A 55842-nucleotide genomic window follows, 5' to 3' on the forward strand; every position below is an offset into this window, starting at 1 on the left:
AACGGATAGAGCAGTTCGATCTTGGTATTGGGCAGTTCGATGAACACAACTGTGACGCCGTGATCCGGCTCATCCTGTGGCGCGCCGACTTTCGCGCCCAGCGCGTTGCGGTACTGCTCAGAGGCGGCCTCAAGATCGGGTACGGCAATGGCTACGTGGTTCAGTCGACCAATCATGGAACTCTCCTCTATTCTGCATTGCAGCGGTTATGGGGGCAGATTGAACAAAGAACAAGTGCGCCAAATTGCCGTTAACGCCCTGTTAGCCAGAAGTTCCTAGCGTGAGGTATCTGCTGATTAGGAGTTCCGCCATGGACGATTCGAGCCCCTTCGCCTCTCCCGCGCAGCCGACGGCCACGCGGCCCCTGCTGGGACAAACTATTCTGGTTGTGGAAGACAGCCGCTATGCCTGCGACGCCATCCGCTTGATGTGCCTGCACAGCGGCGCGCGCATCAGGCGGGCGGATTGCCTGCAATCGGCACGGCGTCACCTGCAGATCTACCGCCCCTCTGTCATCATTGTGGACATGGGGCTGCCGGACGGGTCCGGCGCGGATCTGATCGCCGATCTGTCTGAGGCTGCGCCCCGTATTGGGGCCATTCTTGGCATGTCCGGGGATGACCACATGAAACGCACCGCAATGCGGGCCGGTGCCGACGGTTTTCTGGAAAAACCCCTCAAATCGCTGGCCTATTTCCAGACATCCGTTCTGGAACGTTTGCCCGAAGATCGCCGCCCCAGCAGCCTGCATGCCGTCCGGGATGAAATCATTAACGCCGATCCGTTGGCCTATCAGGATGACATGGCCCATATCGCCGACATTCTGGCTGGTCCGAATGATCAGCGCACGCTGGATTACGCGGCACAGTTTCTGCGCGGGGTCGCCCGCGATGCCGACGATACAGTTCTGGCAGAAGCGGCGCAGCGGCTGGCCGAGTCCCGGGCAGACGGGACCCCAGTAACGGCCGTCGCCGCTCAGGTCGCCGGGATTGTGCAGACCCGTTTGGAACAACGTGAGGCGATTTGAGATGATGACCGCTTACTTCATAACCGCAACGATCCTGTGCCTTTGGGTCTACTGGCAAACCCGCGCTACCGCCCGTGATATTCGCTCCAGCCGGAAGTCATTTAAGGACCCATGGGAATAGGTCGCCAACAAACGGGCTATGCAGACCTGTGACCAAGCTATGAATACCGGTCCATAGCCATGACCTTTGTACAAGCGCAAACCATGAGAAAACCCGCTGCAGGGTAAGCAGCGGGTTTTGTCATTCTCAGTCTTGAGGGATGATCCGCAGGCCCAGCTCCATCATCTGATCCGAAGTCGGATCGGATGGTGCGTCCATCATCAGGTCCTCGGCACGCTGGTTCATGGGGAACATCATGACCTCGCGGATGTTGGCTTCATCGGCCAGCAGCATCACGATACGGTCGATACCAGCGGCGCAGCCACCGTGCGGCGGGGCACCAAAATGGAAGGCGTTGAACAACGCACCAAAGCGGCTTTTGACTTCATCCTCGCCATAGCCTGCCAGCTCAAAGGCCTTCAGCATGATCTCGGGCTTGTGGTTTCGGATCGCACCCGACACCAGCTCATATCCATTACAGGCGAGGTCGTACTGATAGCCGCGCACGTCCAGAGGATTGCCTTCCAGAGCCTCCATTCCGCCCTGCGGCATCGAGAACGGGTTGTGTTCAAAGTCGATGGCACCGGATTCTTCGTCCTGCTCGTAGATCGGAAAATCCACGATCCAGGCAAAGGCGAAGCGGTCTTTCTCGGTCAGGTTCAGTTCCTCACCGATCACATCACGCGCTTTACCAGCGACCTTTTCAAAGGCTTTGGGCTTGCCACCCAGGAAGAATGCCGCATCTCCGACACCCAGACCCAGTTGCTGACGGATGGCCTCGGTGCGTTCGGGGCCGATGTTTTTAGCCAGCGGACCTGCGGCCTCCATCCCTTCGCCCTGATCGCGCCAGAAGATGTAGCCCATGCCGGGCAGACCCTCTTTCTGAGCAAAGGCGTTCATGCGGTCGCAGAACTTACGGCTACCACCGGTCGGCGCGGGGATGGCGCGGATTTCGGTGCCTTCCTGCTCCAGCAGCTTCGCGAAAATCGCGAAGCCAGACCCGCGGAAGTGGTCAGAGACCACTTGCATTTTAATAGGGTTGCGCAGGTCCGGCTTGTCGGAACCGTACCACAATGCAGCATCCTTGTAGGAAATCTGCGGCCATTCCTGATCGACCTTACGCCCTCCGCCGAACTCTTCGAACACACCGGTCAGAACCGGCTGGATCGTGTCGAACACGTCCTGCTGTTCGACAAACGACATCTCAAGGTCAAGCTGGTAGAAATCAGTGGGCGAGCGGTCGGCACGTGGGTCTTCGTCACGGAAGCAGGGCGCGATCTGAAAATACTTGTCGAAGCCCGACACCATGATCAGCTGTTTGAACTGCTGTGGGGCCTGTGGCAGCGCGTAGAACTTGCCCGGGTGCAAACGCGACGGCACAAGGAAGTCACGCGCGCCTTCAGGCGACGATGCGGTGATAATCGGCGTCTGATATTCGCGGAAGCCCTGATCCCACATGCGCTTGCGCATCGAGGCGACAACGTCCGAACGCAGGGTCATGTTCTGCTGCATCGCCTCGCGGCGCAGGTCCAGGTAACGGTAGCGCAGACGCGTTTCTTCGGGGTATTCTTGATCTCCGAACACCATCAGCGGCAGTTCGTCAGCCGCGCCCAGAACCTCAAGCTCTCGCACGTAAACTTCAATCTCACCGGTCGGCAGTTTCGAGTTCACCAGCTCCGGGTCACGTGCTTTGACGGTGCCGTCGATGCGGATACACCATTCCGAACGTACTTTCTCAAGCTCGGCAAAAGCTGCACTGTCGCCATCACACAGAACCTGTGTCACACCGAAATGATCGCGCAGATCGATGAACAGCACGCCGCCGTGATCTCGTACCCGATGCACCCAACCGGACAGGCGGACGGTTTCACCGACATTGGCGGCGGTCAGTGCGGCGCAGGTGTGGCTGCGGTAGGCGTGCATGGATTTATCCCTTCGGGCGTAGAATTCGTCGCGCCGGTACACCCTGTCAGGCTTGGAAAGTCAAGGCAGGTCGCGCCGTCAAAACGGCCTTTGCACATTGCCGGAATAGAAATAGATGCCCAGACCCGCCGCAAAGATAACATTCCCCGCAATAGCGTGCAGCAGGACCGCGTAGAAAAACGACCCGCGTTGGCGGTAGGCCCAAGTGAACAACAGTCCTCCGCCAAAGGTCATGATGGCGACAATCCAGCTCCAGTACATCAGGTGGGCCAGCGAAAACAGGGACGCGTTCAGTAGGTAAGCCGCCTTCCCGTTTGGAAGGATCGCCTGGTAGCGGCGGAAAAACAGTGATCGGAACAGAAGCTCTTGCGGCAGAGCCGAAGCGATCGGGTACGCCAGCCAGATCACTGCCAGGAATTCGGGCCGGTAGAGAAGCATGCGAAATGCAACGTCCGGTCGCATCGCCATAACGACCGCCGAGCAAAACGCCGTCATGGCAACAGCAAAAAGAGCGATTTCGCGCCACGTCCAATTGCGCCAGTTGTACCGAAGTTCGGACCAGGTAAAACCAGGCGTGTAATGGAGCAGGATGATACCGATGGCCGTGAAGGTGAACAGCGACGGAAACATCCAATTCGGAGGGAAAAAGACCGCGATCAGAACTGGCACAGCGACAAAGAATAGGCCGAACTCCAGCCGTAGCCGCAGGTGATGCGTTCCGTCGCGCGCCCAATCGCTCTGTTTGCTCACAATACCGCCAATTCCGACCGGATCAGGCCACGTAAGGAATTCCCTACGAAAACTTTTTCCGCGTTTTGCAGATCGGTCAAGGACAAGACGCTTTCGGCAACCTGTTTATTATCAAGTAGTTCTTCTCGCAGAATTCCCGGAAGCAATCCGCAGGTCAGCTTTGGCGTCAGACGTCGGCCGTCCGGCATGTGCAGGAACAGGTTGGTGATGGTCCCTTCGCACAGCTCGTCACGCTCGTTCAGGAACAGAAATTCGTCTATTCCGTCCGGCAGCGATGCGCGAGCCGTGTCGTAAACAGAGCGTTGGGTCGTCTTGTGCTGCAACCAAACATCCGACGCGGAAAGCCGCATTTTGGTGACCGCGACCCGCCATAATGGTGGGTTACCGGCCAGTACTCCGGTTGTCACATCGTATGTTCCATCAACTGCCAGCGTAAGCCGGCAACGCTGAGGTGATTGCCCTACGACATTGTCCAGTGCCTGGATAGCGGCGCCCGCATCGAAAGGAATGCCCATGGCCACAGCTGACCGAGCCATACGGGCCAGATGCCGATCTCGGCGAACGAACCCTTGCCCGGGTCGAAAGGCCAGTGTTTCGATCAGGCGGAAGTCAGGGTCAGCTGGTGGGCAAAGCGAGCTTTCCATAGCGCTTCCTCATATTCCGATGGGGCCGTGCTGTCCCAGATCACTCCACCGCCGACGTTGAGGGTGGCCGAGCCATCCTCGACCATCAGCGTCCGGATCGCCACGTTGAATTCTGAACGCCCGTCCGGCGCGGCCCAGCCGATCGCACCGCAATAAACATCGCGAGGCCAGGGTTCGAGATTGGACAAAATCTCCATGGCTCGAATTTTGGGAGCACCGGTGATGGAACCGCAGGGAAACAGAGCCGTCAGGATATCGGACAGCTCGGCGCCCATGTGCAGCTGCGCCTGCACCAGCGAGATCATCTGATGCACAGTCGCATAGGTTTCGACCTTGAACAGCTCGGGCACCTTGACGGATCCGGGCATCGCGACGCGGCTGATATCGTTGCGCAACAGATCCACGATCATCAGGTTTTCAGCCCGGTTCTTTTCGTCGACCGCCAGGAACGCCCGACGCCGGGCGTCTTCAGCCATATCCTCGCTGCGGGGTTGGGTCCCCTTCATCGGGCGGGTTTCGATCCCGCGGTCCGCGTTCGTGCGAAAGAACAGCTCGGGAGACCGGCTGAGTAGATCGGGCAACCCATCCTGCTGGATCAGCGCGCCATGACCTACGGGCTGTCCGGCCGTGAGCGCGGCATAAAGCGCGGCGCTGTCGCCCTCTACAGTCATATCAATCGGGAATGTCAGGTTGGCCTGATAGATATCCCCTGCCCCAATGGCGTCATGCACGTGTTGAAACGCCTGCGTGTACCGCGCCTCGTCCCAGCGCGGTTCAAATTGGGTCACCCCGCCGGATGCAACCGGCAATTCCCGCTGAATGGGGCGGTCATAAACGCCGAAGCATAGTAAAGGCAGCCGGCGGCCATCTGGCATGCGGTCAGACAGGCGCGGTTCCAGCACGTACCCCAGCTCATAGCTGGCATAGCCAGCTAACCAAGCCCCTTGCGCGCGCGCCTCGTCCAGCGCCTCCAACGCTTGGGGCACGTCCTCCGCATTGTCCGCGCGGATCATCTCGGCTGGCCGGTCAAAACTGGTTCCTGACCCGGCTGGCCCCTGATCAAAACGAATACGCAATTGCATCCTCATTTGCCGTGCTGCGCGGTATAGAGAATACGCCGCCAAGGGAAAGGGGGGAAAGCGGCAATTTCGCCCCTGTTTCCGATCCCCCTTGCGCCTTTTCGCGCGGTCCCTATAACGCAGGACAATTTGGGCGCTTGGGGGTGCCCTGAATCGCGGACAATCGAAGGAACGTGGCCATGCCGAGAAGAACCGACATTCAGTCGATCATGATCATCGGGGCGGGCCCCATTGTTATTGGTCAGGCTTGCGAGTTCGACTATTCCGGCGCTCAGGCCTGCAAGGCACTACGGGAAGAAGGATACCGGGTCATTCTGGTGAACTCAAACCCCGCCACGATCATGACCGACCCCGGGCTGGCCGACGCGACATATATCGAACCGATCACGCCAGAAGTTGTCGCCAAGATCATTGAAAAAGAACGCCCCGACGCGCTGCTGCCCACCATGGGCGGGCAGACCGGCCTGAACACCTCGCTCGCGCTGGAAGAGATGGGCGTGCTGGACAAGTTTGGCGTCGAGATGATCGGTGCCAAGCGCGACGCCATTGAAATGGCCGAAGACCGCGCCTTGTTCCGCGAGGCGATGGACCGGCTGGGCATCGAAAATCCCAAGGCCGAGATCGTGACTGCCCCCAAGAACGTAAGCGGCAAGAAAGACCTGGACGCCGGTGTGGCGCTGGCCCTCGAAACCCTTGAAAATGTGGGCTTACCCGCCATCATCCGCCCCGCCTTTACGCTGGGCGGCACAGGCGGCGGCGTGGCGTATAACCGCGAAGACTATATCCATATTTGTCGGACCGGCATGGATGCCTCGCCAGTGGGCCAGATCCTGATCGATGAAAGCCTTTTGGGCTGGAAAGAATATGAGATGGAGGTGGTGCGCGACACCGCCGACAATGCCATCATCGTCTGTTCCATCGAAAACATCGACCCAATGGGCGTGCACACGGGTGACTCGATCACCGTTGCCCCGGCCCTGACGCTGACCGACAAAGAATACCAGGTCATGCGCAATCACTCGATTGCCGTACTACGCGAGATCGGCGTCGAGACCGGTGGTTCGAACGTGCAATGGGCGATCAACCCGGTCGACGGTCGTATGGTCGTGATCGAGATGAACCCGCGCGTATCGCGGTCTTCGGCGCTGGCGTCAAAGGCAACCGGATTCCCGATTGCCAAGATCGCCGCCAAGCTGGCTGTGGGCTACACGCTGGACGAACTGGACAACGATATCACCAAGGTCACGCCTGCCTCGTTCGAGCCGACCATCGACTATGTCGTCACCAAGATCCCGAAATTCGCCTTCGAGAAATTCCCTGGGTCTGAACCTTATCTGACCACCGCCATGAAATCGGTGGGTGAGGCCATGTCTATCGGCCGTACCATCCACGAATCGATGCAAAAGGCGCTGGCTTCGATGGAATCGGGTCTGACCGGGTTTGATGAGGTGGAAATCCCCGGCCTGAATGTCGGTGTCTGGGACGAAGCCGACGACAAGGCCGCCGTCATCAAGGCAATCAGCCAGCAGACACCTGACCGTCTGCGCACCATCGCGCAAGCAATGCGCCACGGGCTGACCGACGATGAGATCTTTGGCGTCACCAAGTTCGACCCTTGGTTCCTTGCCCGTATCCGCGAGATAATCGAAGCCGAACGCCAGGTGCGCAAAGACGGCCTGCCCGTGACCGAGGAAGGCATCCGTAAGCTCAAGATGCTGGGCTTTACTGACGCGCGTTTGGGAAATCTGACTGGTCGTAACGAAGACAACGTCCGCCGGGCGCGCCGCAATCTGGGCGTTACAGCCGTGTTCAAACGCATCGACACCTGCGCCGCCGAGTTCGAGGCGCAGACGCCCTATATGTACTCGACCTACGAAGCCCCCATGATGGGTGACGTAGAATGCGAGGCGCGTCCGTCTGACCGCAAGAAAGTCGTCATCCTTGGCGGTGGCCCGAACCGGATTGGTCAAGGCATCGAGTTCGACTATTGCTGCTGCCACGCCTGTTTCGCGCTGACCGACGCTGGTTATGAAACCATCATGATTAACTGCAACCCCGAGACCGTGTCGACCGACTACGACACCTCGGATCGTCTGTATTTTGAACCTCTGACTTTCGAACACGTCATGGAAATCCTGACGAAGGAACAGGAAAACGGCACCCTGCACGGCGTGATTGTTCAGTACGGCGGTCAGACCCCCCTGAAACTGGCCAACGCGCTGGAAGCCGAAGGCATTCCGATCCTGGGCACTACTCCGGATGCCATCGATCTGGCCGAGGATCGTGAACGCTTCCAGGCGCTGGTCAATGATCTGGGCCTGAAACAGCCCAGAAACGGCATCGCATCAACCGACGCGCAGGCGCTGGATATTGCTGAAGAGATCGGTTTCCCGCTGGTGATCCGCCCCTCTTACGTTCTGGGTGGTCGCGCGATGGAAATCGTGCGCGATATGGATCAACTGAGGCGCTACATCAACGAGGCCGTGGTCGTCTCGGGCGACAGCCCAGTACTGCTGGACAGCTACTTGGCTGGTGCAGTTGAGCTGGACGTGGACGCGCTGTGCGACGGCACTGACGTGCATGTGGCTGGCATCATGCAGCATATCGAAGAGGCGGGCGTCCATTCCGGCGACTCGGCCTGTTCGCTGCCGCCCTACTCGCTATCGGCAGAGATTATCGATCAGATCAAGGGCCAGACGTTCAAGCTGGCCAAAGCGCTGAACGTTGTCGGCCTGATGAATGTGCAGTTCGCGATCAAAGACGATGAGATCTACCTGATCGAAGTGAACCCGCGCGCCTCGCGGACAGTACCGTTTGTGGCCAAGGCGACCGACAGCGCAATTGCTTCGATTGCAGCGCGCGTCATGGCCGGTGAGAAACTGTCGAACTTCCCCATGCGCCCAGCATATAAGGAAGGTCAGGACACCAAGATTGCCGACCAGATGACGCTGGCCGATCCGGACATGCCGTGGTTCTCGGTGAAAGAGGCTGTTTTGCCTTTTGCCCGCTTCCCCGGCGTTGACACCATTCTGGGCCCGGAAATGCGTTCCACTGGCGAGGTCATGGGCTGGGACCGCGACTTCCCGCGTGCTTTCCTCAAGGCGCAGATGGGCGCAGGCATGGTTCTACCGTCCTCGGGTCGCGCATTTATCTCGATCAAGGACGCCGATAAAGGTGCCGCTATGCTTGAAGCCGCTCAAGTTCTGACGGAACAAGGCTTCTCGCTTGTCGCGACCCGCGGCACACAAAGCTGGCTGGCCGAGCAGGGCGTTGCCTGTGAGATCGTCAACAAGGTCTATGAGGGCCGCCCGGACGTGGTCGATATGTTGAAAGACGGCCAGGTTCAGCTGTTGATGAACACCACCGAAGGTGCTCAAGCGGTTGAGGACAGCAAAGCCATCCGATCCATCGCACTGTATGACAAGATCCCATACTACACGACAGCTGCCGCAAGCCACGCCGCCGCACTGGCGATCAAGGCCCAGACCGAGGGTGATGTCGAGGTTAGATCGCTGCAGGGCTGATCGGCCTTAACCTGCTTACACGACCGAACGTTTCGCGCGCCCGTTGACCTTATGTCGCCGGGCGCGCATCTTTTCTGTGATTGAGCAGAAGGAAAAAACAAATGCGCAGGTTTATGGTTTTCGCCGCAATGATGACGCTTGCAGCGTGTGATGTACCCTTGGTCCCGTTGATCTAGAAACAGCTTTCAATGCTGCATTTCTTTAACCCGTCGGTATGAGGGACGCGTGGCACTGACCGTAAAGTGGTGAAAGCGTGCGCCTTTATGCCACCTATGGGACCAATGACCTGCCGCAGGCTGTTCGGTTTTAGGACGCAGTCTTTACCGTTCTGGAACTGCCGCGCCTTTCGGGGTGGATAGAGGATCGTTCAGGCTGGGAAGCGAACCAGATGATGAGATCGTTTTTTAGATTTGCACGCCCTTGGATGTGAACCCTGCCAATGTGCGCAACGGCACGATGATCGCGTTTCCGGTGCAAAGCGCCCCCAAGGTCAGAGAGTTTTATACCGTGGGGCAGGAGCACGGTGGTGTGGATGCAGGCCCACCCTGCACACGGGACTGTTATGCGCCTGATTTATATGTCACCTATCTGTGCGACCCGGACGGGAATAAACTGTCCTGTTTTACTATCACTATGACCCGAAAATGGATTCGGGAGACTAGTTAAACTGCGCAATGCGAAGGCAATGTCGACGTGAAAACGCAAAAAGGTTTAGAGGCCACGACATTGACAAAGCCACGCCATCCAGTTCTTGCCGCCAGCAGCCTGACGGAACTCGGTCTGTGTCGCGAAATGAAACCGGGCCATACCGGCCCGGACTACACTGAACACCTGTATGACTTTGACACGTTCTGGTATGACGCCTTCTGGGCCAAAGGGCGCCTGACGGTGATCTGCCCCAAGTTGTTTGGTCTTTATCATGTCATCCAGGAAGGTCAGTTTTTCCTGGATGGAGAAAAGGCGGGAAAATTCCGCCTGAAACCCCATGAATTCTATGACGCCCTGATATTCCGGGCAACTGAACAGCCCAGTACGCTGGCATTTGACTGGAGTGGGTCACGTGTTGAATCTTCGGTGAATTCGGTCCGGCAAGACTCGGTCCCGTTTACTGGGAAAAACGTTGCCGTAACCCTGTCGCGTGACAACGACCTGACTTGGATCGAAGATTTTGCACGCTACCATTGTCAGGTGCATGGGCTGGAGCAGATGTTGTTCTTTGACAATGCTTCTTCCCGGTATGGTCTGGACGATATTCGTGATGCGCTAAAGAGGGGCGGGATCGCAGATCCTGTTGTGTTATCTGCCCCGTTTCGCTTCGGGTTAGCGACGCGCGACAAAAAGGGAAAGCTACGATACAATACCGAGTTTTTGCAGACCACCCTTTTGAATATCGCGCGAATTAGATTTCTTTCCGGTTCCCGCGCCGTATTGCAGTGCGACATTGACGAATTGGTATGGAGCAAGAAAGGCAGGATTTTCGACCTAACTCGGGAGCGGCCAACAGGTTTGATCCGTCTAGGCGTTGAATGGAGATACCCCATTTCTGGCCTCACCGAGGATTTCCGCCATTCAGACCACATACGCAAAACAACCGGCGACAAACTGTGTAGGGCCAAGTACTGTATCGTTCCTTCCGGTCCGCTATGGTTTTCTTCATGGCACATTCACACGATCGGCCTGTTAAGGTCGCGTGGAAGCTTGATCACCCCTAAAGAGCATGGCATTTGGCATTGCAAGGCGATCACGTCGAGCCCATGGCGAAGCTACGACCCAGGAGCCATGCCCAATCTCGTGAAAGCACCAAGCACCCAATCTGCGTTTGAAGCCGTCGACTGGGCAAATGACCCGGCCAGAGAAGACCCCGGCCAGGTTTGAATTTTGCTGACGCGCCTGCTGGCAATCTTTGTCAGACTTGCGCTGTCTTCATCTCACGCTTTTCGTCCCGCGCGAAGAAGATCATGTAGAAGACGGGCGCTGCGACCATCGTCAGGATTGTCGCGAAGGCCAGGCCGCCCATAATCGTTACCGCCATGGACTTGAAGAACGCATCCGTCAGCAATGGCGCCATGCCCAGAATAGTGGTGATCGCGGCCAACATCACAGGGCGCAGTCGTGAGACCGAGGCCTCGATGATCGACTCGCGCAGGCCTTTGCCGGTTTCGCGGACCAGATCGATTTCCTCGACCAGAACAATTCCGTTCTTGATCAGCATTCCCGACAGGCTGAGCAGACCCAGCAGCGCCGTGAATGTGAACGGCAGACCCGTGCCCAGCAGCCCAATGACTACGCCATTCACGGACATCGGCACCAGCAACCAGATGATAATCGGCTGACGGATGGCGTTAAAAATCAGCACCGAAATCAGCACCATGATCAGCAGGCTGACCGGCAACTGACGGCCCAGGCTTTCGTTGGCGTCACCGGCGTTTTCGAACTCGCCACCCCACTCCATGCGATACCCTGCGGGCAGTTCCATCTCTTCGATGGCAGCGCGCACTTCCGAGTGGACCTGAGCCGCCGTCAGACCCGCCGGAATTTCGGCGCCGACGGTAATGGTCAGCACCCGGTCACGACGATGAACCAGCGTGTTGAGCGATTTGTACTCGAACCCGTCGACCATCTGTTCGATTGGCACAAACTTTTCGGACTGATCCGAGTACACGACCTGATCGACGATCGAGTAATCTCCGTCCGCAGGCCGGCGGATAATGATCGGGATCAAACGGTCGCGTTCCCGGAATACACCCGCCCTGATGCCATCGGTCGAAAATTGCAGCGTTCCGGCGATGTCTTCACGGGTGACACCGGCAGTCTGCGCTCGTTCTGTCGCATAGATAGGCTGAACCGCCAGTTCTTTCTCACGCCAGTCCTGATAGACATGCAAAGCGTTCTCGGACGCACCGCGCATCCGCTGAATCGCCTCGTCCGCAAGCTTCCGCAGAACGGCCGGATCACTGCCCGAGAACCGGGCCTGGATCGGATCACCGCCGCCAGGGCCAAAGATCAGACGCTTGGTGCGGAACTCACCTTCGGGGAATTGAGCCGAGCCAAACGCCTCTAGATCAGCCTGCAATGCGGGAATGTCATCCAGAGTTTCGGTGCGGATTATCATGTGGCCATAGCTGGGGTTCGGTTTCTCTGCCGAGTAGGTCAGCAGAAACCGGGTTGCCCCCTGCCCAACAAATGTGGTGACGGCAACGACATCGTCGCGTTTGTCCAGCCATTCTTCGAATACGGCCATATCCTCGGCCGTTCGCGCGATGGGCGTACCTTGCGGCAGTTTGTAATGCACGAAGAATAGCGGCGTGTTCGAATCCGGGAAGAACTGCTGTTTGACCAGTCCAAACCCGGCGAAACAGGCAACAGTGACGCTAATCAAACCGGCAACAACCAGCCAGCGGAACCGGAGCGCCCAACGCAGGATGCTGCCGTAGACACGGAACATGATCCCGCCATAGGCATCCACAGCGCCTGCCTCACCCTGCTTGAAGAAATAGTGGCCCAGCATTGGTGTCACCGTCAGAGCCAGCACCCAGCTCAGCAGCAGTGAAATACCGATCACCGCAAACAGAGAGAACAGGAACTCGCCCGTCGCATCGGGGCTGAGACCGATCCCTGCAAAGGCCATGATCCCGATGACGGTCGCGCCCAACAACGGGATTTGCGTCTTGGAGGCAGCCTCATCCGCGGCATCGCGCGAGTTTTTTCCGCGCAGCATCGCAATCTGCATGCCCTCGGCAACAACGATCGCGTTATCCACCAGCATACCCATTGCGATGATCAGCGCACCCAGTGAAATCCGCTCCATCTCGATCGAGAACATCGACATGAACAGAAGCGTTCCCACCACGGTCAACAAAAGGGTCGAGCCGACAACAACCGCCGCGCGCCATCCCATAAACACCGCGAGTACGATAACCACAATGGTCACGGACATGGCCAGATTTACCAGAAAGTCATTCGAGGCCTGCTCGACCACCACGTGCTGTTGGTAGATCGGCAGGATTTCGACGCCAAACGGGATTTGCGAGTCCAGCTCGGCGAATTTTGCATCAGCGCGTTTGCCGACCTCGACAATGTTTTCGGTGGACAGACCCGCAATGCCCAATGTGAAAGCTTCGGTGCCGTTGAACCGGATCATCACCTCGGGGTCGGTCTGGCGACCACGATACACGTCGGACATATCAAACAGGTTGATCACCTGCCCTTGCGAGCCAACCGACAATCCCGCAATCGCTGAGACACTGTCCGACCCTTCGGCAGTCAGGATGGTCGTGCGGTCATTCTCTGAGCGGACCGAGCCCGAAGCGTTCACCGAATCCGCATTGGCAATGGCCTCGTTGAGGGACTGCAGTGGCACATTCTGGTTCACCGAGATGGCCAGATCGGGCTCCACAAAGATCGCCTCTTGCGGCAGGCCCATCACTTCTACGTCTGCGACGCCTTCGACGGTCAGCAATTCGCGCCGCAAGTAGGTCGACAGTTCGTGTTTTTCAGCGTCTGAAAACCCATCAGCCGTTACCGCATAGAACAGTCCGAACACATCGCCGAACCTGTCATTGACCAGCGGTGCCTGCACACCGGAGGGCAGACTGCGGGCCGTATCACGCACTTTGGCGCGCAGTTTGGTCCAGATTTCAGGTAATTCGGTTCCGTCATATGTTGATTGGATCTCAACCTCGATCAGCGAAAGACCGGGCTGGTTCACGGATGTGATCGTATCAACCTCACCCATTTGCTGGATGGCGGATTCTAGTGGCTCGGATACCTCCAGCGCCACCTGTTCAGCGGTTGCACCGGGATATTGGGTCACGATGACCGCGTTTTTGATGGTGAAGGCCGGATCTTCCAGACGTCCCAACGACAGGAAACCCCAGACGCCACCAAACAGGGCGATCAGGATTATCAGCCACGTATAGATCGGGCGATCAATGGATGCGCGCGCAATGTTCATCGACCCGCCCTTCAGTTCGCAAAGCCAGCAAAGCGGCGAACGGCTTGACCATCTGTCAAGGTGCTGCCACCCGCGACGACGATCTCATCGCCATCGTTCAACCCTGTCAGAACACGGACTTCGCCGGTCTGCGTGGGTTCGATGGTAACCGGCACAAGCTGGACGGCGCCTTCATCGGCCCCAACCGGTGAAAACACCATGACACCCAGACCGCCCTCTGCGTCCGAAATGATGGCCGTTGCAGGCACAACGATACCTGTCCGAGCGTCCTGGACCTTCACATTCACGGTCACTGACGAACCCGGCAAAATCTGCAATCCTTCAGGTGGCGTGAGGCCAAATTGGATGCGGAAAGTCTGACCCACGCTCGAGGTTTCGGCGTCAAATTCCCGGATCTGCAGAGGGAAGACCTCGTCGCTGGTTGGAAACTTCGCCGTAATCGCAATGTCATCTTCCTGACCCGATCGTTGGAACAGGATTTCCGGAACATCTACTTCAATCCGCAATTCGGACATATCGTGGATACGCACGATGGGCGCCCCTGCGTTTACAGTCGTAAAAGCCTCGACCGTTCGGCGTGAGACCAGCGCGTCAAACGGAGCGGTGAGTGTTGCATGTTCCAGATCGTATTCTGCATCGCGGACGGCGATATCCGCCAGTTGCGCTTCGGTTTCCGCGTCATCCACTGCCACCTGACTGGCTGTAGTTCCGCGCAGACGGGAAAGGCGGGCGACGGTACGATCTGCCTGATCCTTTTGCAGGACAGCGCGGTCATAGCGGCGCTGGAATGGTTCCTGATCCAATTGTGCGATCAGCTCGCCCTTGGGTATCACGAACCCCTCGGTCACCGGCATTTCGACGATTTGCCCGGAAACCTGAAAGGCCAGGTCGACCGTCTGTCGCGCAGCGACGCGTCCAAAAAACTGGCGCGAAAAACCGGGCGATGTCTCTTGGACCATCATGAGTTTTACGGGTTTGGCGCTATCCTGCGCCAAAACAGAGGTGGCAAACACGGTCAGAGCGACGCTCAGTACAGTGAAGAGTTTCATTTCTTCAATCCCTCAGGAATTCCTGTTTTCATTATATTTTCCCGGATTTTCCGGGCCAGTCGTGCAAATTCGGCAGTTTCGTCAGCATCCAGCCCAGCGGCTCGGCGGAATAGGTCCCCCGCCTCGGACATCAGAACCTGTCGCATCTCAAGTCCCTTGTCGGTCAGAACCAACAACCACGCCCGACGGTCTTCCGGATCGCGCTGTCGGGTCAGGTATCCTGCCTCTTCTAGCGCGTCAGCGGTTGACGTGATGGTGGACGGCACCGTCAGCATGTCTGCAGCCAAAACGCCCATGCGTTTGGGTCGCTCAAGCTTGACCATCATATGGCATTCCTGATGGCTCAGCCCGACCTCTAGTGCGTCCAGGCTTTCTTCCAGTTTCCAGTACAGCGCATAGACCCCCATCATCGCCTGCACTTCGGGGCTGAGGCAGCGGATCAGCGCACTGTCGTCATGGGTCATCGGTGAATCCGTTTGTAACTTTGGCCCCGCATATACTTCGAAATATGAACTATTCAAGATGTGAAGTGGGTTACAGCGCAAACTTTGACATTCCCTTGGGTCAACGTCTCTTGATCTAACCCATATATGACTGCATTTTGGGCGAATCCGAAACATTCAGGTCTTATCATGTACACGCCCGCGATCACTGGCTCAGGTGTTTTCACCCCCGAAAACGTCATCACCAACGCCGAGCTTGTCACGGCTTTCAATAAGTATGCCGACAAGATGAACGCCCAAAACGCAGACGCAATCGCGGCAGGTGAGATTGAGCCGATGCAGCATTCGTCGGAAGAGTTCATCTTCAAGGCCTCGGGTATCGAGAAACGCTACGTGATGGACAAGGACGGTGTTCTGGACCCTGACGTGATGCATCCCTTGTTGCGTCAACGTAGCGATGACGAACCGGGCATCATGACCGAGATGGCCGTGGATGCGTGTAAAAAGGCGCTGGAACAGGCCGGGCGCAGCGCCGAGGACGTTGATCTGGTGATCTGTGCCGCGTCTAACCACGAACGCGCCTATCCCGCCGTCGCGATCGAAATCCAGCAAGCGCTTGGGATCAACGGGTTCGGGTTTGATATGAATGTCGCCTGTTCTTCGGCCACTTTCGGGATTCAGGCCGCCGCAGACATGATCCGCTCCGGCTCGGTCCGCGCCGCATTGGTGGTAAACCCCGAGATTTGTTCAGGCCATCTGGAATGGCGCGACCGCGATTGCCATTTCATCTTTGGCGACGTGGCCACCGCCACTTTGATCGAGCGGGTCGAAGACGCGAAGGGTCCGCACTTCGAAATTTTGTCGACACGCTGCGCGACCGAATTCTCGAACAATATCCGCAACAACAACGGCTTCCTACGCCGTTCACGCCCTGACGGGGTGGTCGACCGCCGTGACATGCAGTTCATGCAGAACGGACGCAAAGTCTTCAAAGAAGTGCTGCCAATGGTCAGCAAGCACATCTCGGATCACATGGAGTCTGAGGGTGTGGAGAATACAGACCTCAAACGTCTGTGGCTGCATCAGGCCAACAAGACCATGAATGACTTCATCGGCAAGAAGGTTCTGGGACGCGAACCCGAAGCAAGCGAACAGCCCAACATCCTGCAGGATTATGCCAACACCTCCTCGGCCGGGTCCATCATCGCGTTTTCCAAGTATTCGGATGACCTGTCAGACGGAGATGTCGGTCTGATCTGTTCCTTCGGCGCGGGCTATTCGGTGGGATCGGTGATTGTAAAGCGGCACGGGTGACGTCTTGGCGTCGCGACACACCGATCACAACCCAGGATACGCCGTACCACAGCGCGCAAGACGACATCAGGAACGCTTGACTGCGACGCAAATAGGTATAATTCCCGCTCAATTTACACTGCGGTTTAGAATCGTGGAAAGGCGTTCGGTTCCATCCCAATGAACAGCCTTCCATCCTGCGGATCGGGCTGCCTCAATATTCGGCAGGGTATCATCGACCAGCAAAAGTTCACACGGTTGACGCCCGACCTCCTGCGCTGCGAAAGCGAAGAACTCAGGCTTTGGCTTTCTGAACCCGGCTTTTGCTGAGTACACGATGCCGTCAACTTCGTCGCCGAGCGCCATTGTCTGCATGAGATAGATTGCTCTCATGTGATCTTGGTTGGTTGCAAGATAAACAGGTACGCCTTTGCGTTTCGCCTCGCGCACATCCGCAACAGTGGTTTCGACTATGCCGGAATCCCCTCGAAACCAATAGTCTATCAAATCAGGTGCTTTGATGGTCGGCGCAACGCGCTTCAGAACAGCCTCTAGAATGGGCAGGAGTTCAGCCCGTCCCTCGACAATAGCAGTCCATTCAGTTTTGAAAAACTCTTCCGCAAGCAGATTAGGATCAAGTCCCAGATCCTTCGATAAATCAGTGTCCCATCGCAGACCATCGCCGGGACGACCGTCGACGAGGACACCATCAACATCAAGCATCAGGCATTTTGCCATTACCGAACCATATGGTGACGCAACTGGAATGGTGCACTAGTCGCTAGCAGAACAAATGAAACGAAACACACCTGTTCAAATCCAATTCAACCTAAAGACTGCTGAAAAGGTTGCGGGGTGTTCACAGGAACATCGTCCTGATCCCTGGGCGGTGCACACCGAAACCTCAGCTCACGCTTTCCTCTTCCAGATGCAGCTTCATGTCCAAAAGGACCTGTTGCAGTTGGCTCGTCTCCCTTAACAAGCGCTTGGCTTCGTTCACCGTGATGATGCCATCCTCGATCGCCGATTGATATTCGGTCATCAGCATCGCAAACCGCTGGCTCAGCGCGATGACGTCGGAATTCACTCCGCCAGTGCGGGGGCTGTCGTCATTGCGCCCGTCATAGGACAGGGTGATATTTTTCAGATCGGCAAGCGCCGAGGTGACGTGGGGGAAGTTTGCCACTGCCTCAAGCCGCGCCACCGCATCGACCGGCATGAACCGATCAGTATGTTCGACATTGTCAGAATAATAACGGCCCAACGTGGCTTTGGATTTGCCTGTAATCTCGCACGCGGATTCGATTCCCACGTCTTTAACCAGCGCTTCTGTGTGTTTTTTCAGGTAGGCCCCGATATCTGCCATGTTTTTACCTTTACTGCCTGCACGCCCCACTAAATCTGCCATTGCGGGGGAAAGGGAAAAGAAAATTCCCATACTCGATTCATAATTGAAATGTCATATGTTGGCTATCCCTCAGATATGCGGGGGTTTTGTGAGTGAGTGGCGGCATTTAATGCCGGTAATGAGTGATTGCGGGTCGGTATTCTTGTCCCGCTACGGTTAGGCCGCATGTTGGCCGACGGCGTCGCCGTTGTTGGGGCGGGGGGATCCATCCCCAATGGGCTAACGCTCGACCTCTGCAACGATAATGGCGACGTCGCTTTTTGAAGGCTATTGATGGCTTGCCCGAATTGGACAGGCGTTTTAGACCCAACCCATGGCAAAACTATACTTTAATTATTCGACGATGAACGCGGGAAAATCGACCGTGTTGCTGCAAGCCTCGCACAATTACCGTGAGAGGGGGATGGACACCTATTTGATGACCGCGGCCCTAGATGGCCGGGCCGGTGTTGGCAGGATTGCGTCGCGGATCGGCATATCGGCCGATGCGGACACGTTCACCGCCGAAACCGACGTTTTTGCGATGATTGAACAGCGCCTAAAAAAAGGGAACGTCACCTGCGTCTTTATTGATGAGGCGCAATTTCTGACCGAAGAGCAAGTCTGGCAATTGGCCCGCGCAGTGGATGACCTGCGGGTGCCTGTCCTTGCCTATGGCTTGCGCGTGGATTTTCAGGGCCACCTGTTTCCCGGCTCCGCTGCCTTGCTGGCGTTGGCGGACGAGATGCGCGAAGTGCGGACCATTTGCGAGTGTGGGCGCAAGGCCACGATGGTCATCCGTCAGGACGAAAACGGCAACGCCATTACCGAAGGCGCGCAGGTACAGATCGGCGGCAATGAAACCTATGTTTCGCTCTGCCGCAAACACTGGCGCGAGGCCGTCGGGCACTAGACCGGGTTCGGCAAAGATCGCCCCGCGACGAAAGCTGTAACGTTGTCCAGCGCTATATGCCCCATATCGGTGCGGACCTCTTCGGTCGCGGTGCCAAGATGGGGCAATATCGTCACATTCTCCATATCGCGCAAGGCCTGCGGAACGGTGGGTTCGAACTCATAAACATCAAGGCCCGCGCCTGCGATCTGACCGGATTGCAGGGCAGCGATCAGAGAGGATTCGTCCACAACTTCTCCACGCGCGATGTTGATCAAGATGCCCGAAGGTTTCATCGCCTCCAGCACCGGCGCATTGATCAGGTGGCGCGTTTGCGCACCGCCGGGCACGGCGAGCACCAGGAAATCGACGGCAGCGGCCAGTTCTTTCAGGTCGGGTATGTTTTCTGCGGGAAATTCCACCTCTTTCGGGCTGCGCGACTGGTACGCCACGTCCATCCCGAAACCAAAATGGCAACGCCACGCAATCGCCTGACCAATACGGCCCATCCCTACGATCCCAACGCGTTTTCCGGTCACGTGATGACCCAGCATTTGGGTCGGATGCCAGCCTTGCCATTTGCCCGAACGGACCAGCCGTTCACCCTCGCCCGCGCGACGCGCGGTCGACAACAGCAAGGTCATCGCGATGTCAGCAGTGGCATCGGTAACCGCACCGGGGGTGTTAGTGACCTGAATCCCTGCGGTCTGTGCGGCAGCGACGTCGATATGGTTGTACCCCACACCGAAATTGGCCAGCAGTTTACAGCGCGGCTGCGGCACTTCGGAGAAGATTGTGGCCGAAAACTGATCCCCCAGCGTCGGAACCACCACATCGAACTCAGCCAATGCGCGCCGCATTTCGTCGGGCGACATTGGCAGCGTGCTGCTGCGGATTTCGACGTCGAACTCGGCGCGGGCGCGCGCCTCGACAGCGGCGGTCATGGGGCGTGCGATCAAAAGTTTCATCAGTGCATCCGTCCGCCGGTTGGAACCTCGCCATCCGGACCGATCAGAACGATCTCGCCCTTGTCATCGGGCAGGCCCAGCACCAGAACCTCGGACATGAACTTGCCGATCTGGCGCGGCGGGAAATTGACAACGGCCATCACCTGTTTGCCCACCAGCGTCTCCGGATCGTAATGCGCCGTTATCTGGGCTGAGGTTCGGCGCTCGCCAATATCGTCACCAAAGTCGATCCACATCTTGATCGCGGGCTTACGGGCCTCAGGATAGGGTTCTGCCCGGATGACCTTGCCGACGCGGATGTCGACCTTCAGAAAATCGTCGAATGAAATCTCACTCACGGGACAGCTCCTTGGATCGGTCAGTTGCGGCCTTGACGGCGCGGTGCAGCAGGTCCGGGAAACCTTCTTCCTCATGCATCAGCACTTCAAGCGCGGCCTGCGTCGTACCATTGGGCGACGTTACGTTGACGCGCAGTTGCGAAGGGTCCTCGTCGGCCGCCATTGCCAAAGCTCCTGCCCCGGCCACCGTGGATTTGGCCAGCTTCATCGCCAGATCGTGCGGCAGACCCTGAGCCTGCCCGGCAGCGGCCAGCGTTTCGATCAGATGAAAGACATAAGCCGGACCAGAGCCACTAAGACCTGTCACCGCATCCATCTGCGATTCTTCCTCAAGGCGAATTGTGTCACCGATGGCGGACAGCAGGTTTTCGGCAAGAGAAACATCAGCATCCGATGCAGCCAAATTGCCAATCAGCGCCGTGATTCCCTGCCGGATTGCTGCCGGAGTGTTCGGCATGGCGCGCACGATCGGAGTGCCTTCGCCCAGTACATTCTCGAAGGTTGCAATAGACGTACCCGCAGCGACCGAGACGAAAAGGCTACCGCCACCGCCCAGCGCCTTGATCGATGGCAGCGCATCGCCCATCATTTGCGGCTTGACGGCAACCAGCACGACCGCCGGGGCCTCGGGTAATGGAGTGTTGATATTGACGCCCTGCGCCTTCAGCCATTCTGAGGGGTACGGATCAATCACCCAGACAGCTGACGCAGGAAGGCCATGCTCCAGCCAACCGGCGAGCATGGCCGAACCCATCTTGCCGCACCCCAGAAGAACCAGCCCCTGCTCGGCGACGCGTGACATGTCCATGATTGCCCCTCTCCTTATCCGGTTTGGGGCAAAGCTTTACGCGCGGCCGTAGGCCTCTGCAATGGCGACCTGCATTGCATCCTCGGGATCGCGGTTGCCCCAGGTGACCAGTTGGATCGCGGGGTAATAGCGCTCGGCGCTCAGAACCGCAGCGGTGATCATCGTGTCGATCTGCTCCGGGCTGGCCATCTGGCCACCCGCTAGAACCAAACCATACCTGTAGACCATCAGCTTTTGATTGGCCCAGTAGGTGAACGCCCCTGCCCAGCACTGATCGTTCATCTTGTTGAGCAGCTCATAAAGCACGTTTTCACGCTCGGAAGGCGGCTCCATTTCGAAAGAACACACCATGCGGAGCGTTTCGTCATAGTTGGACCAGGCCAAGGTGATCGAATAGGTGCGCCACTGTCCTTCGACAGCCATGGCAATCTGATCATCCCCGATCCGGTCGAAATCCCAGTCGTGGTGTTCGGCAAGATGTTCAACAATGTCGATTGGATGAAGGTCTTCTTCGAGAAACTGTTCGGAAAGGGCCATAATGCCACCTCACTAATCTCTAGCCTTTTAGGGGCTGGCAGCGCCCCAGCGCTAGTTGCTTGCTCTACAAGCCGGGCTTCCCCAGTCTGCCTGTACTAGATATGGTGCGCCGCGGGCAGGGATCTGGCAACCCTATTTGTTGGGGATAACAGCAATAAGTTGTGGACAGTCAGCAACGGCGATCAAAATATTGGTGCTACCGCCAGCTTTGTCTTGATTAAATTTGGTAAGGCGTCAGAATACACAACACCGCACAATCCCAGCGTGGATTGCGCGGCGGTTTTCTTTTTTCAAAATCTCGAGTGTGCGGAACTTATTTGTCCAGTTTGGCTTCAAGCGCCGCAATGCGCGCCTCAAGTGCGGCGTTCTCTTCGCGCGCTTTCTGGGCCATGGCGCGCACAGCATCAAACTCTTCGCGCGTGACGAAATCGCGGTCGGCCAGCCAGCGGTCGATCATCGACTTCATCGCGTTTTCGGCCTCGTCCTTCGCGCCTTGGGCCACGCCCATGGCATTGGTCATCAGTTGGGAAACGTCATCAAGAATCTTGTTACGGGTTTGCATGGCTTTACTCCGGTATCGCGGTTGGTCTCTATATGGGTAAAGAATGGCCCGGGCTCAAGGTTGACTTGCCCCGCTAACCCCGGGCAATGAGACGCACATGCAGGCTGTTCTGAATTTCCCCGACCTTTCGCCCGAAGTTTTCTCGATCTCGCTGTTCGGGATGGAGTTCGCACTTAGATGGTACGCGCTGGCCTATATCGCCGGTATTCTGATCGCATGGCGATTGGGTACTGCGGCGCTGAAGCGTCCGGCCCTTTGGCCTGATCAAACACCACCGATGAAACCGCAGCAACTAGAGGATCTGATCACCTGGATCATCCTTGGGGTGATTCTCGGCGGGCGACTGGGGTTCGTTCTGTTTTATCAACCGGCCTATTACTTATCGCATCCACTAGAGATTTTGATGATCTGGCAGGGCGGCATGGCCTTCCATGGTGGTTTGCTGGGGGTTGTCGTTGCGTCCTATCTCTATGCTCGGCGTTACCAGGTGCCGGTATTGTCTTTGGCTGATCTGATCGCACATGCTGTGCCGCCCGGGCTGTTGTTAGGGCGGTTGGCGAACTTCACTAATGCCGAGCTTTGGGGGCGACCCAGCGACGTTCCATGGGCGGTGATCTTTCCAGGTGGTGCCGCACAGGACTGCCCGGGTGTTGTGGCCGGGATGTGTGCCAGACACCCTTCTCAACTTTATGAAGCCGCACTGGAAGGTTTGTTGCTGGGCGCACTTTTGCTGTGGATGGCCTATCGACGTGGGGCGTTTCACAAGCCCGGTCTGGTGATGGGTGTATTTTTGGCAGGTTATGGTGCCTCGCGTTTCATTGTTGAGTTCTTTCGTCAGCCTGACGCACAGTTCGTCTCGGCCGGGAATCCGCTGGGGCTGGCATGGCACGTGGGTGGTTATGGCCTGACCATGGGGCAAATGCTGTCGCTGCCAATGATCGCGCTTGGCCTGTGGTTTGCGCTGCGCGCGCGACGCACTCAATGAACCTTAAGGATCACCTACTGGCGCAAATTGCGCTGAATGGCCCGATGAGCGTGGCCGATTTCATGACTGAATGCCTGCTGAACCCTAAGTTCGGGTATTACACCACCCGTGATCCGCTAGGCGCGCAGGGGGATTTCATTACCGCCCCGGAAGTCAGCCAGATGTTCGGAGAGTTGATCGGGCTTGCACTGGCGCAAAGCTGGATGGATCAGGACAAGCCGGACAGATTCATTCTAGCAGAGCTGGGACCGGGTCGCGGCACCCTGATGGCGGATATCCTGCGCGCAACCAGCAGCGTATCCGGGTTTCACGAGGCCGCAGAAATTGTTTTGTTCGAAGCTTCCCCTGCCCTGCGGGACAGACAGGCGCAATCGCTGAGCGGTCACAACCCGCGTTGGATCGATATGCTCACAGACCTCCCCGATGCACCCCTGTTTCTGGTGGCGAACGAATTTTTTGATGCCCTGCCAGTCCGCCAATTCATACGTGACGGCGATGGCTGGTGCGAACGTCTGATCGGTGTGCAGGGCGAATCGCTGACGTATGGGCTGGGGCCGAACACAGCTCAGGTCGCGCTAACGGATCGCATGATAGACACCCAAGATGGCGATCTGGTTGAACTCTGCGCGGCCGCAATTCCGATCCTGACCGTGATCGCCGGGCGGATCGCCACTTATGGCGGGGCGGGTCTGATCGTGGATTACGGTGACTGGCATTCGCTGGGCGACACGTTTCAAGCTTTGCAATCACATGAACGTGTTGATCCCCTGCAAGCTCCGGGTCGGGCGGATCTGACCGCGCATGTAGATTTCGAGCCCCTTGCTATAGCCGCACGGGCCGCCGGTAGCGCCCATACAAAGCTGACACCTCAGGGCATGTTTCTGGAACGGTTGGGCATCACGGCCCGCGCACAGGCGCTGGCTGCGCCACTCGGCGGGTCTGAGCTTGAGACGCTCATTGCTGCACATCGCCGGTTGACGCATCCCGAGGAAATGGGAAATCTGTTCAAAGTACTGGGTCTCTATCCTTCTTACGCTGCACCTCCACCGGGACTGGAACCATGACATTGGAAATTCTGACCTCGGACGTCTTATCGCCTGTCCGCCACGGGTTCTTCAGCCGTCGGGGCGGTGCGTCTTCCGGAATATTCGCGGGTTTGAACTGCGGCTATGGCTCGTCGGACCAAACCGAAGCGGTAGCAGTGAACCGTCAGCGCGTGGCCGCCGCGATGGAAGTCAGCCCAGACGCTTTGGTTGGCGTGCATCAAGTGCATTCCCCAACTGTTCTGACGGTGGACGCTCCGATAAATGGCGACAAACCCAAAGCGGATGCGGTTGTCACCGCAACCCCGGGACTGGCACTGACGATTCTGACAGCGGATTGCCAACCGGTCCTGTTTGCCGATTCTGACGCGAATGTGATCGGGGCTGCGCATGCCGGGTGGCGCGGTGCTTTGGACGGTGTATTGGAGGCAACCCTGGACGCGATGGAGGCATTGGGCGCAAAGCGGGAAAACACCGTGGCTGTCATTGGTCCTACGATTTCTCAAAACGCCTATGAGGTCGGTCCAGATTTTCTGGATGAATTCGCGGCGGATTCGCCCGAAAACCTCAGGTTCTTTGCGAATGGCAATGGGGATCGGCTGCAGTTCGACCTGCCCGCCTTTGGTCTGCACAAATTGCGGCAAGCCGGGGTGGGTGAGGCCGAATGGACGCGGCACTGCACCTATTCGGACCCGGACAGGTTTTATTCCTACCGCCGCTCCACCCACGCGAAAGAAGCCGATTATGGCCGCCTGATTTCCGCCATAAAATTATAGGGCTCGTCCCAAATGTGGCAAAAACGCCGCTTTTTTGCCACATTTGTTGTGTCTGTTTGAGTCGAGACATTTTGATTTTTATTGTCCGTACTCAGGTGTTTATCAAACGATTATCCAGCAGTGCGAGGCATTCCGAAAGAAGAGGATCTGCTGACTTTCAACTTTGCTGCTTTAACCCCGGATCAGCCTTATCGGTGCCGTATTGACGCATCACAGTGATCCGACAAGGGAAACCGGGTGTTCACCCCGATACGAGCAGGAATAATAACATGAAGGTTAAATCTCGCTTTCTTAGCGCCGTTGTTGCGGCGACGCGAGAGCAGGCACCGGAAATGCCGTGGAAACGGGTTTCCAGTACTTCGGTCAGGGTCGCGCGCCGCTTGGCACGCCAACGCTGACCAAAAGCCCAAGGAACCATGCTGCCGGTTCCAAGGGTCAAGACGCACATCGGAGGGGTGCTCCGGGCCGATGTGTAACTAACCGCTGAAATTTCCAGCGGCCATGTTCAGGGGTGTGTGTGCGCAGGTAATTTCCGCCTGCGTTTTAGTGAGTTTGTCTGGGGGGTCAGTGTGTTGACCAAAGAAAAGCGGAAATTTATCGCGTCGCGACGCCGGAATGGCGTGCGCATAATGGTCGCTCTCTCTCTAAAGACAAAGAAAACGCCGGTCAGGTTGCCCTGTACGGAGGGCTTTACCCGTCTGAACGGTATTTTAGAGGGGACGGAATGAAAATGACAATTCCACATTCCTTGACGCGCGCAGCCAGAAACGCGGTCGAAACTTCGGCCATGCTGCGCGAAATTCCGAGGACAAACGCAAGACCAAAGGCCCAGTTGCGGCGCTATGAGGTCAGTACCTTGATGCCAAACGGAGATGTTTCGCAAACGCGCCACATCGCTCCGGCATTGCCCATGTTCGAAGACGCCTTTTGTGCCTTTACACGCGGATCCCTGGTGGAAACCGAAAACGGCCCATTGGCGATCGAAGATCTGCTGCCGGGCGACTTGGTTCTGACACAGGATGGCGCGCTGCAGACCGTGTTGTGGAAGGGGTCGGTGACCCTGATTCCCGGACGCGTGGATTCGCGTGGTCGAACACGCCCGCTAACTCGGATCATGGCCGATACATTTGGAATGCAAAAGCCGCTGTCCGGCGTAATCGCGGGACCCGCAGCACGTCTGCTAGGCGCACCTGCGCATCTGCGCCATTTGCACGAGGGGGCCGAAATTCTGACCCCTGTCCATGAGTTCCAGGACGGTATGAGTGTGATCGAAACGCTGCCGCCGACACCGATTGAACTGTTTCACATCTGCCTGAAACGTCACTCGGTCATAAAGGTCGACGGCCTGCAATTCGAATCCTACCATCCGGGTGTCAACGCCGCGCGTCAGGTCAGCCGATCGCTCAGGTCGATCTACCTGAACTTGTTCGCGCATATCGAATCGCTGAACGATTTTGGCCCGCTGGTTTTGCCACGCGCCGGAGACGGTGAGATAGATGCGCTTACGGCCTGAAAACAAAAAACTAACTGCAGTGTGGGGGCATTATGCAGCTGATAATTAGTTGGGTTCTATCATTGACGGTCGCAGCATTTCTGCCGCCGTCAAAATCGCATCAAAAGCGAATGATGTTCACGCCGTCCGGTTCATTCGTTCTTCCAGAACGTCGAAGGGAACGCCGGGTTCGTCCTTGGCGCCGCGAATAACCAGCGATGTTTTTACGCTGGCTACATTGGGCGTAGTCAGCAGCTCGCCCGTCAGAAACTGCTGAAAACTGCTCAGGTCGGGGGCGACGCATTTCAGGATAAAATCCACCTCGCCGTTCAACATGTGGCATTCCCGAACCAGCGGCCATTCGCGGCAGCGTTCCTCAAATGCGTTAAGTTCGGATTCGGCCTGGCTTTCCAACCCCACCATGGCAAAGACCTGAACCTCGAACCCCAACTCGCGTGAGTTCACATCGGCATGGTAGCCGCGAATAAGCCCGGATTCTTCCAACGTACGCACGCGCCGCAGGCAAGGCGGCGCTGAAATACCTACGCGTTTTGCCAACTCGACATTGGTCATGCGACCGTCTGCCTGCAATTCTGCCAAAATCTTGCGGTCAATCTCATCCAGCCGTATCGCGACCATGAAATGCTCCTAATTTTTCGGTTGTTATATCAGCACCCGACCAATGCGCAATTATCTTTCGCACCTGCGCAATATTCTATATTTTCAATGTTCTTTTTTTGGGCACCTTGCCGCAAATGCATGGCTGCCTGTCAAAAGGTTGGGGGTTTAAGCCCTGCGCGACGCTCGCTATATCCATCCGTCAGGGGCCACGCGCCCCAATCAGGCAGATCGAGTTGGGGGTACTATGGCCGAAACACGACACACCAGGGTTCTGATCATCGGATCGGGACCGGCCGGTTACACGGCCGGCGTTTATGCAAGCCGCGCGATGCTGGAGCCGATTCTGGTTCAGGGCATCGAGCCGGGTGGCCAGCTGACCACAACGACCGAGGTCGAAAACTGGCCCGGAGACACCGAGGTTCAAGGCCCCGACCTGATGGTGCGCATGCAAGACCATGCCAAGGCGATGGGCTGCGAGGTCATCGGTGACATCATCAACGATCTGGACCTCAGCAAACGCCCGTTCACCGCAACCGGCGACAGCGGCACTGTTTACACAGCAGATGCCGTCATTCTGGCCACCGGCGCGCGCGCCAAATGGCTGGGTCTGCCGTCGGAAGAGAAATTTAAGGGCTTTGGCGTTTCGGCTTGCGCGACCTGCGACGGCTTCTTTTATCGCGGACAAGAAATCGTGGTCATCGGTGGCGGCAACACCGCCGTCGAAGAGGCGCTGTTTCTGACCAATTTTGCCAGCAAGGTCACTTTGATCCATCGTCGTGATGAGCTGCGCGCGGAAAAGATCCTGCAGGACCGGCTGCTGAAGCATGAAAAAATCGAACCCCTGTGGTTCCACGAGTTGGAAGAAGTGACCGGCACCGATGCCCCGCTGGGCGTCGAAGGTGTGCGGGTCAAAAACGTGAAGACCGGCGAGATTACCGAGATCCCCTGCAAAGGCGTTTTTGTCGCGATCGGACACGCACCTGCCAATGAACTGGTCAAGGACTCACTGGAAAGCCATATGGGCGGCTATGTCGTGACCAAGCCAGGTTCGACCGAGACCTCGGTGCCGGGTGTTTTTGCCGCCGGGGATCTGACGGACCACATCTACCGGCAGGCTGTGACCAGCGCCGGCATGGGATGCATGGCCGCACTGGACGCCGAGCGTTTCCTGGCCGAACAGGATTGATCTGATGCTGGAATTCTCTGGCCCGGCCTGGAGAATTCTCTTTCTGACGCAATTGAACGCCCCTTTGGCCCCTGCAAGGGCGCCGGAGGGGCGTTTTCATTACTCGGGGCAGACGGCGCTTTACGCATCGCTCAGCGCAGAAGGTGCCGGAGTTGCCATTCGGCGATATGTCTCGGCGGGCGATCCGCCACGGGTCTTACAACGGGCAACCGTGACAGGCGCAAAACTGGTCGACTTACGTGGACAGCGCGAGGCATCGGTCGTTTGGCAGGACATTCACGCCAAGCAGGGCACCTCGCCGACATGGAGGTTCTCGGACCGCGCGCGTGACGCAGGCGCTGACGGGTTGCTATACAGCTCACGCTCGCGCCCCGAACTCAGCCACATTGTCCTGTTCGACCCATCGCTTTCGCTGATCCGTGTGAATACGCCGCCAACGGATTGGACACCGCCCTACCCGCAACCTGCGCTTGACCGCTAAGCTGCAGCGTATCAGACTCGGCCTTAGGCGAGACCAACGCAGGTGATCTGATTGAAAACTGTTCTGTGGCAAGGCGGGTGGGCAACCCGGCTGAGGATCGGCAGCGGCCTAGTTCTGTTCGCCTTTGCGTTCTTTCACTTCATCAACATCGGCCTTGGTCTGTTTCACACGGACTACCTGCATGACATGCAGGATGCCCGGCATGTAATCACACGTCACGATGTCGGCAGCATAATACTCTATGCTGCTCTTTTGATTCACTCGGGGTTAGCCCTGTACTCGATCAGCCAGCGCCGGACTTTGCGCATGCCGTTCAGCACAGGGTTGCAGATGGTTCTGGGGTTGTTGATCCCATTGCAGCTGATCTCGCATATCGTGCAAACGCGTTATGCGAACACGGTCTACGATGTGAACGATGAAATGGGCTATATCATCGTTCTGATGTGGCCCAGCTACGCGGTCTGGATGCAAAGCCTGTTGTTGCTGGTGGTGTGGGTACATGGCTGTATCGGACTGCACATGTGGCTGCGGCTGACCCGCTGGTGGCCCAAACTGGTGCCATATCTGATTGGCCTGGCTGTGTTTGTTCCCACATTTGCCCTTGCCGGAGTGCTGACGGAAGGGCGCCGTATCTGGGCTGATTTTGCAGACCCGTTTTTGCGCGAACAATATATCGAGCATTACAACTGGCCCTCTCCCGAAGACTTCCAGCACCTGTTCAGCGTAAAAGACAATGCGCTCATGGCGTTCTGGGTGGCCCTTGGCGCATCCCTGGCGGTATTTGCGATCCGCAAGCTGTGGCGCCGCCGACATTCCGTGCGCGTCAAGTACGCTCAAGGCCCTGAGGTCGTTGCCGAAAAAGGGATGACCCTGCTTGAAATTTCCCAAGCCAACGGCATTCCACACACGGCGCTATGCGGTGGCAAAGGGCGCTGCACCACCTGCCGCGTGATTGTCGAGGCGGGCGGGGATCAACTGCCCGAACCTGGTGAGGTCGAAGCCCGAAGCCTAGCTGCGGTCAGCGCCCCGGCGGGTGCCCGGCTGGCATGTCAAATCCGACCGATGGCTCCGATCACAGCGTTTCGCATGTTCCGCCCAGATGGCGCCCGACACCGGGCACATGCAAGCCAGGGTCAGGAACGGCAATTGGCGGTCCTGTTTCTGGACATGCGCGGCTTTACCTCGCGCACCGCTGGCCAACTGCCCTACGACATCGTTTTCCTGCTAAACCGCTTTTTCGACGCCATCGTCCCCGCGATCACCGCCGAGGGCGGAGTGGTCGACAAATACATGGGCGACGGCCTGTTGGCCGTGTTCGAAACCAACGACGCCCAAAGCTCTGCTCGGGCAGGGATGAAAGCGGCCATTGATATCAGCCTTGCCTTGCAGCGTTTCAACCAGCAGCTGGAAACAGAGGGCAGCCCTCGGATCCGCATCGGAATGGGCCTGCATCTGGGGGACCTTGTTCTGGGTGAAATCGGTGCCGCGGGCCACGCCGCCCGTACAATCATCGGCGACACCGTAAACGTGGCCAGCCGGTTAGAGGCGGAAACCAAGAACTTGGGCTGCGAACTTTTGGTCTCGGAAGAGTTGTTGCTGGCGGCAGGATATGACGGCGATATGCGGCAGGTTCGCCCTTTCGACCTGCGTGGCGTGACGCGACCGATTCCCGCCCTGCCCGTCCCTAAAGCGGCGGATTTGAGCGCCAGTGCGGCTGCATAAGAACACTCGCCCTGAATTGGGTGGAATTGTTGCCCAACTCGGGAACCAGCTTCGCAGATTGCCACACAAACCGGAATATCCTTCCATTGCGTGAAAAAACCGCGCATATCGTCCTTTGTTTCACCAATGTATATGGACTTCACCCAAAAGCCGGGGCAAACGCCCCTTAATCAATGGCAAAGCAGCACTTTTACAAGAGTAATCCCATGACGATGTTAAGTAACCTGGCCCCGATCCCCGAATTGTTCGTGTCCTACGATTCAGCACAGAAACTGAAGGTGGAAGCCGCAGATCTGACCAGCTGGGACCTGAGCCCGCGCCAGATCTGTGATCTGGAACTGCTGATGAACGGCGGGTTCAACCCTCTCAAAGGTTTCCTAGGCGAGGCGGACTACGACAACGTCGTCGAGAACATGCGTCTGGCCGACGGCACACTGTGGCCGATGCCCATTACTCTGGACGTAGACGAGGCGTTCGCCGACAAAATCGAATTGGGCCAGGACATCGCTCTGCGTGATCAGGAAGGCGTCATTCTGGGCACCATGACAGTCACGGACCGCTGGACGCCTAACAAGGCACGCGAGGCCGAAAAAGTCTTTGGTGCAGATGACGACGCCCACCCGGCAGTGAACTATCTGCACAATGTGGCCGGCAAAGTTTATCTAGGCGGTCCTGTGGTCGGCATCCAGCAGCCGGTTCATTATGACTTCCGCGCGCGCCGCGACACTCCGAACGAGTTGCGCGCCTATTTCCGCAAGGTCGGCTGGCGGCGTATCGTTGCGTTCCAGACCCGCAACCCGCTGCACCGCGCGCACCAGGAACTGACGTTCCGCGCCGCGAAAGAGGCGCAGGCCAACCTGCTGATCCATCCGGTCGTGGGCATGACCAAACCTGGCGACGTCGACCACTTTACCCGCGTGCGCTGCTATGAGGCAGTGCTGGACAAATACCCGGCCTCGACCACATCAATGTCACTGTTGAATCTTGCAATGCGCATGGCCGGCCCGCGCGAAGCCGTCTGGCACGGGCTGATCCGCGCAAACCACGGCTGCACCCACTTTATCGTCGGTCGTGACCATGCAGGCCCGGGCAAGAACAGCCAGGGCGAAGATTTCTACGGCCCCTATGACGCGCAGGATCTGTTCCGCAAATACCAGGATGAGATCGGCGTCGAGATGGTCGATTTCAAACACATGGTCTATGTGCAGGAACGCGCGCAATACGAGCCGAACGATGAGATTTTGGACAAGGACAATGTCACTATCCTGAACATCTCGGGCACCGAGTTACGCCGTCGTCTAGCCGAAGGTCTGGAGATCCCGGAATGGTTCAGCTTTCCCGAGGTTGTCGCCGAATTGCGCAAGACCCGCCCACCGCGCAGCCAGCAGGGCTTTACTGTGTTCTTCACCGGCTTTTCGGGCTCGGGCAAATCCACCATCGCCAACGCGCTTATGGTCAAACTGATGGAGATGGGCGGCCGCCCGGTTACTTTGCTGGATGGTGACATCGTTCGGAAAAACCTGTCGTCCGAACTGGGCTTTTCGAAGGAACACCGCGACCTGAACATCCGCCGCATTGGCTATGTGGCCAGCGAGATCACCAAGAACGGCGGCATCGCAATCTGTGCCCCGATCGCGCCCTATGCCACGACCCGCCGTGCGGTCCGGGAAGAGATCGAACAATTCGGCGCCTTCTGCGAGGTTCACGTGGCCACCACCATTGAGGAATGCGAACGCCGCGACCGCAAGGGACTGTACAAGCTGGCCCGCGAAGGCAAGATCAAAGAGTTCACCGGAATCTCGGACCCTTATGATGTTCCCGCGGACCCCGAACTGAGCGTCGAGACCGAAAATGTCGAGGTCGACAACTGCGCCCATCAGGTTCTGCTGAAACTGGAAAGCATGGGTCTGATTGCAGCATCCTAATTGCTACAACGAACAAGCAAAGCGGCCAGCATTGGCCGCTTTTTTTGTTGGATTGACAAGCGCACGCTGCCTTGGTGCAAATGCAGACCCTAACCAAAACGCAATGTGCCCATGACCCGCGACCTGCCTGCAATTGCCAGTTTCTGGTTTGGTTCAGACTTGAGCTGGCTCGAGGCGTTATGCATTCAATCCTATCTGGATAACGGTCACCGGTTTATACTGTATACCGTGCATGACATCCAAGGCGTGCCTAGCGGCACCGAGATACGGCCCGCTTCTGATATCCTTTGGCCAGCGCCGTTTGATTTTCGACCGGAAGACCGGTTGGGGGTCGCAGTGTTTTCTGACATCTTTCGACTGCGGCTTATGCAGAAAACTCCGTTCATCTGGGTCGATCTGGATGCATATTGCGTCAGGCCATTCGACTTTTCTTCGACTTACGTTTTCGGGTCGTCGCAATCAGGCACCTTTCCCAACGGCGTCCTGCGGCTGCCGGAAGGTTCAGAGACACTGGCGTTATGGATTGACTTCGTGACCTCTGCCAACCCAACACAGCCCTGGCGCGGCGGTCGGCTGCTTCGACACAATCGCAGGCGCATCCGAAACGGTGAAACCTGGGGCATTGAAACACTGCCCTGGGGCAGCTCTGGCCCCAAGGCGCTGGAGTTCTTTCTGCGCCAGACTGGCGAAGACAGCCACGCGATGCAGCCGGAAGTGTTCTATCCTTTGGACAAGGATCAGCTATGGCAACTGCACGATCCGCGCATTTCCACGGCCGAGATCGAACGGGATAAGGTGCATTCAGTCCACATCTACGGACATCAGAAAAAGTTCATGGCAGGCAAAACCGCCGGGCTGCCGGTCAGCGGATCATATCTGCAGCGGCTTTGCCTTCGACATGGGATCGACGCCTCGGCGAATCCGATCTTGCCGGTGGGGTGGCTGGCCCCGCGGCCATCGCACCACTAGGCCGCGTTTATCTGTTCGCGCAGGGTCCGCACCGCACGGCCTTCAAAGTCACCGAACTCTGCCGCCTTGCTTTGCGCAGCTTTCAGATGCGGCAGGCGTTCGGCATAGTCGTCAGCGGACAGGCTGTTGATCGCGCGCTGAATGTCGGCCTCGGATTCGCAGAGGATCATACCGGCTGTGTCCATGAAGTCCCCTATATTCGGACACCCCCAATAGATCGGGACCGTTGAGCATAAGATCGCATCTGTCAGCTTTTCCGAGAAATAGTTCTTCTCGCGAACATTCTCGATCACAACGGAATAGCGATACGGGGCCAAGCCGTCGGATTTGCGGTCAAATGGCGTGTATCCCCGCCCCATGATATCAACGTCAGCACCCGTTTCCCGCACCCAGTCAATCACCGAATGGCGCAGTTGGTGCCCCTCCAGATCGCGTTTGGCTGAGGCAATGAGCGAGCAGGACTTCGTTTTCTCTACGTTGAGGTCACGCCAATCCGGCACCATCGTCACGCCGTAGGGCAGAAACACCGCATTGGGAAGGTTTCGCAACAGCACATCATGAAACGTCATCACCCGAAAGAACCGCCGCCATGTGTAGCGGAGCATCTTGTCGTGCTTGGCGTGAATGGCCGACGGTTCGCCCATCATCAGCGAAATCCGGGCGCGGGTGCCCCGGCGCAGGCGCAAATGCACGGTAGAATTGGGATACATAATCAGATGGTCGGTACGCTCAAGATCGCCAACTGTTTTGCCCATCAAGCGCTCGGGGCACCCTTCGGGCCAGATCAGATCGGACAATGGAACCGAAGCCAGTTTCGGCCCTATTCGATGCCCGTAAGGCAGGATGGCGATCGCGGGTTCGGTCATGACAGTTGCCCGGGAAAATTGACCTGACCGCGCATTAGAATATAGCCGCGACCCGCCACCTTGATACCGGTCATTGCATCGGCGGGTCCAACGCGTGTAACGGTCGCTTGGCCGGGGCGGTCCAAGTCGTGGCCCTGTTCTGCCGTAAACGTATCTTTGGGCATCAAACCATACTTCCACAGATAAGCTGCCATCGCCCCGGTTGCGGATCCCGTGAAGGGATCCTCGGGCGGGCTGGGCGGCAGCATCAACAGACGTGAGAATGTGTCGCCCGCCTCGGTCGCACCTTCCAGCGTCACAAGGAAGGGCTCGGCCATGTCCGACCCCGAATACCCGCCTGCTTCGATCACTTTTCGCAAAGGTTCTTCAACCAACTTCGCGGCGCGCAAGGCTTCATGATCACGCAAAACGGTGACACAAAAAGGCAACCCTGTGGATACCATCTGAGGTGGGGAGATGATCGCGCTTTCCGGCAGGCTGATGGCGGCGGCAACCAGATCGGCAGGAACCATCGCACCAAATTGCGGGGCAACCTGCGTCATCTCAATCTCATCACCATTGAGTTGGATGGAAACGATCCCTGCCCCGGTGTCCAGTGTCAGCGCATCCCCCTGAAACAGCCCACGCGACCGCATCGCCGCGACAGTGGCAATGGTTGGATGCCCCGCAAAAGGGATTTCACGGCTGGCCAGAAAATAGCGCACTTGGAAGTCGGCCACGTCAGACGGCCCGGTAAAGGTACATTCGACCAAGGACGTTTCGCGCACGTAAGCCGTGCAGACATCTTTGGGTAGGACGGCCCCACCATGCACCACGGCGCATCCATTGCCGCCAAAGGCGCGGTCGCTGAATGCGTCCACCCAGTCAAAATCAAACCAACTCATGTTTGGTGCCTCCGCCTGCGAACCCGTATTGGTTCGCATATCTCACCCGTGGGGCGGCGGATGTCACGGGAAAATCACACGCTGCGGGGGCCGATTTAGTGCACGGCCACCGGGGAAAAGTCATGTTCGCGCGCCAGAATAAAGGCCAGCTTGCGATCTGCGACCAGGGCCAGTTGCTGACCATCCGAGTCATGCACAGCGTAGAGCTGATCCAGATCACCAGCCTGTTCGCGCACTTCACGCGGCAGGTCAGCCACATCGACGGCTTTTACATAGACGATCCGGTCGCCTTCGGTGTTGATTTCAATCGGTGTATTCATTGCTCTTACCCCTTCCGTATATTGATTGTCTGAACCACGGTTTCAGGCACGGCGCGGGTCAGATCCACATGCAGCAGACCGTTTTCCATGATCGCCTCGCCCACCTCGACACCGTCCGCCAGCACAAACATGCGCTGGAACTGACGCGCCGCGATGCCGCGATGCAGAAAGATGCGCCCCTCGCTATCGTCGCGTTGACGGCCCCGGATCACCAGTTGGCGATCCTCGATGGTAATCGACAGGTCCTCTTCCGCAAAACCGGCAACTGCCAAGGTGATACGATAGGAAAAATCCGAGGTCTGTTCGATGTTATAGGGCGGGTATCCTTCGTTGCCGGCCTTTGCAGACCGCTCCAGAAGGCGTTCCAATTGCTCGAACCCCAAAAGATGCGGGTATGAGCCAAGAGTAAGTTTCGACACGTATTTTCGTCCTTTATTGCCAAAGCGACGTGTGGTGCGGTCCCGTTTTGGCAACCGCGTATGATAGAATATGGGAATATGCAGGGATGTCCACAAGGTCTGGCCGGATAAACCCTGACACACTATCTTGTGTGGAAAGCACCACAACAACAACCGAGTCGTCCATGAACGCGCCCACTGACATTTCAATGAAAACAGATGAAGTTCTTCGGGTCGAGCTGGAGGTATTTCGCCGCCAGCACCGCGATCTGGACGAAGCGATCGAGGCGCTGCAAGCGACGGGGACGTCGGATCAGTTAACGATCAAGCGGCTGAAAAAGCAGAAACTGCGCCTTAAGGACATCATTCGCCTGATCGAGGATCGTCTGACCCCGGATATCATCGCCTGAAGGCCCTGTACCGCATTGCCAGATAGGCCGATTTGGCTATAGTGCGCGCTCTTTCGGCAGGCAAGGGCGACAAGTGGATGAGCGATGTGAAAGTGGGGATCATCATGGGCAGCCAGTCGGACTGGCCCACGATGAAAGAAGCCGCAGACATTCTGGATGAACTGGGCATTGCGTATGAAAAACGCATCGTTTCGGCCCACCGCACCCCTGATCGCCTTTGGGACTATGGCAGAACCGCCGTTCAGCGCGGCCTGGATGTGATTATCGCGGGTGCGGGCGGTGCTGCGCATCTGCCTGGGATGATGGCCTCAAAAACCCGCGTGCCGGTGATCGGTGTGCCTGTGCAGACGCGGGCCCTGTCCGGCGTCGATTCGCTGTATTCCATTGTGCAGATGCCCAAAGGCTTTCCGGTGGCGACGATGGCTATCGGCTCGGCCGGTGGGGCCAATGCCGGGTTGATGGCGGCCGGTATCCTTGCTCTGCAAGACCCGGCGCTGGCTGATCGTCTGGATGCCTGGCGCGCGGCCCTTTCGGCCTCGATCCCCGAGGAACCGCAGGGATGAGCCGTATCGGCTTCATCGGAACCGGACATATTGCAGCCCCCATTGCGCGTTTTCTTGCGGCAAAAGGGCACGAGATCGCTGTGACAGAGCGCAACGCCACAGTCTCGGCCAAACTGAAAGCTGAACTGGATGTCGTGGTCGCGAACCCACAAGCGGTTCTTGACGCATCAGATGTCGTTTTTCTTTGCCTGCGCCCTCAAATCGCCCCGGAAGTTTTGGAACAGCTAAACTTTCGCTCGGATCAGCAGATCGTGTCAGTGATGGCGGCTGTATCGGTGGATCAGCTTGCTGCGTTATGCGCCCCCGCAACTGACTTTGTGCAAACGATCCCATTGGGTTTTCTTCAGCAAGGTGGATGCCCGCTTGCAGCGTTCGGAAACGACGCCTTGCTGGCTGAATTGTTCGAGCCCGAGAACCCGGTCGTCAAGGTATCCAACGAGGCCGCGCTGAATGCACATTTCGCCGTCTGCGCCATGGTCCCGGGCATTCTGGACGTGTTGGCAACGGGTGCCGAGTGGCTGGCCGAGCAAACGGGCGACGCGGATGCCTCAGAGTTTTATACGACACAGCTGCTATCCGGATTTCTGCACACAATGCAAACCGGGCAAGCCGGGCGTTTGGCCGAAGAACGGGACGCGCTGGCAACTGATGGAACACTCAGCCTGCAAATGACGCAGGCCTTGCATGCGGGCAACGCACATGATGCGCTGCGCTCGGCCCTGCAGGCGATTGGAAAAAGGTTGGAGACAGACTGATGACAGACATGCTTGCTCCGGGGGCGCGGATTGGAATTCTGGGCGGTGGCCAATTGGGCCGGATGTTGTCCGTAGCGGCGGCCCGGTTGGGCTTTGTAACCCACATCTTTGAGCCGGGAGCCAACCCACCCGCCGGTCAGGTGGCGGATCATGTGACGACTGCAGCTTATGATGACGCTGCGGCACTGAAGGCCTTTGCCGAGTCCGTCGATGTCATCACCTATGAATTCGAAAATATCCCGACCGAAGCGCTGGACCTGTTGGAAGCACATTGCCCTATCCATCCGGGGCGCGAGGCGCTGCGTGTCAGTCAAGATCGGCTGACCGAAAAGACTTTCCTTGCCGGGTTGGGTCTGAAAACAGCGCCGTTCGCCGACATCACCGATCTGAACAGCCTAAAGGCAGCGATTGACCAGATTGGCACGCCAGCCATCCTGAAAACACGTCGTTTCGGCTATGACGGCAAGGGACAGGCGCGGTTGCGCGGCCCCGAGGATGCCGAGGCCGCACTGGCCGATTTGGCAGGCGCGCCCGCAATCCTCGAAGGGTTCGTCAATTTCAGCCACGAGGTATCGGTCATCGCCGCCCGCAGCATCGATGGTCAAGTGTCCTGTTTCGACCCCGGTGAAAACGTGCACCGCGATGGCATCTTGCACACCACCACGGTACCCGCCCGCCTTGCCCCGGCGCAACGAACCGATGCTGTTCTTCTGGCCGCCAATATCTTGAACGCGCTAGATTACGTCGGTGTCATGGGTGTCGAACTGTTCGTCACGTCAGAAGGGTTGATCGTGAATGAGGTTGCGCCTCGGGTGCACAACTCGGGTCACTGGACACAGAATGGCTGCGCGGTGGATCAGTTTGAGCAACATATTCGCGCCGTAGCCGGTTGGCCGTTGGGCGACGGTCAACGCCATTCAGACGTGGTTATGGAGAACCTGATAGGCGACGATATGGACCGCGTGCCGGAATTGGCGCGGGAACGCGACGTTGCGCTTCATCTCTATGGCAAGGCTGAAGTCAAACCGGGCCGCAAGATGGCGCATTTTAACCGCATTACGCGGTAACTCAGTCCACGAACCTTGCGGCGATATCGCCGGACATGAAGCTAACCCGCCCGCCCGCCAGCGTGGCGGCGACTCGGTGGGACCGAGCATCAAGGATCACCATGTCTGCGCGCTGACCAGGGGCAAGTGTGCCCCGGTCCTGCAACCCAAGAACTCGCGCCGGCCCTGATGACACCAGCGCCCAGGCCATTGCCAAATCCAGCAGGCCAGATTTGGCAAGCATCAGCGCAGCGCGCCGCGGGCTGGGATAGTGATAGTCCGATGCCAAGGCATCGCACAGCCCCATCGTGATCAGATCCAACGCACTGACGTTGCCCTTGTGCGATCCGCCACGCACCACGTTGGGTGATCCGAGAATAACGTGATCCCCAGCAGCCCGTGCAGCCTCGGCTGCCTCTAGCGTTTCTGGGAATTCCGCGATCTGCGCGCCCCGCGCCCGCCAATCGGCGCGGGTTTGGGCGGTTGCGTCGTCATGACTGCCCATACGGACACCCTGCTCGGCCAGCGCCTTACAGAGCGTGTCCAAGGCAGCGGGCACATCATCCCGGCGGGCATGCATGGACAGCAGCATCTCGAAATGTGCGTCCGGATTGCGCCCTGCCTTAAGCGCCTGCCCCGTCAAACGTGGCGGCTTGCGCCCCTCGGCCAACCGGTCATGCGGCAAGTGGTCGTTGAACACGACATAGGGCACCTGCCAATCGGTGATGCGTTCAGGCAGGCTGGGGTATTCCGCCAGCATGTGTGTTTCGAACCGTAACTGAGGTAGCAGATCAGTCACGACGCAATCTTTGACCGACGCGATAGCATCAAACACTTGGCCAGCGAATTCAGGGCCGCGTACGCCGCCCTCCCAACTCAGGAACTGGGCCAGGACCGCCGTCGTGATCCCGTTGGCGGCCAGTTCAGCTTCGACCGACAAAATACCCTCGCCCATCTGCTTCATCGCCCCGCGGCGCGGTGCGATGTGGCGCTCGAACCCGTCGCCGTGCAGGTCGATGATACCGGGCATCACAAGATATCCCGACAGATCGATTGTTCTGCCTGCGCGGTCCTCTTGCACGATCCCCTCGGCAATGGGCAGGTCTGCACGAGTCATCCCTTGGTCCGGCAACAAGACCTCTGCGCCGGTTAAAGTCAGAGAAAGTGCAGTCATTGGGAAGGCTCCGACGCGGGTTCCGAACAATCCTGCCCGATGCAGATTTCGTCGATGATTTCCATCACCCCGTCCAACCAAGTAATCTGTGGGTCAAACTGCCCAAACTCTATGAAATGCAACGCCTGCGCCATTACGCGCGGGTTGTTCATCATGAATGTGTGTGTCACCGGCAAAACGATATGATCCGCCATCCCTTCGACCTTGGTGGTCTCAACCGAGACCTTGCCGTCATCTGAACCGTCAATCATCGAGGAAAACAGCGGGTTCAGCGAATTCTCACCGGCGATGACACCCAGTTCGAAATCCGCAGGCGGCAGTTGCCTTGGGATACCTTCGGGGCCAGTTCCCAGCGCCAGGCCAGCCGGGCCATTCAGCATCCCGAACACCTCATACGCGCTAAGTTCGTCCACCAACTGACTGCCCTGATTGGGCGGGCCGAGCATGACCACGCGGCCCAGATTGTCCGGATGGTTATCCTGCAGCCAATAGCGCAATAAGATGCCGCCCATCGAATGCGCAACCACATTGACCTTGTCGTCACCGCATTCAGTAAACGCGTCCGGCAGTGTCTGTGCAGCCAGTTCGGGAATAGGTAGGTCAGTGGACGGATATCCCGGGCGCACGACGGTATAACCATGCGTCTTGAACAGCTGTTCCATCACGGTAAAGGACGCTTCGGTCCGTGCCAGCCCATGCAGCAGGACCACGCATTTTGCCTGCACAATGGCAGGCACAAAGAACAGAAAGAGGGCAAGGAAATAACGCATAGCCGCCAGATAAGGCCTAACGTCCAGCGAATAAACCCCTACCGCGGCGTACTGCGCAGAACGGCCAGTGCAATTCCGCCCAATACCAGACCCGCCCCCAGGATCAGACGCAGACTGGCGGCCTCACCCAGCAGGAGGACACCGCCAATAATGGCTATGATCGGAACGCTGAGTTGCACGACGGCCGCCGTTGTGGGCGTCAATTCCCGCAAAACCTGATACCAAAGCGCATACCCCATCCCCGAAGTAACCGCGCCGGCCAACGCGGCCAGCAAGTATCCGTTAGCGGTCATGTGCCAGGCCCCTCCTGTCGCCAACAAAGCCAGCGTTGTCACGGGCAATGCCACGACAAAATTGGCCGCAGTGCCGGATAAGGCATCCGGTTCGGACTTGCCAACCAACGAATAGATCGCCCAGCCGATCCCGGCGGCGATCATCAGGGCAGCCCCGATCGGGTTGACCTGTATCGATCCGGACGGCCACAGCACGTAGCCCAACCCCAGCAACGCGATTGCGGCGCCCGCGATCTGTCGACCAGTGGGCAGAGTACCTTTCACTGATGTCACAGTGAACATCGTCACTTGCACCACCCCGAACAGGATCAGCGCGCCAAGACCCGCATCCAGCGTCAGATAGGCGACCGAGAATCCGATCATGTACAGGGACAAGGACCCCGCCCCGGCAATCCTGCGTCGGTCAAACAGGGGCAAGTGGCCAGCCCTTAGAAGAACCAACCCGGCTAGCACCACTGCGCCAGCTAAGACCCGCACCACGGCAAAGGCGGCAGGATCGCTGGCGCCACTATCAATCGCCAGACGATTAAGTATCGAGTTGGACGCAAAGGCGCACATCGTCAAGCACGTGAGTAGGAACAGTTTCATATCAACCGCATAGCCGGTTTCGGCGCGTTTTGCACACTCACATTCCCGCGGGTGGTCCGCAAAACGGAACGGGGCCGCCCGAAGGCGACCCCGTCCCTATATTTTAAGGCTTCCCCTTCGGCGGCTTGGCCTTACAGCCAAGCGCCTGTCGGGACCGTCAGAATTCGCCGAGGCGAATTCGACGTCTTACATCATGCCGCCCATGCCGCCCATGTCGGGCATGCCGCCGCCAGCAGGCGCGCCGTCTTTGGCAGGCTTGTCAGCAACCATTGCTTCGGTGGTGACCAGCAGGCCAGCAACCGACGCCGCGTCTTCCAGTGCGGTACGGACAACTTTGGCCGGGTCGATCACGCCGAACGAGAACATGTCGCCATATTCTTCGGTCTGAGCGTTGAAACCAAAGGCCGCTTCCGAAGATTCGCGAACCTTGCCTGCAACAACTGCGCCGTCGACGCCCGCGTTCTCAGCAATCTGGCGCAGCGGCGCTTCGATGGCTTTACGCACGATATTGATGCCTGCGTCCTGATCAGCGTTTGCGCCTTTCAGAGTGTCCAGTGCTTTACCGGCCTGAACCAGCGAAACGCCACCGCCCACAACAACGCCTTCCTGAACGGCTGCGCGCGTTGCGTTCAGAGCATCGTCAACACGATCTTTACGCTCTTTCACTTCAACTTCGGTCATGCCGCCGACGCGGATAACAGCAACACCGCCTGCCAGTTTGGCAACGCGTTCTTGCAGCTTCTCACGGTCGTAATCCGACGAGGTTTCTTCGATCTGAGTGCGGATCTGAGCAACACGTGCTTCGATCTCGGCTTTCTCGCCAGCACCGTCGACGATGGTGGTTTCGTCTTTGGTGATTTCGATCTTCTTGGCGGTGCCCAGCATGTCCATGGTGACGGACTCGAGCTTCATGCCCAGATCTTCGCTGATGACCTGACCACCGGTCAGGATTGCGATGTCCTGCAGCATGGCTTTGCGACGATCGCCGAAGCCCGGTGCTTTGACAGCAGCAATTTTCAGGCCGCCGCGCAGTTTGTTAACAACCAGAGTTGCCAGCGCTTCGCCTTCAACGTCTTCTGCAATAATCAGCAGCGGCTTTTGCGACTGGATCACTTGCTCCAGCAGCGGAACCATCGGCTGCAGCGAGGACAGTTTCTTTTCGTGCAGCAGGATCATGCAGTCGTCGAGATCTGCGATCATTTTGTCTGCGTTGGTGACGAAGTAAGGCGACAGGTAGCCACGGTCAAACTGCATGCCCTCGACAACATCGGTCTCGGTTTCCAGACCTTTGTTTTCTTCGACGGTGATAACGCCTTCGTTGCCAACCTTCTGCATCGCGTCTGCGATTTGCTGACCGATTTCGGCTTCGCCGTTGGCCGAGATGGTGCCAACCTGAGCGACTTCAGCCGAGTCTTTGACTTCACGCGCCATCTCTTTGATGCCTTCAACGACCTTGGCAGTTGCCAGGTCGATGCCGCGCTTCAGGTCCATCGGGTTCAGGCCAGCAGCAACCTGCTTCAGACCTTCTTTGACGATCGACTGAGCCAGAACAGTTGCAGTGGTGGTGCCGTCGCCGGCTTCGTCATTGGTGCGGCTGGCGACTTCTTTCACCATCTGCGCGCCCATGTTTTCGAACTTATCTTCCAGTTCGATTTCCTTGGCAACCGATACACCGTCTTTGGTGATGCGCGGTGCGCCGAAGGATTTGTCCAGAACCACGTTGCGGCCTTTGGGGCCCAGGGTCACTTTGACAGCATCGGCCAGGATGTTCACACCTGACAGCATGCGGTTGCGGGCATCGGTGTCGAACTTGACGTCCTTAGCAGCCATGTTGTTTCTCCTTGAGAAAAATGTTGGAAATGAAGATCAGAGAAGCGCGGGCGCTTACTCGATGATCCCCATGATGTCGCTTTCTTTCATCATCAGCAGCTCTTCGCCGTTGACCTGAACCTCGGTGCCCGACCACTTGCCGAACAGGATCTTGTCGCCAGCTTTTACAGCCATTGCGATCAATTCGCCGCTGTCCTTGCGTGCGCCTTCACCGGTCGAAACGACTTCGCCTTCGCTGGGCTTTTCTTTTGCACTTTCGGGAATGATCAACCCGCCTGCGGTTTTTTCATCGCTTTCGGTACGACGAACCAGCACGCGGTCATGAAGCGGTTTCAATGCCATCTTTGCAGCTCCTTGGGCTCAAAGTTTATCTATCCTCCCCTCGCCTTTCAGCGAGGCGTTAGCACTCGGTAGTAGAGAGTGATAACGACGCATAGCTAGGGGGTCGAAATGACCGAGTCAACAAGTTGCCTAAATATTTTTCGCACGTAGAACCACAAACCGTCCGGTTTACTCGGCGCCCTAGCTAACTAAGGTGATGGCGACCACATTTGACCAAGGCAGATTCGATGCGTGGGCTCCGGACAATCACAACTATCTTGTTGTTTTTAATTACTACTACTGTTGGTTTAGCCACATCAGCACAGGCGCAGACCCTTACCGAAACGGTCCAGAGGTGGGAGCGCCGCCTTGATGCCCGGATCGGGCTGCTGCTTTATGATCCCAGCAACGAATGGGAGGTTTCATACCGCGCCGATGAGCTGTTTCCGATGTCCAGCACGTTCAAACCGCTCTTGTGCGGCGCTGTGCTGGCAGAGGTGGACGCAGGTACGGAAAGCCTGTCAGATCACGTCACGTACCAGTCAACGGATCTGGTAGATTACTCCCCTGTCACCAGCAAACATGTTGAGACCGGTATGACTGTCGGCGCGCTATGCGAAGCAACGATGACGATTAGCGACAATGCTGCGGCCAATCTGCTGTTGCGCCGTCTGGATGGGCCTGCCGGACTGACCGAGTTTCTTCGGACAAACGGCGACGGCATCACCCGCCTGGATCGATGGGAGACGGTTCTGAATGAAGCCACTCCAGGCGATCCGCGCGACACTACAACGCCTCGGGCAATACTGGCAACGCTGGATCGGTTGCTATTTGACCGGGCGCTCTCACCCGCATCCTCCGCTCAACTCAGGCAATGGATGATAGACGATCAAGTGGCCGACGGGCTTATCCGCGCGCACGTGCCTGACGGGTGGACGATTGGGGACAAGACCGGTGCCGGAGGCCACGGCAGCCGTGCGATCGTTGCCTTTCTGCAGACACCCGAGCCCCGCACCTATCTGGCCGCCATCTATCTGACCGAAAGCGATGCGCCATTTCCTGAACGCAACGCCGTCCTTTCAGATATAGGCCGCGCCATGATTGCCGAAATCGCCGCACGACCTGACTAGTTCGCATCTTCCCAGCTATAGGCCCAGTGCTTCAACCCTTCGGCCCCCGTAGCCGACAGCGCATAGACCCCCTTATCGACCTTGTCGAACCACCCGTAGTGATTGTCCCGCATCAGGCGCGTGGCCTCGGCGACGCCGGTGGATTGGGCGACGTCCGCCCCCTTTGTCGCGCCGCATTCGGCCAGATGGGCTGCACATTTCAGCGCGTCCTGACGATAGGCCGTCACGATCCCGTGCCGGGTGGCCCCACCTGCGTTGGGATCACCTTCAAGCCGGTCAAATTCACGCAGCAGACGAGCCGCTTTTGCTTTGTTTTTTCGCGGCGCATACGGGCCCGGGTCACATTGCACCTCGACCGCACCGTCGGCACGTACAGTGATCAGACCAAGGCCAAGCCTGCGGCACAGCGCCAAATTGTCCTTTAACGCACGCCGCGCGGTTCGCCCCTTGGGTTTGCACACACCGATATAGACCTGGTCAGTCACCCTTAACCGCGTGATTGCCTGATGAAATAGCGCCAATGAGAACCGCAGCTTCAGCTCAACAATCACCGGCTCATCGCCATCTCGAACAGCGACGATATCGGCAGCGCCGACTTCGCCTTTGACGGTATAGCCCTGACGCTCGAACAGCGTCTTGATCGGCGGGTATAGATCCTGCTCGCGGTCCATTTCGCCATGCTATGCAAATTTGCCGCGAACGCCAGCCATCACCTGCATCTGGCTTGAATACATTGCTGCGCAAAGGCAATGTCGCGGTCACACTGAAGTTTCCGAGATGATCCTTATGCGCCTGTTTGCACCGTTGCTTTTCCTTTTCCTGCCCGCCGCCGTACAGGCCGCATGCGAAGGGAATGATCTGAGGCCGGGACTGAGCCCTGCGGTAAAGTCCGAACTGCAACAGGCAGTGGCCGATATCCCATTTCCCGAAGGTAACCACTGGATCGCTTCCAAGGGCGACACGGTTCTACACCTTGTTGGCACGTTGCATGCCAATGACCCACGCATGGACGCAGTGGTCGAACGGCTAACGCCGACCCTCAGCGATGCGGACGCGTTTTATTTCGAGGTAACGCAGGAAGAAATGGACGCGTTCGAACAAGACCTGGCCAAGGACATGAGCCCGGTGATGATCACCTCGGGACCCAGCCTGATTGACCTGATGTCCGAGGAAGACTGGTCTGCCCTGTCTGACGGGCTATCCGAGCGCGGTATCCCCGGCTGGATGGCAGCCAAAATGCGGCCCTGGTTTCTAAGCATGATGCTGGGCGTCCCCCCGTGTATGATGCAGGACCCCAGTGCGAGCCACGGGATGGACGCCCGTCTTGATCAACTGGCTGACGAGTTGGGCATCCCCAAACGCTCGCTTGAACAGGTTGCCGATCTTATGAGTATGTTCGACAGCCACCCCATCGAAAAGCAGGTCCAGTCCCTTGTGCGGATGGCCGGTGCCATGGGCGGCAGCGAGGATCAACTGGCCACGATGGCCAATGCATATCTGGAAGAGAAACATGTTGAAATCATCCAGCTCGCCCGCCTGCAGGGTTTGGAAGACTCGGGCCTGCCGCCCGAGGTGTTCGACGAGGAATGGAATGATTTCGAGCAAAAACTTCTTGTCGAGCGCAACAGCAACTGGATGCAGAAAATTCTGAGCATTCAGGACCAAACTGTCGTGATCGCGGTCGGTGCCGGGCATCTTGGGGGCGATTACGGGCTGCTGAACCAATTGCAGCAGGCCGGGTACACCCTGACCCGCGCCCCGTTCTGACCCCACCTCGATTTCAGACCAACCGTCGCAGCGTAAACACTGTTGGGTGACAACCCCAGCGGACCGCCCTATAAGGCGCGCAAAATGATCACCCTCAGGACGCTGACATGACAACGCTCGTATTTGGACATAAATCCCCCGACACCGACTCCACAGGCTCACCTATCCTGTGGTCATGGTACCTGAACGAAATCAAAGGCGAACAGGCTGAGCCGGTTTTGCTGGGCGAACCCAACACCGAAGCGGCATTCCTGCTGCAGCGCTGGGACCTGCCAAAGCCGCGCATCATCGAGGACGTGGCCGAGGGCGCACCGGTAGTCATCGTGGACACCAACAACCCGGCCGAGCTGCCAGCCAGCGTAAACAGCGCCGACATCCGCGCAATCATCGACCACCACAAGCTGGTTGGCGGTCTGGAAACCAAAGGCCCGATCGACATCACCGTGCGTCCGCTGGCTTGCACTGCGACCATCATGATGGACCTGATCGGTGACGACGCCGCCAAGATGCCCGACGCCATCAAAGCCGCCGCACTGACCTGCATCCTGTCGGATACGCTGGAATTCCGCTCACCCACCACCACCGCACATGACCGCGCAGTGGCCGAGAGGCTGGCCGCTGATCTGGGTCTGGACGTTGCGACCTATGCCGCGGAAATGTTCGCGGCCAAATCGGATGTGTCGTCTTTTTCGGACGCCGAACTGATCCGAATGGACAGCAAGGAATATGAGGTCGACGGTACCAAGTTCCGCGTTTCGGTTCTGGAAACCACTGCACCGGGCGTCGTTCTGGACCGCAAGGCCAGCCTGGCGGGTTCGATGGCTGACGTAGCCAAGGAAGACGGCGTTGATCAGGTTCTGCTGTTCGTGGTCGATATCCTGAACGAAGAGGCCACCCTGCTGGTGCCGAACGATCTGGTCAAAGGCGTCGCGGAAAAGAGCTTTGGCGCAAGCGTGGACGGCGATGCCGTAGTCCTGCCTGGCATCATGAGCCGCAAAAAACAGATCATCCCGAACCTCAAGGTTTGACGCTGACAAACATCCCAACCGAAAGGCGCCCCTCCCGGGCGCCTTTTTTCTTTGCTACTATTGTTTTGCGCGAATGGCATCCGTTGGTAGTCTGACATCAATAGCCAGACAGCGAATTGGGTCAGACGACGTTCATGAGTTCCCGCAAGTTCAGCACCACACGCGACATCCTGAGGTTTGAAGGCAAGGACAAATCTGCCTATTGGCGACGGTTTGCCATGCTTCTGACCTTATCCGTTGTGATCGCCACGATGGGCATGCTGCGAGATTCCGGTGCGGTGGTCATTGCCGCAATGCTTGTTGCGCCATTGATGACACCTATCCTTGGGGTCGCGGCCGCGATGGTCATGGGGTGGCTGGGTCGCGCGTTCAAGTTAGCTCTGATCGTCTGCGGCGCGGCGGTAATCAGCGTCTTGCTGGCGTGGCTTCTCGTCTATGTCGCAGACGTCCCGCGCGGTATTCTGATCCCCGATCAGGTTCTGGCCAGAACGGATCCGGGCACCGAGGATCTGATCGTTGCGCTGGCCGCCGGGGTGGCCGCCGCCTACGTTCAGATCAACCGGTCCGAGGCCAGCCTACTTCCCGGTGCAGCCATCGGCGTGTCATTGGTGCCACCTCTGTCTGCATCGGGTGTGTTGCTGTATTTCGACGAACCCGCCGAGGCCTATGAAGCCGGCCTGCTGTTTGCCACCAACCTTGGTGCGATCATTCTGTCCGCTTGCGCGGTTTACATCGTGTATGCAGCGCGGGCGGTGGTGTTTAGCAAGGGTAGGCGCAAGCTGAACTTCACCGCAAGCGTGGTGGTGACACTGGCATTCCTAGCCTTCGTTGTCCTTCAACTGGGAAAGTCGACCTACAACCGTTACCTCGAAACCCGGACCGAGGCGCAGTTGGCGCAAACGATCCGGGACTGGGCCGATCCGGTCTCAGTTGAGATCATCCGCGTGGACGTGAATGCCAAACGCAAACACGCCGATATTTGGCTGATCGTGGACCTTCCGATTGAAGCGGCTTACAAAGTATCCTCGATCGCCGGTTTGCTGCCCGAGACCCTGCGTGACACGCCTTTGGTCGACGTACTTCAGAAAGAACTGGGGCCGGGTTTTCTGGTCGTAGTGCGTTTCCAGAACAGGATCGGCGCACAGATCATATTGGGCACCGAAAACGTCCAACAAGCACCCGATGTCGAAGAAATCGTCGAATGACGCGATCAGACACACTGTGTTCGACCCGCAATTGATATTGCGGGATGGCCAAGAGGTGAAAGCTTTGCCATAGCTGTCACAACTCAGAATTTCAGGTCCCGAGGCTCCCATGACCCAGATCATCCACACGCTTTCCGAGATTTCAGGCCGCTACAAGGCACTGTTCGTTGACCTGTGGGGATGCGTTCACAACGGCATCATTGCCTATCCCGATGCGGTCGCGGCTTTGCAAAACTACCGGGCGCAAGGCGGGATCGTTGTGCTGGTCACCAACTCACCCAAACCGCGTGCTGGCGTGGCTGAGCAGCTTGGGCAGTTCAATGTCCCCGCAGATGCCTTTGACACCATCGCCACCAGCGGGGACTCGGCTCGGTCGGCCATGTTCCGTGGGGCGGTTGGTGAAAAAGTCTATTTCATGGGGGAATGGGAACGCGACGCGGGTTTCTTTGAGCCGCTAAAAATACTACACCATCCGATCCACATCGAACGTGTCCCGCTGGATGAGGCCGAAGGGATCGTCTGCTGCGGGCCGTTCGACCCAATGGCGGATCCGGCGGTCAATCGCGCCGATTTCCTCTATGCCAAACAGAAAGGCATGAAGCTGCTCTGCGCCAACCCCGACATCGTTGTTGACCGGGGCGAGATACGCGAATGGTGCGCGGGCGCGTTGGCGAAGCTGTATACCGAGATGGGAGGCGAGAGCCTGTATTTCGGAAAACCCCACCCGCCGATCTATGATCTTGCGCGGCGCAGGCTGCAGGAATTGGGTCATGACATCCCTGATGGCGACATTCTTGTGATCGGCGACGGCCCACATACGGACATTCTCGGCGGTATGGGCGAAGGGATTGATTCTCTGTTCATCTCGGGTGGTTTGGCCGCAGCGGAAACAAAAACTGAGCATCATCCGCATCATGAATCCCTAAGTGATTATATTGCAAAGGAAAACATCAATCCTACCTACACAATCGGTCGATTGAGGTAGTCAGAAAAGACTTGATTTTCTGCAGTTGCGAAGTAATAAAGTTGCCAAACCGGGGCAACTTGAGTTGTTTTGTTGCCCATTGAACTCGAGTGAGGGCGACATGTTGGATAATCTTCCACGCGGCACGATCTGTATTGAAGACATCGAGATGGGCATGACCCGCCACCTGCGCAAAGTGGTGACGGACGAAGATATCGAGATGTTCGCGCAGGTTTCAACGGACCGAAACCCCGTTCACCTGGACGACGACTATGCCCGCGACACGATCTTCGAAGGTCGCATCGCCCACGGCATGTTGACGGCGGGCCTGATCTCGGCGGTGATCGGCGAACAGCTGCCGGGCCACGGCACGGTCTATATGGGTCAGTCTCTCAAATTTCTGGCTCCAGTGCGCCCCGGTGATATGGTCTATGCCGAGGTCAAAGTGATCGATATTGATTTTGCCAAGCGTCGCGTGAAACTGGATTGTCACTGTGCGGTCGACGGCAAGAAGGTGTTGGTGGGCGAAGCGATGGTTCTGGCCCCGTCGCGCAAATTCGACTGAAGCCTCGATACCTCTATCCTTTTGAAGGGCGCCGGAAACGGTGCCCTTTTTTGTTGCGCAGCATTTGGACCAATCAGGTGCTTGAACCCGGTCTCCAGTCCCGCTAGGCAAGCTGCATGCAGATCATCCGTGATTTCCAGTTTGTCGAGCCAGAAGACCGCGGTGCCAGTGTGGCAATCGGGAACTTCGATGGCGTACATGTGGGCCATCAGTCGGTGATTGAACTTGCACAAAGCGTGGCCCCGGATGCTCCGCTTGGTGTTCTGACGTTCGAACCTCACCCTCGCGAGTACTTTGCACCCGATGCCCCACCTTTTCGTCTGATGCGCGGAAACGCACGTGCGCACCGGTTGGAGAAACTGGGTGTGCAAAAGCTGTACGAATTGCCGTTCAATGCAGCGCTTGCCGGTCTGACGCCCGAAGGCTTTGCCCGCAATGTCATCTGCGAGGGACTTGGTCTATCACACGTCGTGGTCGGCGCGGATTTCTGTTTCGGCAAAGGGCGTAGTGGCACCGCCGAAGATATGGCCCGGTTCGGGCAAGAAATGGGGTTTGGCGTCACCATTGCACCGCTGATGGAACGGTCTGACGATGTGGTATCCTCGACTGGTATCCGCACCGCGTTGACCGATGGCCGCCCCCGCGACGCCGCGGCAATGCTGGGCCATTGGCACCGCGTCGAGGGCGAAGTGATCGGCGGCGAACAACGCGGGCGCGAGCTTGGGTTCCCCACCGCGAATATGTCTATCGAAGGGTTGCACCCGCCAAAATTTGGCGTCTATGCGGTGCTGGTCGATGTGCTCGACGGACCTCATCAGGGCAGCTATCACGGCGCATCCTCTGTCGGCGTACGGCCAATGTTCAACGGAGAGGTTCCGAATATCGAGACCTTCCTGTTCGATTTCTCAGGCGATCTATATGGTTCGACCTTGTCCGTCGGCCTGGTCGAATACCTGCGCCCCGAGATGACGTTTGACGGGCTGGATGCCCTGATCGCGCAGATGGATGCCGATTGTGACAAGGCGCGCATCCTGCTGGCCGCGCTATGACCACCGATCCGATCAATCGCAATGGCCTTGGCCCGCGGTTCTGGGAACGCAAACCGCTGACCAAGATGAACCAGCGCGAATGGGAAGCCTTGTGCGACGGCTGCGGCAAATGCTGCCTGAACAAGCTTGAGGATGAGGACACCGGCGAGGTCGCCCTGACCTGCGTCGCCTGCCGTCTGCTGGACGATGAGACCTGCCGCTGCACACAATACGACATCCGCCACCAATTCGTCCCGGAATGCATCGTGATGAAGCCCAACAACATCGACGATCACGCCTATTGGCTGCCCCAAACCTGCGCCTATCGACTGCTGTGGGAGGGGAAACCGCTGTACGAATGGCATCCCCTGATATCAGGTACACCGGACAGCGTGCACGCAGCTGGCATGTCAGTTCAGGGGCGCACGGTGTCCGAATTCGAAACCCCCTTGGAAGAGTGGGAAGACTATATCATTGAGGAACCCAGCTGATGTATTTCGCCTCTGACAATTCCGGTCCGGTTCACCCACAGGTCATGGCCGCGTTGAACGAAGCCAATCAGGGCTATCAAATGGCCTATGGCGCGGACACCCTGATGAACGAAGTGCGCGATCGTATTCGCGGAATCTTCGAAGCGCCAGGGGCCGCAGTTTATCTGGTGGCCACCGGGACAGCCGCGAATTCGCTGGCTCTGGCGACACTCTCAAACCCATGGGAAACCGTGTTCTGTTCACCCGTCGCGCATATCCACGAGGATGAATGCAACGCGCCCGAGTTCTATAGCGGCGCAAAGCTGACACTGGTGCCGGGCGGCGACAAGATGGAGCCCGCAGCGCTGCGTCGCTCGATTTTGGCCGAAGAAACACGTGGCGTGCACGGCCCCCAGCGTGGGCCCGTGTCGATCACTCAGGTGACAGAGCGTGGCTCGGTTTACTCACTGGCCGAGTTGCAGGCGCTGTGCAGTATCGCCAAAGAATACGACCTGCCAGTTCATCTGGATGGTGCCCGGTTCACTAACGCATTGGTCGCGCTTAATTGCTCGCCCGCTGAGATGACGTGGAAAGCGGGCGTCGATGCGGTCAGCTTTGGCGGCACCAAGAACGGGTTGATGGGTGTCGAAGCGGTAGTTTTCTTTGACGAATCCAAGGCCTGGGAATTCGAACTGCGGCGCAAGCGAGGTGCGCATCTGTTCTCCAAGCATCGTTACTTGTCCGCCCAGATGGCCGCATATCTGAACGATGATCTGTGGCTGCAGATGGCGCGACAAGCCAACGCCAACTGCGCGCATCTGGCCGATGGTCTACGCGGCAAAGGCGCAACCTTTCTACATGAGCCGCAAGCCAACATGATTTTTGCGCAGTTTTCGCGCGCGCGTCACAAGCAGTTGCACCAAGCGGGTGCGGTTTATCATCTGTGGGGCGCAGAGCTGGACGGTGCGGATGACGACGAGATCCTGGCCTGCCGACTGGTCTGCGACTGGTCGATCAACTCAGATGATATCGACCGGTTCATCGGCTTGTTGTGATTTCAGGGATTAGGGGTGTCATCCTGTCAACAACATGGTTCAGGATAGACCACCCCAAAACTTTCGAATGACGGCAGCCGTCTGATCCGGGTGAGTGATTGGGACCATGTGGTCAGCACCCGAAACAACGCCCGTTCCGGCATTGGGAAGCCGCCGGGCAAGACCTTCTCCGATCGCGGGCATGACGGGGTGCGTCTCAGACCCGCTCAGGATCAGAACCGGCATAGATGCGCGGTCCAGAACGCCAGGGTTCAGCATCCCCTTCTGATCAAGGAACAAAGCGTCATCAACGGCGGGCACAACGTGAATACCACGGATCATTCCCGCGCGTGTCCGCTCTGGCAATTCGGGCCATCGTGGGCCGTCCTGTGCGCCCCACATCCGGTTGAACAAACGGGCGGCCTGCTCAAAATTTCCGGCCGCGAGCGCATCAGAGACAGGTTTCGCCTCTTCATCATGTTGCCGCACCAAATCGGGCGTGTCCTGAATCGCAACCGCAAAGAACACTGGCTCGATCAGGACCGCACTGCGGACCAGGTCCGGAAACTCGACAGCCAGCCGAAGGGCTAGCATCCCGCCAAAGGAATGCCCGATCACATCCATCGGTTCGGTCAGATGCGCGGCCGACAGTTGGGTCACTTGGTCAAAGAAATCCCCGTGCCCATCCCAATCCGCGCTGCGGCCATGGGACGGCATGTCCGGGGCCGTAAATGTCGCCTCGCCCTTTAGAGCCGTCGCCAGCCCCGACCACGCCCCGGAATGCGCGATTGTGCAGTGCAGGGCGAGCACCTTGCGCGCGCCCTGCCCCAACGTTCTGACAAAGATGTTGTCTGTCAGGGGGGTGTCCCTCACCCCTTCAGTTCCGACATATGGCGGTCCAGATCATCCAGCCGGTCCTGCCCCCAGAACCGCTGATCGTCTTCGGTGATATAAAACGGCGCGCCAAATACACCGCGATCCACGGCCTCTTCCAGATTGGCGGCATAAGTTTCCGCGCCAACCAGAAGGCCACTATCCGCCAGCCCCGGATCAAAACCGGCCTGTGTCAGGCAATCGCGGATCACATCATCCTGCGCGATGTCTTTCTCCTCGGCCCAACAGGCCCGCACGAAGGAATGCGCAAGCTTTCCAACGTCGCCTGACCCGTCCTTGATCGCAGCGATGATCGCATAGGATGACGGCGCCGCATTGGTCGGCCAATGCGCGGGCTGTAGATTGAATTCCATACCAAGTTGCTTGGACTGTCGCTGTAGTTCCTGCGCCCGATATTCGATGCGAGAGATGTGGCGGTCTTTGGGAGGAGTGCCCCCCGTACGCCCAAACAGAGCGACAATATCCAGCGGTTTGTAGTTGATCGTCGCGCCATGTTTCGCCGCCACCTCTTCCAACCGCATACCTGCAAGGTAGGTATAGGGCGAGAGTGTCGCAAAATAGTAGTCAATCTGGGTCATTTGCACTTTCTCCGCTGCGTTATCTTTGCTGGACGTTAGACCCGTGCTAAGCGGTGTCAACATCACGAATCTGTCACATTGCCATTGCTGCCCGGGGACCTCAGCCGATGCCGACACTCAACGAACCCAAGCTTATCGCTGGGAACGCCAACCTTCCTCTTGCCGAATCTATCTCGCGACGCATGAGCCTGTATCGCGGCGTCGATCAGAATCTGGTCGATGCGCGGGTCGAACGCTTCAATGACGGCGAGATTTTCGTCGAAGTGTTCGAAAACGTGCGCGGTGAGGATATGTTCATTGTCCAACCGACATCGAACCCGGCGAATGACAACCTGATGGAGCTGCTGATCATCGCTGACGCGCTGCGTCGATCTTCTGCACAGCGTATCACCGCCGTGATCCCCTACTTTGGTTACGCCCGTCAGGACCGCCGCACCAAGGCGCGGACGCCAATCAGCGCCAAGTTGGTGGCCAACATGCTGACCGGTGCAGGGATCGAGCGGATCCTGACCATGGACCTGCACGCAGCTCAGATTCAGGGGTTCTTCGACATGCCTGTCGACAACCTTTATGCATCGCCGATTTTTGCGCTGGATGTGAAACACCAGTTCCAGGACAATCTGGACGAGCTTATGGTCGTATCACCTGACGTTGGCGGCGTTGCCCGCGCGCGGGAATTGGCCAAGCGCATCAACGCCCCCCTGTCGATCGTGGACAAGCGCCGCGAAAAGGCTGGCGAAGTGGCTGAGATGACAGTGATTGGCGACGTCAAAGACAAAATCTGCCTGATCGTCGACGACATGTGCGACACTGCCGGTACGCTTTGCAAGGCCGCTCAGGTCCTGCTGGATAACGGCGCGAAAGAGGTACATTCGTACATCACCCACGGCGTCATGAGCGGTCCGGCGGTCGAACGTGTGACGAATTCTGTAATGAAATCTTTGGTGCTGACCGACACGATCCAGCCCACCAAAGAGATCACCAACGCCAAGAACATCCGCATTGTGCCCACCGCGCCTATTTTCACTCAGGCGATCCTGAACATCTGGAACGGGACAAGCGTGTCTTCGTTGTTCGAGGACAAAACTCTGACACCGATTTACGAGTCGATGTATCACATGGACTGACCGAGTTGGGCGGCGTTACAGCCGCCCTTTTTTGTCAACACAGAAAGACAGGACGTACCCGTGACAGTCTCAAAACGCATTGTTCTTTCCAGCGACCACGCGGCAATCGAGCTGCGTCAGGCGGTCGCCGACCACATCACAGCGCAAGGCTGGGAAGTCGTCGATATCGGCCCCAAGACGCCTGAAAGCACGCACTACCCTATCCACGGAAAAGCTGCAGCTCAGGCTGTTGCTGCTGGTGAGTGTCACCTTGGGATCGTCCTATGTGGTACAGGTCAGGGGATCATGATGGCGGCCAACAAGGTTCCGGGCATTCGCTGTGGCGTGTGTTCTGACGCCTTTTCGGCCCGCATGAT

57 protein-coding genes (2 of these 57 only partly in view) are annotated in these 55842 nt (G+C 57.8%); 29 read left to right on the top strand and 28 right to left on the bottom strand.

All coding sequences use genetic code 11. The annotated features are described in order from the left end of the window. On the bottom strand, positions 1–176 hold the 5' end (the start) of the coding sequence (gene mce, locus AC2FIO_RS05320) for a methylmalonyl-CoA epimerase (RefSeq protein WP_109313240.1). The gene continues 229 nt to the left of window position 1, outside the view; only the first 176 of its 405 coding nucleotides appear in the window; its start codon is at positions 174–176; the stop codon falls past the left edge of the window. A gap of 134 nt (positions 177–310) precedes the next feature. Between mce and AC2FIO_RS05325 the strand changes: the two genes are divergently transcribed. Continuing rightward, positions 311–1027 carry a response regulator gene (locus AC2FIO_RS05325; RefSeq protein ID WP_108859308.1) on the top strand — a complete coding sequence of 239 codons (717 nt, stop codon included), beginning with the start codon at positions 311–313 and terminating at the stop codon, positions 1025–1027. A 247-nt stretch (positions 1028–1274) separates the two neighbouring features. Here the strand turns inward: AC2FIO_RS05325 and aspS are convergent, their stop codons facing one another. The 4 genes from aspS to AC2FIO_RS05345 form a co-directional block, all read right to left on the bottom strand. Next, entirely contained in the window at positions 1275–3050 is a 1776-nt protein-coding gene (aspS, locus tag AC2FIO_RS05330; protein WP_496696122.1) for an aspartate--tRNA ligase, read from the bottom strand. A 78-nt stretch (positions 3051–3128) separates the two neighbouring features. Beyond that, on the bottom strand, positions 3129–3800 hold the full coding sequence (locus tag AC2FIO_RS05335; RefSeq protein WP_496696125.1) for a CPBP family intramembrane glutamic endopeptidase: 672 nt from the start codon (positions 3798–3800) through the stop codon (positions 3129–3131). Further along, positions 3797–4444, bottom strand: coding sequence for an aminotransferase class IV family protein (locus AC2FIO_RS05340; RefSeq protein WP_496696127.1), 648 nt, complete (start codon positions 4442–4444; stop codon positions 3797–3799). Before AC2FIO_RS05340 ends, AC2FIO_RS05335 begins: the two co-directional genes overlap by 4 nt. Continuing rightward, positions 4399–5526, bottom strand: coding sequence for an aminodeoxychorismate synthase component I (locus tag AC2FIO_RS05345; protein ID WP_496696517.1), 1128 nt, complete (start codon positions 5524–5526; stop codon positions 4399–4401). Before AC2FIO_RS05345 ends, AC2FIO_RS05340 begins: the two co-directional genes overlap by 46 nt. 176 nt (positions 5527–5702) lie before the next feature. Between AC2FIO_RS05345 and carB the strand changes: the two genes are divergently transcribed. Both carB and AC2FIO_RS05355 read left to right on the top strand, forming a co-directional pair. Continuing rightward, positions 5703–9047: a carbamoyl-phosphate synthase large subunit gene (carB, locus tag AC2FIO_RS05350; RefSeq protein WP_496696129.1), complete on the top strand. Its 3345-nt coding sequence runs from the start codon at positions 5703–5705 to the stop codon at positions 9045–9047. A 693-nt stretch (positions 9048–9740) separates the two neighbouring features. Further along, positions 9741–10922, top strand: coding sequence for a hypothetical protein (locus tag AC2FIO_RS05355; RefSeq protein ID WP_496696130.1), 1182 nt, complete (start codon positions 9741–9743; stop codon positions 10920–10922). 31 nt (positions 10923–10953) lie between these two features. On the opposite strand, the gene AC2FIO_RS05360 is transcribed toward AC2FIO_RS05355, so the two are convergent. The 3 genes from AC2FIO_RS05360 to AC2FIO_RS05370 are packed head-to-tail and all read right to left on the bottom strand — an operon-like array spanning position 10954 to position 15514. After that, the gene (locus AC2FIO_RS05360; RefSeq protein ID WP_496696133.1) at positions 10954–14001 is read right to left on the bottom strand and encodes an efflux RND transporter permease subunit; all 3048 of its coding nucleotides are present in this window, start codon (positions 13999–14001) and stop codon (positions 10954–10956) included. A gap of 11 nt (positions 14002–14012) precedes the next feature. Next, on the bottom strand, positions 14013–15050 hold the full coding sequence (locus AC2FIO_RS05365) for an efflux RND transporter periplasmic adaptor subunit (protein WP_058275551.1): 1038 nt from the start codon (positions 15048–15050) through the stop codon (positions 14013–14015). Next, a complete protein-coding gene (locus tag AC2FIO_RS05370; RefSeq protein ID WP_496696135.1) occupies positions 15047–15514 on the bottom strand; it encodes a MarR family winged helix-turn-helix transcriptional regulator in 468 nt (155 codons plus the stop codon). The genes AC2FIO_RS05365 and AC2FIO_RS05370 overlap by 4 nt, the downstream gene beginning before the upstream one ends. Before the next feature lie 168 nt (positions 15515–15682). On the opposite strand from AC2FIO_RS05370, the gene AC2FIO_RS05375 reads away from it, so the two are divergent. Next, complete coding sequence (locus tag AC2FIO_RS05375) at positions 15683–16807, top strand: beta-ketoacyl-ACP synthase III (RefSeq protein WP_496696137.1); 1125 nt, start codon at positions 15683–15685, stop codon at positions 16805–16807. A gap of 108 nt (positions 16808–16915) precedes the next feature. Here AC2FIO_RS05375 and AC2FIO_RS05380 read toward each other — a convergent pair whose 3' ends face one another. Beyond that, a complete protein-coding gene (locus tag AC2FIO_RS05380) occupies positions 16916–17509 on the bottom strand; it encodes an HAD-IA family hydrolase (protein WP_496696139.1) in 594 nt (197 codons plus the stop codon). A gap of 181 nt (positions 17510–17690) precedes the next feature. Further along, a complete protein-coding gene (locus AC2FIO_RS05385; RefSeq protein WP_058275729.1) occupies positions 17691–18152 on the bottom strand; it encodes a hypothetical protein in 462 nt (153 codons plus the stop codon). A 355-nt stretch (positions 18153–18507) separates the two neighbouring features. Between AC2FIO_RS05385 and AC2FIO_RS05390 the strand changes: the two genes are divergently transcribed. After that, a complete protein-coding gene (locus tag AC2FIO_RS05390) occupies positions 18508–19086 on the top strand; it encodes a thymidine kinase (RefSeq protein WP_496696141.1) in 579 nt (192 codons plus the stop codon). On the opposite strand, the gene AC2FIO_RS05395 is transcribed toward AC2FIO_RS05390, so the two are convergent. The 5 genes from AC2FIO_RS05395 to AC2FIO_RS05415 all read right to left on the bottom strand — a co-directional run bounded on the left by AC2FIO_RS05395 (position 19083) and on the right by AC2FIO_RS05415 (position 22278). Continuing rightward, a complete protein-coding gene (locus AC2FIO_RS05395; protein WP_496696143.1) occupies positions 19083–20033 on the bottom strand; it encodes a 2-hydroxyacid dehydrogenase in 951 nt (316 codons plus the stop codon). The genes AC2FIO_RS05390 and AC2FIO_RS05395 overlap by 4 nt on opposite strands. Then, entirely contained in the window at positions 20033–20371 is a 339-nt protein-coding gene (locus AC2FIO_RS05400; RefSeq protein ID WP_282118993.1) for a tRNA-binding protein, read from the bottom strand. The genes AC2FIO_RS05395 and AC2FIO_RS05400 overlap by 1 nt, the downstream gene beginning before the upstream one ends. Further along, on the bottom strand, positions 20364–21179 hold the full coding sequence (gene proC / locus AC2FIO_RS05405; RefSeq protein ID WP_496696145.1) for a pyrroline-5-carboxylate reductase: 816 nt from the start codon (positions 21177–21179) through the stop codon (positions 20364–20366). The genes AC2FIO_RS05400 and proC overlap by 8 nt, the downstream gene beginning before the upstream one ends. A gap of 36 nt (positions 21180–21215) precedes the next feature. Next, positions 21216–21716 carry a type III secretion system chaperone family protein gene (locus AC2FIO_RS05410; protein WP_058275545.1) on the bottom strand — a complete coding sequence of 167 codons (501 nt, stop codon included), beginning with the start codon at positions 21714–21716 and terminating at the stop codon, positions 21216–21218. A gap of 313 nt (positions 21717–22029) precedes the next feature. Further along, the gene (locus AC2FIO_RS05415; RefSeq protein WP_108859295.1) at positions 22030–22278 is read right to left on the bottom strand and encodes an accessory factor UbiK family protein; all 249 of its coding nucleotides are present in this window, start codon (positions 22276–22278) and stop codon (positions 22030–22032) included. A 97-nt stretch (positions 22279–22375) separates the two neighbouring features. Here AC2FIO_RS05415 and lgt point away from each other — a divergent pair, with 97 nt between their 5' ends. From lgt to AC2FIO_RS05435, 4 genes are all read left to right on the top strand, one after another. After that, the gene (lgt, locus tag AC2FIO_RS05420; protein ID WP_109313258.1) at positions 22376–23263 is read left to right on the top strand and encodes a prolipoprotein diacylglyceryl transferase; all 888 of its coding nucleotides are present in this window, start codon (positions 22376–22378) and stop codon (positions 23261–23263) included. Then, positions 23260–24327, top strand: a complete 1068-nt coding sequence (locus AC2FIO_RS05425; RefSeq protein ID WP_496696148.1) for a class I SAM-dependent methyltransferase — start codon at positions 23260–23262, stop codon at positions 24325–24327. The genes lgt and AC2FIO_RS05425 overlap by 4 nt, the downstream gene beginning before the upstream one ends. Next, positions 24324–25082 (top strand): peptidoglycan editing factor PgeF, encoded by a 759-nt coding sequence (pgeF, locus tag AC2FIO_RS05430; RefSeq protein WP_282118989.1) that lies wholly within the window; start codon positions 24324–24326, stop codon positions 25080–25082. Before AC2FIO_RS05425 ends, pgeF begins: the two co-directional genes overlap by 4 nt. Before the next feature lie 730 nt (positions 25083–25812). Further along, entirely contained in the window at positions 25813–26595 is a 783-nt protein-coding gene (locus tag AC2FIO_RS05435; protein ID WP_282119210.1) for a Hint domain-containing protein, read from the top strand. Positions 26596–26712: 117 nt separating this feature from the next. Here the strand turns inward: AC2FIO_RS05435 and AC2FIO_RS05440 are convergent, their stop codons facing one another. Continuing rightward, entirely contained in the window at positions 26713–27213 is a 501-nt protein-coding gene (locus AC2FIO_RS05440) for an Lrp/AsnC family transcriptional regulator (RefSeq protein WP_058275538.1), read from the bottom strand. Between the two features lie 226 nt (positions 27214–27439). On the opposite strand from AC2FIO_RS05440, the gene trxB reads away from it, so the two are divergent. The 5 genes from trxB to AC2FIO_RS05465 all read left to right on the top strand — a co-directional run bounded on the left by trxB (position 27440) and on the right by AC2FIO_RS05465 (position 33478). Further along, complete coding sequence (gene trxB / locus AC2FIO_RS05445; RefSeq protein WP_496696150.1) at positions 27440–28381, top strand: thioredoxin-disulfide reductase; 942 nt, start codon at positions 27440–27442, stop codon at positions 28379–28381. Between the two features lie 4 nt (positions 28382–28385). After that, the gene (locus AC2FIO_RS05450) at positions 28386–28862 is read left to right on the top strand and encodes an RES family NAD+ phosphorylase (RefSeq protein ID WP_496696152.1); all 477 of its coding nucleotides are present in this window, start codon (positions 28386–28388) and stop codon (positions 28860–28862) included. 51 nt (positions 28863–28913) lie between these two features. After that, on the top strand, positions 28914–30584 hold the full coding sequence (locus AC2FIO_RS05455) for an adenylate/guanylate cyclase domain-containing protein (RefSeq protein ID WP_496696154.1): 1671 nt from the start codon (positions 28914–28916) through the stop codon (positions 30582–30584). 206 nt (positions 30585–30790) lie between these two features. Further along, positions 30791–32509, top strand: a complete 1719-nt coding sequence (locus tag AC2FIO_RS05460; protein ID WP_496696156.1) for a bifunctional sulfate adenylyltransferase/adenylylsulfate kinase — start codon at positions 30791–30793, stop codon at positions 32507–32509. 111 nt (positions 32510–32620) lie between these two features. After that, positions 32621–33478, top strand: a complete 858-nt coding sequence (locus AC2FIO_RS05465; protein WP_472723132.1) for a hypothetical protein — start codon at positions 32621–32623, stop codon at positions 33476–33478. Here AC2FIO_RS05465 and AC2FIO_RS05470 read toward each other — a convergent pair. From AC2FIO_RS05470 to AC2FIO_RS05485, 4 genes are all read right to left on the bottom strand, one after another. Beyond that, a complete protein-coding gene (locus AC2FIO_RS05470) occupies positions 33475–34344 on the bottom strand; it encodes a hypothetical protein (RefSeq protein ID WP_496696157.1) in 870 nt (289 codons plus the stop codon). The genes AC2FIO_RS05465 and AC2FIO_RS05470 overlap by 4 nt on opposite strands. After that, a complete protein-coding gene (locus AC2FIO_RS05475; RefSeq protein ID WP_496696159.1) occupies positions 34341–35228 on the bottom strand; it encodes a PhzF family phenazine biosynthesis protein in 888 nt (295 codons plus the stop codon). Before AC2FIO_RS05475 ends, AC2FIO_RS05470 begins: the two co-directional genes overlap by 4 nt. A gap of 95 nt (positions 35229–35323) precedes the next feature. Continuing rightward, positions 35324–35548 (bottom strand): DUF1150 family protein, encoded by a 225-nt coding sequence (locus AC2FIO_RS05480; RefSeq protein WP_058275531.1) that lies wholly within the window; start codon positions 35546–35548, stop codon positions 35324–35326. Positions 35549–35553: 5 nt separating this feature from the next. Continuing rightward, entirely contained in the window at positions 35554–35967 is a 414-nt protein-coding gene (locus AC2FIO_RS05485; RefSeq protein WP_058275530.1) for an Hsp20 family protein, read from the bottom strand. 164 nt (positions 35968–36131) lie between these two features. Between AC2FIO_RS05485 and AC2FIO_RS05490 the strand changes: the two genes are divergently transcribed. The 4 genes from AC2FIO_RS05490 (at position 36132) to AC2FIO_RS05505 (ending at position 38741) form a co-directional block, all read left to right on the top strand. Further along, a complete protein-coding gene (locus tag AC2FIO_RS05490; protein ID WP_058275529.1) occupies positions 36132–36356 on the top strand; it encodes a YdcH family protein in 225 nt (74 codons plus the stop codon). Positions 36357–36433: 77 nt separating this feature from the next. Beyond that, positions 36434–36919, top strand: a complete 486-nt coding sequence (gene purE / locus AC2FIO_RS05495) for a 5-(carboxyamino)imidazole ribonucleotide mutase (protein ID WP_472723129.1) — start codon at positions 36434–36436, stop codon at positions 36917–36919. Beyond that, positions 36916–37674 (top strand): NAD(P)-binding domain-containing protein, encoded by a 759-nt coding sequence (locus AC2FIO_RS05500; protein ID WP_496696162.1) that lies wholly within the window; start codon positions 36916–36918, stop codon positions 37672–37674. The genes purE and AC2FIO_RS05500 overlap by 4 nt, the downstream gene beginning before the upstream one ends. Beyond that, positions 37674–38741, top strand: a complete 1068-nt coding sequence (locus tag AC2FIO_RS05505) for a 5-(carboxyamino)imidazole ribonucleotide synthase (protein WP_496696164.1) — start codon at positions 37674–37676, stop codon at positions 38739–38741. Before AC2FIO_RS05500 ends, AC2FIO_RS05505 begins: the two co-directional genes overlap by 1 nt. A 1-nt stretch (position 38742) precedes the next feature. Here the strand turns inward: AC2FIO_RS05505 and AC2FIO_RS05510 are convergent, their stop codons facing one another. The 5 genes from AC2FIO_RS05510 to AC2FIO_RS05530 form a co-directional block, all read right to left on the bottom strand. Then, complete coding sequence (locus AC2FIO_RS05510; RefSeq protein ID WP_496696166.1) at positions 38743–39894, bottom strand: alpha-D-ribose 1-methylphosphonate 5-triphosphate diphosphatase; 1152 nt, start codon at positions 39892–39894, stop codon at positions 38743–38745. Then, positions 39891–40664 carry an alpha/beta fold hydrolase gene (locus tag AC2FIO_RS05515; RefSeq protein ID WP_496696168.1) on the bottom strand — a complete coding sequence of 258 codons (774 nt, stop codon included), beginning with the start codon at positions 40662–40664 and terminating at the stop codon, positions 39891–39893. The genes AC2FIO_RS05510 and AC2FIO_RS05515 overlap by 4 nt, the downstream gene beginning before the upstream one ends. Before the next feature lie 38 nt (positions 40665–40702). Continuing rightward, a complete protein-coding gene (locus AC2FIO_RS05520) occupies positions 40703–41545 on the bottom strand; it encodes a DMT family transporter (protein ID WP_496696170.1) in 843 nt (280 codons plus the stop codon). 186 nt (positions 41546–41731) lie between these two features. Beyond that, positions 41732–43375, bottom strand: coding sequence for a chaperonin GroEL (groL, locus tag AC2FIO_RS05525; RefSeq protein WP_058275524.1), 1644 nt, complete (start codon positions 43373–43375; stop codon positions 41732–41734). 54 nt (positions 43376–43429) lie between these two features. Beyond that, entirely contained in the window at positions 43430–43717 is a 288-nt protein-coding gene (locus AC2FIO_RS05530; RefSeq protein WP_058275523.1) for a co-chaperone GroES, read from the bottom strand. A 227-nt stretch (positions 43718–43944) separates the two neighbouring features. Between AC2FIO_RS05530 and bla the strand changes: the two genes are divergently transcribed. After that, positions 43945–44826 (top strand): class A beta-lactamase, encoded by an 882-nt coding sequence (gene bla / locus AC2FIO_RS05535; RefSeq protein WP_496696519.1) that lies wholly within the window; start codon positions 43945–43947, stop codon positions 44824–44826. Here the strand turns inward: bla and AC2FIO_RS05540 are convergent. Then, a complete protein-coding gene (locus tag AC2FIO_RS05540) occupies positions 44823–45497 on the bottom strand; it encodes a DUF2161 domain-containing phosphodiesterase (RefSeq protein WP_496696172.1) in 675 nt (224 codons plus the stop codon). The genes bla and AC2FIO_RS05540 overlap by 4 nt on opposite strands. 115 nt (positions 45498–45612) lie before the next feature. On the opposite strand from AC2FIO_RS05540, the gene AC2FIO_RS05545 reads away from it, so the two are divergent. The 8 genes from AC2FIO_RS05545 to AC2FIO_RS05580 all read left to right on the top strand — a co-directional run bounded on the left by AC2FIO_RS05545 (position 45613) and on the right by AC2FIO_RS05580 (position 52908). Then, entirely contained in the window at positions 45613–46593 is a 981-nt protein-coding gene (locus AC2FIO_RS05545; RefSeq protein ID WP_496696174.1) for a TraB/GumN family protein, read from the top strand. Between the two features lie 107 nt (positions 46594–46700). Beyond that, positions 46701–47621 (top strand): manganese-dependent inorganic pyrophosphatase, encoded by a 921-nt coding sequence (locus AC2FIO_RS05550; protein WP_496696176.1) that lies wholly within the window; start codon positions 46701–46703, stop codon positions 47619–47621. 134 nt (positions 47622–47755) lie between these two features. Then, positions 47756–48826 carry a DUF389 domain-containing protein gene (locus AC2FIO_RS05555; protein ID WP_058275520.1) on the top strand — a complete coding sequence of 357 codons (1071 nt, stop codon included), beginning with the start codon at positions 47756–47758 and terminating at the stop codon, positions 48824–48826. A 109-nt stretch (positions 48827–48935) separates the two neighbouring features. Beyond that, positions 48936–49811 (top strand): TIGR01459 family HAD-type hydrolase, encoded by an 876-nt coding sequence (locus AC2FIO_RS05560; RefSeq protein ID WP_496696178.1) that lies wholly within the window; start codon positions 48936–48938, stop codon positions 49809–49811. Between the two features lie 100 nt (positions 49812–49911). After that, on the top strand, positions 49912–50355 hold the full coding sequence (locus tag AC2FIO_RS05565; RefSeq protein WP_058275996.1) for a MaoC family dehydratase: 444 nt from the start codon (positions 49912–49914) through the stop codon (positions 50353–50355). A gap of 116 nt (positions 50356–50471) precedes the next feature. Beyond that, positions 50472–51404 (top strand): bifunctional riboflavin kinase/FAD synthetase, encoded by a 933-nt coding sequence (locus tag AC2FIO_RS05570; protein ID WP_496696180.1) that lies wholly within the window; start codon positions 50472–50474, stop codon positions 51402–51404. Continuing rightward, the gene (locus AC2FIO_RS05575) at positions 51401–51874 is read left to right on the top strand and encodes a YcgN family cysteine cluster protein (RefSeq protein WP_496696182.1); all 474 of its coding nucleotides are present in this window, start codon (positions 51401–51403) and stop codon (positions 51872–51874) included. Before AC2FIO_RS05570 ends, AC2FIO_RS05575 begins: the two co-directional genes overlap by 4 nt. Continuing rightward, positions 51874–52908: a threonine aldolase family protein gene (locus tag AC2FIO_RS05580; protein ID WP_282118966.1), complete on the top strand. Its 1035-nt coding sequence runs from the start codon at positions 51874–51876 to the stop codon at positions 52906–52908. Before AC2FIO_RS05575 ends, AC2FIO_RS05580 begins: the two co-directional genes overlap by 1 nt. A 39-nt stretch (positions 52909–52947) precedes the next feature. Here the strand turns inward: AC2FIO_RS05580 and AC2FIO_RS05585 are convergent, their stop codons facing one another. Next, positions 52948–53760, bottom strand: coding sequence for an alpha/beta fold hydrolase (locus AC2FIO_RS05585; RefSeq protein ID WP_496696184.1), 813 nt, complete (start codon positions 53758–53760; stop codon positions 52948–52950). Beyond that, positions 53757–54359 (bottom strand): 2-hydroxychromene-2-carboxylate isomerase, encoded by a 603-nt coding sequence (locus tag AC2FIO_RS05590; RefSeq protein ID WP_496696186.1) that lies wholly within the window; start codon positions 54357–54359, stop codon positions 53757–53759. Before AC2FIO_RS05590 ends, AC2FIO_RS05585 begins: the two co-directional genes overlap by 4 nt. A 107-nt stretch (positions 54360–54466) precedes the next feature. On the opposite strand from AC2FIO_RS05590, the gene AC2FIO_RS05595 reads away from it, so the two are divergent. Then, complete coding sequence (locus tag AC2FIO_RS05595) at positions 54467–55486, top strand: ribose-phosphate pyrophosphokinase (RefSeq protein WP_058275513.1); 1020 nt, start codon at positions 54467–54469, stop codon at positions 55484–55486. A gap of 60 nt (positions 55487–55546) precedes the next feature. Continuing rightward, positions 55547–55842 carry the 5' portion of a ribose 5-phosphate isomerase B gene (gene rpiB, locus AC2FIO_RS05600; RefSeq protein WP_496696189.1) on the top strand. The gene runs 154 nt beyond the window's last position, so only the first 296 of its 450 coding nucleotides appear in the window; it begins with the start codon at positions 55547–55549; its stop codon lies off the right edge, out of view.

The organism is Ruegeria sp. CDSB086, assembly GCF_059611065.1.

Excerpts from the sequence above, each read along its gene's own strand:
- bla (WP_496696519.1), top strand. The coding sequence starts at position 43,945 with ATGCGTGGGCTCCGGACAATCACAACTATCTTGTTGTTTTTAATTACT.
- AC2FIO_RS05360 (WP_496696133.1), bottom strand. The coding sequence starts at position 14,001 with ATGAACATTGCGCGCGCATCCATTGATCGCCCGATCTATACGTGGCTG.
- AC2FIO_RS05540 (WP_496696172.1), bottom strand. The coding sequence starts at position 45,497 with ATGGACCGCGAGCAGGATCTATACCCGCCGATCAAGACGCTGTTCGAG.
- AC2FIO_RS05435 (WP_282119210.1), top strand. The coding sequence starts at position 25,813 with ATGACAATTCCACATTCCTTGACGCGCGCAGCCAGAAACGCGGTCGAA.
- AC2FIO_RS05480 (WP_058275531.1), bottom strand. The coding sequence starts at position 35,548 with ATGAATACACCGATTGAAATCAACACCGAAGGCGACCGGATCGTCTAT.
- AC2FIO_RS05450 (WP_496696152.1), top strand. The coding sequence starts at position 28,386 with ATGCTGGAATTCTCTGGCCCGGCCTGGAGAATTCTCTTTCTGACGCAA.
- AC2FIO_RS05555 (WP_058275520.1), top strand. The coding sequence starts at position 47,756 with ATGAGTTCCCGCAAGTTCAGCACCACACGCGACATCCTGAGGTTTGAA.
- AC2FIO_RS05515 (WP_496696168.1), bottom strand. The coding sequence starts at position 40,664 with ATGCGTTATTTCCTTGCCCTCTTTCTGTTCTTTGTGCCTGCCATTGTG.
- AC2FIO_RS05595 (WP_058275513.1), top strand. The coding sequence starts at position 54,467 with ATGCCGACACTCAACGAACCCAAGCTTATCGCTGGGAACGCCAACCTT.
- AC2FIO_RS05565 (WP_058275996.1), top strand. The coding sequence starts at position 49,912 with ATGTTGGATAATCTTCCACGCGGCACGATCTGTATTGAAGACATCGAG.
- AC2FIO_RS05460 (WP_496696156.1), top strand. The coding sequence starts at position 30,791 with ATGACGATGTTAAGTAACCTGGCCCCGATCCCCGAATTGTTCGTGTCC.
- AC2FIO_RS05510 (WP_496696166.1), bottom strand. The coding sequence starts at position 39,894 with ATGACTGCACTTTCTCTGACTTTAACCGGCGCAGAGGTCTTGTTGCCG.
- AC2FIO_RS05520 (WP_496696170.1), bottom strand. The coding sequence starts at position 41,545 with ATGAAACTGTTCCTACTCACGTGCTTGACGATGTGCGCCTTTGCGTCC.
- lgt (WP_109313258.1), top strand. The coding sequence starts at position 22,376 with ATGCAGGCTGTTCTGAATTTCCCCGACCTTTCGCCCGAAGTTTTCTCG.
- AC2FIO_RS05590 (WP_496696186.1), bottom strand. The coding sequence starts at position 54,359 with ATGACCCAGATTGACTACTATTTTGCGACACTCTCGCCCTATACCTAC.
- AC2FIO_RS05410 (WP_058275545.1), bottom strand. The coding sequence starts at position 21,716 with ATGGCCCTTTCCGAACAGTTTCTCGAAGAAGACCTTCATCCAATCGAC.
- pgeF (WP_282118989.1), top strand. The coding sequence starts at position 24,324 with ATGACATTGGAAATTCTGACCTCGGACGTCTTATCGCCTGTCCGCCAC.
- AC2FIO_RS05545 (WP_496696174.1), top strand. The coding sequence starts at position 45,613 with ATGCGCCTGTTTGCACCGTTGCTTTTCCTTTTCCTGCCCGCCGCCGTA.
- AC2FIO_RS05570 (WP_496696180.1), top strand. The coding sequence starts at position 50,472 with ATGCAGATCATCCGTGATTTCCAGTTTGTCGAGCCAGAAGACCGCGGT.
- groL (WP_058275524.1), bottom strand. The coding sequence starts at position 43,375 with ATGGCTGCTAAGGACGTCAAGTTCGACACCGATGCCCGCAACCGCATG.
- AC2FIO_RS05500 (WP_496696162.1), top strand. The coding sequence starts at position 36,916 with ATGAGCCGTATCGGCTTCATCGGAACCGGACATATTGCAGCCCCCATT.
- AC2FIO_RS05380 (WP_496696139.1), bottom strand. The coding sequence starts at position 17,509 with ATGCTTGATGTTGATGGTGTCCTCGTCGACGGTCGTCCCGGCGATGGT.
- AC2FIO_RS05340 (WP_496696127.1), bottom strand. The coding sequence starts at position 4,444 with ATGGAAAGCTCGCTTTGCCCACCAGCTGACCCTGACTTCCGCCTGATC.
- AC2FIO_RS05530 (WP_058275523.1), bottom strand. The coding sequence starts at position 43,717 with ATGGCATTGAAACCGCTTCATGACCGCGTGCTGGTTCGTCGTACCGAA.
- AC2FIO_RS05490 (WP_058275529.1), top strand. The coding sequence starts at position 36,132 with ATGAACGCGCCCACTGACATTTCAATGAAAACAGATGAAGTTCTTCGG.
- AC2FIO_RS05550 (WP_496696176.1), top strand. The coding sequence starts at position 46,701 with ATGACAACGCTCGTATTTGGACATAAATCCCCCGACACCGACTCCACA.
- AC2FIO_RS05560 (WP_496696178.1), top strand. The coding sequence starts at position 48,936 with ATGACCCAGATCATCCACACGCTTTCCGAGATTTCAGGCCGCTACAAG.
- AC2FIO_RS05375 (WP_496696137.1), top strand. The coding sequence starts at position 15,683 with ATGTACACGCCCGCGATCACTGGCTCAGGTGTTTTCACCCCCGAAAAC.
- aspS (WP_496696122.1), bottom strand. The coding sequence starts at position 3,050 with ATGCACGCCTACCGCAGCCACACCTGCGCCGCACTGACCGCCGCCAAT.
- AC2FIO_RS05365 (WP_058275551.1), bottom strand. The coding sequence starts at position 15,050 with ATGAAACTCTTCACTGTACTGAGCGTCGCTCTGACCGTGTTTGCCACC.
- AC2FIO_RS05465 (WP_472723132.1), top strand. The coding sequence starts at position 32,621 with ATGACCCGCGACCTGCCTGCAATTGCCAGTTTCTGGTTTGGTTCAGAC.
- AC2FIO_RS05575 (WP_496696182.1), top strand. The coding sequence starts at position 51,401 with ATGACCACCGATCCGATCAATCGCAATGGCCTTGGCCCGCGGTTCTGG.
- AC2FIO_RS05390 (WP_496696141.1), top strand. The coding sequence starts at position 18,508 with ATGGCAAAACTATACTTTAATTATTCGACGATGAACGCGGGAAAATCG.
- AC2FIO_RS05385 (WP_058275729.1), bottom strand. The coding sequence starts at position 18,152 with ATGGCAGATATCGGGGCCTACCTGAAAAAACACACAGAAGCGCTGGTT.
- AC2FIO_RS05345 (WP_496696517.1), bottom strand. The coding sequence starts at position 5,526 with ATGCAATTGCGTATTCGTTTTGATCAGGGGCCAGCCGGGTCAGGAACC.
- AC2FIO_RS05580 (WP_282118966.1), top strand. The coding sequence starts at position 51,874 with ATGTATTTCGCCTCTGACAATTCCGGTCCGGTTCACCCACAGGTCATG.
- AC2FIO_RS05425 (WP_496696148.1), top strand. The coding sequence starts at position 23,260 with ATGAACCTTAAGGATCACCTACTGGCGCAAATTGCGCTGAATGGCCCG.
- trxB (WP_496696150.1), top strand. The coding sequence starts at position 27,440 with ATGGCCGAAACACGACACACCAGGGTTCTGATCATCGGATCGGGACCG.
- AC2FIO_RS05470 (WP_496696157.1), bottom strand. The coding sequence starts at position 34,344 with ATGACCGAACCCGCGATCGCCATCCTGCCTTACGGGCATCGAATAGGG.
- AC2FIO_RS05395 (WP_496696143.1), bottom strand. The coding sequence starts at position 20,033 with ATGAAACTTTTGATCGCACGCCCCATGACCGCCGCTGTCGAGGCGCGC.
- AC2FIO_RS05415 (WP_108859295.1), bottom strand. The coding sequence starts at position 22,278 with ATGCAAACCCGTAACAAGATTCTTGATGACGTTTCCCAACTGATGACC.
- AC2FIO_RS05370 (WP_496696135.1), bottom strand. The coding sequence starts at position 15,514 with ATGACCCATGACGACAGTGCGCTGATCCGCTGCCTCAGCCCCGAAGTG.
- carB (WP_496696129.1), top strand. The coding sequence starts at position 5,703 with ATGCCGAGAAGAACCGACATTCAGTCGATCATGATCATCGGGGCGGGC.
- AC2FIO_RS05325 (WP_108859308.1), top strand. The coding sequence starts at position 311 with ATGGACGATTCGAGCCCCTTCGCCTCTCCCGCGCAGCCGACGGCCACG.
- AC2FIO_RS05440 (WP_058275538.1), bottom strand. The coding sequence starts at position 27,213 with ATGGTCGCGATACGGCTGGATGAGATTGACCGCAAGATTTTGGCAGAA.
- purE (WP_472723129.1), top strand. The coding sequence starts at position 36,434 with ATGAGCGATGTGAAAGTGGGGATCATCATGGGCAGCCAGTCGGACTGG.
- proC (WP_496696145.1), bottom strand. The coding sequence starts at position 21,179 with ATGGACATGTCACGCGTCGCCGAGCAGGGGCTGGTTCTTCTGGGGTGC.
- AC2FIO_RS05475 (WP_496696159.1), bottom strand. The coding sequence starts at position 35,228 with ATGAGTTGGTTTGATTTTGACTGGGTGGACGCATTCAGCGACCGCGCC.
- AC2FIO_RS05505 (WP_496696164.1), top strand. The coding sequence starts at position 37,674 with ATGACAGACATGCTTGCTCCGGGGGCGCGGATTGGAATTCTGGGCGGT.